The organism is Marinitoga sp. 1135, from assembly GCF_013363245.1.
In the GTDB taxonomy this organism is placed as follows: Bacteria; Thermotogota; Thermotogae; order Petrotogales; family Petrotogaceae; genus Marinitoga; species Marinitoga piezophila.
Genome location: NZ_LBEZ01000018.1, coordinates 1 through 57,671, shown reverse-complemented (window position 1 = coordinate 57,671; position 57,671 = coordinate 1). Strand labels below are relative to the sequence as shown.

Genomic DNA, 57,671 nt, shown 5'->3' with positions numbered 1-57,671 from the left:
TAGAAGAATATATTCCACAAAAAAGCGAATACATGCCTTCAAAACAAATATATCTGGCGCGTGCTGGAAGTATATATAAAAAAATTATTGATGATGAAAATTTAAATAAAATTGCTACCGAAATATATCTTAAAGGTCTTGAACTTGCAAGTCCACAATTGTGGCATAATCTATATGAAATAAATAAAGTTCCCAAAGAAATAATTCCTTCAAAGTTCGTTGGTTCAAAAAAATTATCTATATTTCTTTCAACATTAGGTGAGAGAATTGATAAAGAAATTGAAAGCTTAATGGAAAGAAATAAAGTTCTTGAAGGAACGTTACTTGACGCATGGGCTTCTGAAGCTCTTGAAAAATTAAATAATACATTTGACCAAAAATTACGAACTAAATATGGAAAAGGTACTATGCGTTTTTCACCTGGATATGGGGATATCGATATTAGAGTAAATAAAATTATAGTTGAAATGCTAAATTTAACAGATAAAATTATGGTTCGTGAAAGTGGTATAATGATTCCAGGAAAAACAACAACCTGTTTAATAGGCTGGTGATAAGATGAATAGAAAAGAATTTTCTGAATTGTTAAATCAAAGAGTTCTTTTTTTAGATGGTGCTTATGGCACAGAATTTTTCAAAATGGGTATTAGAGGTAGAATGCCTATTGAATTGTTGAATATAACAAATCCAGATGCAGTATACACATTACAAAAAGCTTATGTAAATGCTGGTGTTGATTTTTTATTAACAAATACTTTTAGTGCAAATAGATTAAAAATGCAATCATTAAAGGTTAAAGAGAATATTAAAGATATTAATTTTCATGCTGTAAAAATAGCGAAAGATGCTGCTAAAAATTCTAACGTAAAAATTCTTGGAGATATATCCTCAACAGGAATATTATTAACTCCCCTCGGCGAATTATCATTTGATGAAGCATATGAGGTATTTAAGGAGCAGGGAGAAATTCTCTTAAACGCAGGTATTGACGGTTTTATAATAGAAACAATGTCTGATTTAAAAGAATTAAAAGCTGCATTTTTAGCATTAAGGGATCTGGATAATAATATTCCTATAATTGCACATCTTACATTTGAAGAAAATGGACGAACAGTAACAGGAACAAGTGTTGAAATATTTGCCACATTATTTAATGATCTTGATGTAGACGTTATAGGAATGAATTGTACTTTAACTCCTGAAGAAATGATTAAGGTATTTCAAACACTTTCAAAATACTCAAAAAAGCCCATAAGCGTTGAACCAAATGCTGGAAAACCTAAACTTCAGCCAGACGGAAGTGTAATTTACAATACAACACCTGAAAAATTTTCTGTATATATGGAAGATTTTGTTCATCTTGGTGCAAATATTATTGGCGGTTGTTGTGGCACAGGCCCAGAACATATCAAACTTATGAGAGAATTTATTGGCAAGACAAGAGTTAGAAAAAGAGAGACTATAAAAAAACAGTTTCTCTCAAGTAGAACTATATTAAGAGAAACAGAACCATTTCTTATAATAGGCGAAAGGATAAATGCTTCAGGAAAGAAAAATTTCCAAAATGCTATAAGGGAATATAATTTTGATAGAATGGTAAATCTTGCAACAGCTCAGGAAAAAGAAGGTTCACATGTATTAGATATAAATCTTGGTATTGAAAAATTGCTTGATAAAAAACATTTTGAAAAAAGTATAATAATTCTTGATAAAATAGGTTCAATTCCTTTATCTCTGGACATACAACAACCCGAATTTATGGAAGTTGCTTTAAAGGAGTATGTTGGAAGACCTTTAATAAATTCTTCAACTGTTGAGAAAGAAAAATTGGATACAGCTATAAGATGGTTAAAAAGATACGGCGGAATGCTGATTTTGCTTACAATGAAAAATAAAATACCAGAAACTGCTCAGGAAAGATTTGAAATTGCTATGAAAGGCATTAAATACCTTGAAGAAAATGGTATTTCAAAAGATAGAATCTTTGTTGATCCATTGGTATTGCCAGTTGGAGCAAAAAAAGATCCTTTTGTTACTCTTGAAACTATAAAATTACTTTCAGAAAAAGGTATTAAAACATCTATAGGATTATCAAACTTAAGTTTTGGACTTCCAAGCAGAGAAGGCATTAATGCTTCGTTTTTATCCCTTGCAATACACAATGGTCTTAGTGGAGCAATACTTAACTCAAAAGAAAGCAGCACCATGAATATTGTTTTTGGTTCATTGATATTGCATGGAATGGAAGTTTCAAGAGATACATCTACCTCAACAGGAGATGAATTAGCTGACTTAATATTAAAGAAAAAATCCAGGGAATTAAAGGAAAAGATTAATTTGTTGCTTAAAGATTATACCCCTCTTCAGGTGAGTCAAAACATTCTTGCCAAAACAATGGAATATATCGGTGAATTATATTCAAAAGGAGAAATTTATTTGCCACAATTAATTTTAGCTGCTGAAACGGTAACTCCTATTTTTGAATATCTAAATAATATGCTTAAAAAAGAAGAAAGTTCATCAAAGGGTACAATTCTTGTAGCTACTGTTGAAGGTGATGTTCATGATATTGGTAAAAAGATAGTAGCTACAGTATTAAAAAGCTCAGGATATGAAGTAATAGATATAGGAAAGGATATTCCAGGAAAGATTATTTTAGAAAAGGTAAAAGAATTAAAGCCAGATCTTTTAGGACTTTCTGCAATGATGACAACAACAGTTGGAAAAATAAAGGAGGTTAAAGATTTATTACTGGAAAATGGTGTTGAAATACCTATAATTGCTGGTGGGGCTTCTATGAACAAAGAACTTGCTTCAAAGTTCGGTGTATTTTATGCCAAAAATGCAAATGAAGCTTTAAAATATGCAAAAAGGTTTATAAATAATAAAAAAATCAGAGAGCTTTAGATGCTCTCTGATTTTCTTATTTATTAGTTGATGTTGCATTTTTCGTTGCTTCATATTCTTTTTCTGTTTCTTCAATCATTTTGTCTATTCCAGGATATTTTGGATCAAGTTTTTTGATTTCTTCCAGGTATCCCAATTTTGTGAATGGATCTGGACTAAATGTATCTGTGAAATCTAATAATGTTTCAAGTGCTTCTAATCTTGTATCTGTCGATGCTTTAGAGAATGCAACTCTATTTAAATTGAAACTAATTTCTCTAAGCTGCTGACCAAAATACTGGAACATTGAATTTGCATCTATATACTGTAAGTATTGTTTATACATGTTAAATTTATTTTCTGAATATTTTAAAGCAACTTCTGGATTTTGTGGTTCTTCTTTATAATAGAAATCAACTGTTTTTGTTGAGCTTGGATATTCTGCAAATAATTCATCTAATACTTTTATCCTTTTTGCTTTTAAATTATCTAATTCTTTTTGTAGTTCTACTTTTCCATTTGCTATTTCTTCATCAGTATAATCTTTTAATTCTGCCTTTAATTCAAGAAAATCTTTTGCATCTTCATATTTAAATCTTTCTTTTAATAATTTTGTATATTCTTCACCTGATACATTTTTCATTTTAGCTGTTAATTCTTCTATTTTCTTTGTAATTTCATCATGGCTGAGTTTTATTATTTCCGGATCAACTGAATCTTTTAAGGTTAAGTATTTTGTAAATTTATCCAACCTTGTTTCGTATATATCTTTTAATAATCCAGTTGCATAAACGTATATAGCCATTTCATTAACTGATACGTTTATTGCCAATTCACCTTTATCATCAAATACATAATTTTCCATCTCTGAAATAAATTCTTTTATTTTATTTTCATCTTTATCCTGTGAAAGTTTTGTATATTCATCATATAATTTTAAATCTTCCTCGAGATATGATAAAGCCAATTTTTCGCTTTCTTTATAGTTTTTCAACCATTCTATAAATTTATCGTTTTTAAGTGTTTTTTCTATTTCAGAATATATTTCTGGATATTTATCCATTATATCTTCTGGTTTATTAAAGATTTTTTTATCCTGTACTCTTATAATATGATATCCATAATTTGTTTTTACAGGTCCTACTAAATCTCCTACTGTTGCGTTAAATGATGCATCTTCAAATTCTTTTACCATTGCTCCATGTTTGAACCAACCTAATTCTCCGCCACTTGTTGCATTTGATGTGTCTTTTGAATATTTTGCTGCTGCATCTTCAAATGTAATTTCTTTGTCTTCTATCATTTTCTTAATCTTTAATGCTGTAGCTTCATCACTAACAAGAATATGTTGAGCTTTTACTTCTTCGTATTTCTTTTTTAAATCGTCAAAATTATCTTTTAGATATTTTAACCCTTCATCTTTTGAAACTGCTGATACATGATCTTTTACTTTATCGATAATTAACTGGATTCTATACATATTTTTATAGTTTGATTTAATTAAATTTCTAAGATTATCTTCACTTTTATAATAATCTAAATATTTCTTCCATGTATCCTCATTTTCTTTTAATTTTGCAATTTGATCATCTATATATTTGTTAAACGCTTTTTCAAGTTCTTTATCTGATGGTGTTAATCCATTTTGATCAGCATAATATTCTATTACCTTTATATCGAATAATTGTTTTACAGCATTGTAATTTAATGCTAATTCATCAAATACAGGATCAATTTTTTGACCATATGCCGCATATTGTTGTCTCATCTGTGAAACTTCATCACTTACTTCATTATTCATAATCCAATAAGGATAATCAAGTTCAGTTCCATCTTTTGTTAACACTGCTACAGCATTATCTTTAGATGGTTTAGCATTTGCTGCTGCATTCTGTTTTGATGCCCCCATATATGCTGCAACAGACCACCATACTATACCTGCTGTAAATAATACAACGATTATTATAACTATAACCTTTTCCCATTTGACAAACCAATCTCTCATCTAATAACCCCCTCTGTTACTGCATTTTTAGTGTTGTTATTATAGCCTAAAAACCGGGGGCAAGCCCCGGTTTTTAAGTTTTATTATCTTAAGTACATATCTTTTGTAACTTCTTCAAGTTTTAATAATCTTTCCCATCTTGTATCTACATATTTTTGCATTTCTGCGATCATATCCTGATATTCAGGATGTTGTAATGCTTTTCTAAATCTTCCAATTGATCTGATATATTCTTCAATTGGTTTGAAGTTTCTTGGTTTTCTTGTAATTTTATATACTCCTCTATCAATTTCGTATAATGGCCAGTATTTTGTTTCTACTGCTAATTTTGTAATTTTTGGACCATCACTTTCAGGAATTCTCCAGAATCTTACACATGGTGCCAATACTGCAATAAATGCTGGACCTTCGTGTTTTAAACCTTTTTCAACTTTTGCCATAAAATCAAATGGATCTGAAGTTGAAGCTGTTGCAGCATATACGTTTTCATGAGCACCAATTATTTCAACAATGTTTTTCTTAAATTGTACTTTACCGTTTTTAACTTTACCAACAGGTTCTGTTGTTGCGTCTGCACCTGGAGGTGTTGATCCTGATCTCTGGTTACCTGTGTTCATATAACCTTCATTATCATAAAGGATGTATAAGAAATCATGTCCTCTTTCAATTGCACCTGATAATGATTGAAGACCTATATCGTATGTTCCACCGTCTCCACCAAATGCTATAAACTTTATTGGTTTATCTGTCTTTAATCTTCCTCTGTTTTTTAATGATCTATATGCAGCTTCTGCACCAGAAATTGTTGCTGCTACATTTTCAAATGCGTTATGGATGTATGGAATATTCCATGATGTAAATGGATATATTGTTGATGAAACTTCTAAACATCCTGTAGCTGCACCTACTACTGGTTCATATCCTAAAGCTTTTGCTGTCATTGTTGCCCATTTTGCTACCATTGGTGCGTTACATCCTGGACATAATCTATGTCCCTGTGTAAATGGCCAATCTTCTTTATCTACCAAATTAATTAATTGCTTTAAATTTACAGGCACTATTATTCACCTCCATTATTCTTTTAAACCGAGATATCTTTCTTCGTTTGGATCAAGGTCGCCTTTCATTGCGTCTTCGAATGGAATGTGTAACATGTGTGGTGTTACATCTCTTCCACCTAAACCATATACATATGAACCTATCATTGGTTTTTCCTTTGCTTCATATAATGCTGATTTTATCAATGAATATAATGGTGCTTCTTTACCAAATGACATAGCTCTATCAAGTACCATAACTGCTTTTCTACCATCAAGAGCTTCTAAAATTTCTTTCTTTGGGAATGGTGTGAATACCCATGGTTTTACTAATCCAGCTTTTATTCCTTTTTCTCTTAATTCATCAACAACATATTTAGCTGTTGATGCAGCTGAATTCATAACAACCATTACGTATTCAGCATCTTCCATTCTATATAAATCTAAGAAGTCATATTTTCTTCCTGAAATCTTTTCATATTCTGCAAATACTTCAGGTAATGCTTTGTAAGCATTTTTTAAACCTTCTTGTTGTTGTCTATGATGTTCGAAATAGTAATCAAATAAGTCTAATGGCCCATGTGTAATTGGGTTATCAATATCTAATAATGGATATTTTGGTTCCCAAATTCCAACAAAGTCTCTTACAACTTCGTCATCTAAAATTTCTACACCTTCAACACCATGTGATGTAATGAAACCATCAAGGTTAACCATTGCAGGTGTTAATACTTCTTCTCTTTCTGCTAATTTTGTAGCAATAATTGTCATATCATATGCTTCCTGTGAATTTTCTGAGAATAACTGAATCCATCCAGCATCTCTTACAGCGTAAGCATCTGAATGATCTCCGTGTATATTAATAGGACCTGATAAAGCCCTGTTAACTATTGGCATTACAATTGGTAATCTCATTGATGCTGCTATATATACAATTTCAAACATTAATGCTAAACCGTTTGCTGCTGTTGCTGTCATTGTTCTTGCACCTGCTGCAGCTGAACCAACAACAGCACTCATTGCTGAGTGTTCTGATTCAACAGGTACCATTACTGTATCAACAGCTCCATCTGCAACAAATTGTGCAAAATATTCAACTATTGGAGTCTGTGGGGTTATTGGATATGCAGCTACAACATCTGGATTTATCTGTCTCATTGCATGAGCAACTGCAGCTGCACCAGTAATTGCTAATGTTTTAGGCATCTATATTCAACCTCCTTATTTTAAAAATTCCGTTTCAGGCTTCATTGTAATTGCATTTACAGGACATACTTCTGCACATGTTCCACAACCTTTACAATATGTGTAGTTGAAGCCTATCATTTCTGTTTTTCCATCTTCTTTTACTTTTCCATCTATTGCCATGTCTGGACAGTATAACCAACATTGCATACAATTTATACATGCATCTTTATCTACAATTGGTCTCATTACTCTCCATGTACCTGTATTGTATTCTCTTGCTGTTGCTGGTTTATCTATTACACCAGCAATTGGCATTTCTTTCCAGCTATCGTATTTAGGCATCGCCTTTCACCTCCTGATAACCGCGGTCAACAGCTCTTAAGTTTGCTTGAACTACTTCTTCGGAGAATTTCTTTTCAAATGTTTTTCTAACCTTTTCCTTTACAACTTCCATTGGAACAACATTTGTCAATTTAACAAGAGCTCCAATCATAACTGTATTTGGAATACCTCTTTTTATTTCTTCTAATGCTATATCTGTTGCTGGAATTGTATATATTTTTCCCTTGAATCCTGTTTTTTCTCTTACTTCTTCTGGTGACATAACTGTGTTAACCAACATAATCTTATCTTCACCGAGACCAGCTGTAATATCTGGCAATCCTAACATAGTATCATCGAATACAACAACAACATCTGGATTTTCAATACCGCTTCTTATTCTAATTGGAACATCAGCAATTCTGTTAAATGCTTTCATTGGTGCTCCTGATCTTTCTGCACCGTATTCTGGGAATGCTGTTGAGTATTTTCCTGCTTCTACTGCAGCTTCTGTTAAAAACTGAGAAGCACTTTTTGCACCCTGACCAGCTCTTCCATGCCATCTGATTTCAAAGTATTTTTCTGGCACTTTATGCCCTCCTTTCAAAATTGATCACATTATTTTACTATAATCAATGTTCTCAAAAATCTTATCTACCCACATATAATATTTTAACTTATTTTTTTCAATTTTTCCACTGTCAAGCATTTCATTAAGTTCAAAAAAACGTTTCACGTGTGTTTTGATTCTGTTAACGGCATATTCTACTGTCGTCCCTGAACTTATAATAAACGCCCAATCACTTGATTGCGTAAGCATTAGCTCTGTTATCATTTGTTGCAAAACACGTTTTTCCTGCTCTGTAAATTTATTGTTAATTTTCTTTTTCAAAACTTCAACCATTTCATATATTGCCGGATATATCCAATCATTATTGCCATTTATCCACTCTTCAAAATATCCGTTTATTCCCCACGTTGATTTTGAAGGTGAAAGCATTTGAATTTCTTCTATATCATTTAAAATTTCCATTGGCGTTTTTGCATTTAAGTTTTCTACTGCATCAAGATTTTCAAAAACTTTTTGTAAAAAAATAATTCCTTCATACCACCAATGCCCAAAAAAATCTGTATTAAATGCATAAACCATTGTTGGTTCTATTTCTGGATATTCGTTAGATAGCTTTTTTAACTGTTTTTTCCTTTTTTCAACGAAATCTTTTGCATGTTCTTTTACAACGCTATATGCTTCATCTATATCATATAATCCTTTTTCGAATAATTCTTTTTCCTTTCCTGTTATTTTATGATATTTTATTCCTGTGTTGCATCTTACTCCACTTTTATCAATATAATCTTTTATATACTCATATTCCCTATCAAATCCTATATCTCTATAAAATTCTCTATATCTTGGATCCGATGTATATCCATATTCCGGATCAAAAATCTCAAAATTATTTTCTTTATCTCTTCCAAATACAAATAATCCTTCATGTGTCATTATTGGATTATATACATTATACAGTGGATAACTTTCACCGTGTATCAGAGCTTCTCTTTCAAGTATTGTATATTCTATTCCAAATTCCTTTAATATTGCATCAAGTCCTTCATAATAAGCTAATTCAGGAAGCCAGAAACCTTTTGGATAATATCCAAATGCTTTTTTAAATGTTTCAAGACCATATTTTACCTGCATTTTAACTATATCAGGATATTCCTGATATATTGGAAGAACCGCATGAGTTGCTGCTGTGGTAATTAATTCGAGATAACCTTTTTCTGCATATTCTTTAAATGCTTCAAGAATATTTTTCTCATATTCTCTTTCAAATATAACAAGAATTTCTTTAAACCTATTTAGATAATAGTCTGCCATTTTATGTTTTTGTATCTCTTCATCTTTTGTTTTTATATATTCATTTTCTGCAAGTTTTATAATCTTTTTTAAATAACGAACATACTTTTCCTGTAAATCAATGCTACTCAACATTTCAATTAATGTAGGCGAAAAACTCATTGTTAATTTAAATTCTATTCCTCTATGTTCAAGCTTTTTAAACATCTGAATTAATGGCACATATGTTTCTGTTATAGCCTCAAAAAGCCATCTCTCTTCCATAAACTCTTCATAATCCGGATGTCTTACATATGGAAGATGTGAATGTAAAACAAATAATATATTTCCTTTTTTCATTTCTTTATCCCCCTATTTAAAGAATATAAGTTCCAGATAAATGATCCTCCACCTGATATAGGGGGTTTATCTCCCAATTGAGAAAATATCATATTTCCATTAGAGACTCCGGAAATTTTTTCAATTATATTAAATTCTTTTTTATGCTTTATTTTTCTTTTTTTACCAGTTTTTAAATTATACATATATACTGATTCTGAAAAATTTGGCTTATCAGATGGCATCTTCACTCTATTACTTCTAATTATCGCTATAAATTCTTTTTCCTGTGTAAAATACCCTAATTCTGCAATGTATTCTTTGTTAGGAACTGGTAAATAAAAATAGTAGTTTGTATATTCTTTTAAATCATTTGGATATTCATATGTTCTATGAGGTACATCTATATCCATTTCTATTCCTGTTATATCATAAAATCTCATTATAAGTTTTGTACTTTCAGAAATTTTATTTAATTTTTCTATTATTTCATTTGAAAATTCCCAAAATGCATGAACCCAATTTGCATTTACACTTGTAATAACAAGAATATTTTTATTTAATTTCTTCCCATATTTAAGTATAGAATTTCTATTAATTGACTTCGTTGTAAAACTGTTCATAACCGTTGGATCTGTAATTAATCCTTCTTCCTTCAATTGTAATAGCTTGTTTTTTATAACTTTTATAATATCTTTTTTTCTCATTGATCTTTTTAATTTAATGCCCATATTTTTGGCAATATTTCTTAACTCTTGAATGCTGGGCTCATCATTTTCAAGCAACATGGATAGTTTTTTGTCTATTATCATTTCTATGACCTCCGATAGAATTTTGTCATTTAAATTCTATCATATATTTTTTTTTAGCAAACAAGAGCATATTTAAAAATTTTTCTTATAACTATATTTAATTATTTGTAATAACCAGATTTTCAACATTATGAACAAATTCATTTCTTTACATTTTTGCAAAGAGTTATAACAGTAATTTTACCTTTTAGTATATTTAATACCTCTTCTATTGTAGCACCTGTCGTATAAACATCATCAATTAGTATATAATCTTTTTTTTCTAACTCACTGACCAATACGAATTTTCCTTTTATTTGCTTTTTTCTTTCTTCAATCGTATTAGCTTCTACCTGGGATTTATTATACCCTTTTTTTACTGAAATTGCATGATTTATTTTAAAGCCTGTATATTTAGAAAAATTCTTTGCAATTTCCTTTACAGGATTATATCCCCTTATTTTATAATGACGTTTTATTGACGGAATATATAATATTTCTGGTTCATTTGAAAAATCTATTTTAAAATATTTATATGTTTTTAATAGCATTTTTGAAAGAAAATCAGCATAATGTATTTTTTCACGAAATTTGAATTCCTGTACTATTCTTTTCATTGTTTCCTCATAAAACGAGGAATGGTATATAATTGTGTTATTTAATACTGTTATTGAAGGATCAAATAACTTTTCTTTGCATTCAATACAAAGAAATTCATAGAAAGGTATTTTTTTCCCGCAGGAAATACATTTATTTGGAAATATCTCATTCAAGAACACTTGGAACAACCTCTGGATTTAATTTTAAAAGTGTTGTTAATGCTGCTAATTTTAAAGCACCATTTTCATTTTCATCTTTTAAAATATTATATGGTGTTTCCCAGAAATTGTTTGCTTTTAATATTTTTAATATATTTATGGCATTTTTCCTTAAATTAACTGGATATGATTTATTTTCTGCGATTTTAGAAACTTCCATTAAAAATTGTTCTGCCTTTAATTTTCTTATTATTTGCAATGCATAACCTTTTCTCTTTACTGAAAGTGATTCTAAAAACTCTGGAATTTTATCAAGTAATGTATAATCAAGAAAATGTAAAAGATAACTTACCGCACCGCTCAAAAATTCATCTTCTACGGTATCCAATATTTCCCTTGCATAATCTACATAATTCATATCATCCTTATCTGCTGCAAGTTTAAATCCAAAATTCTTAATTTTAGGAATTTCTGATTTTATAAATTCGTCTATTACCCAATCTTCTACTATATCATTTCCGCATATTTTCTTACCTTTATTAACCAATTCATATAATAAATCTATATCTTTTTCTTCTTCAATATTCTTTGTAAAGAAATTCTTCGATATTTCACACGGCAATGCAGACATATATTTTATTATCAATAATTTTATCTCTTTTGATGCATTTAAATACGCCTCACCTAATGCATTATATACAGTAACAGAGTCATTCGCTTCAAAAAATCGTTTTAACAATAACTTTTTTAATGTCATGGATATTTCTTCTGATAATAGGCTATCGTTTATTGAATCGCTATAATCCAACAATACTTTTATTTGCGCATTAGGTTCATCTTTAAAATAAGGTTTTATTTTTTCTATATCTTCTGGATAGAACTCTATAAATGAATTAACCAATTGAAATCTAACCTTGAAATCCGGATCTTTTGAAAGAGGATATATTTTTTCAAAGTTCTCACATCCAAGAGCTAAATATAATTTTACACTTTCTTTTCTTATTACCGGAGAAATATCTGTAAACAATTCTTCTAATAAGTCGCATCTTAATTTCCCCATTTTTTCCAGATATTTTAACGCAGAAAGACGTACATTTGCATTATGGTCTTTTAACATTTCCTCTATATGAGTTACTTCAACCTTTTGTTTAGAAAGTTCCTGTATTGATTTTGCTTTAACTGTGGAAACCTTTGATTCAAGCAATTCAAGATATGTTCTCATGTTTTCAATTCTTATTTTTTCCTGTAATAATTTGTATGCCTCAATTATTGGATTTGCCATTTTACCACTCCTCAGAATATATATTTAATTCATAATTATCAAATCTAAATTTCATTATTTTGTTTTGATAGTTTAAATCTGACATATTTACACTTCTATATAAATAATCTCTCGTTTTTTGACCGGCTTCATTGATATACACCACACTTAAATCATTTCCATATTTTTCTATTATTACTGGTTTATCTTCATTATTTAAAAATATCATTTGTTTAGTAAGACTGTATTCTTTAAATTCTATTGTTTCAGGTTTTATATCGTATTTTAATAATTTAAACAATGATAAAATTGAATTTTCTGCATTAAGTCTTTTAAAATCTTTATATAAAATCTCTTTATACATAACAATTGTCCTTGCACTAATTGCAAGGACAATTGCTGATATTATTGATAGTATCATCAAAGATATTACACTTTCAAGAAGAATATATCCTTTTTTCATTGTATTGGCTCCGAAAAATATATTGAAAAATCCTTTCTTCCATTTAAAAATCTAAATTCAAGTTTTAAATCATCTATGAAATCTTCTGGTGGTGGAACTATATAAGTTATCTTAAAAAACATATAATCGCTTAAATTAGTGGAATATGTTTCCTGTGAAAGCGGATAACCAAACCCTGCTTTTAAACTTATATTTTCCATATTTAATTTCAATCCTGAATATAAAAGATAAATACTTCTATTTTCTGTTGCATCTTTTGTAATTCTATCATTAAACCATGCAACACCAAAATTTATATTACTGGTATCGCTTATTTTAAGAATAGAAGTACTTACATCTATTAATGTTATAAAAGATAATTCCGGCTCATTTACATATGAAATATCTGTTAAAAATTCAAAGTTATTTTCGTCTAATCCCAGACGCAATCCCATATTCCAATTATCTTTCCCTGTTAATATAGACATACCTATATCAAAATTAATAGCACTTGCTATAAATGCAATGATTAAAAAAGTAAATAGTAAAGTTTTTTTCACTATTTCACCTCTGGTTTTAAGTCAGAAAGTCTATCTTTGTTTTTTAATCTTACATGTCCTTTCTCAATTTCTTTAAAAGCTATGGTAACAAGGTTATTGTCAGAAGTCTCTACAAGTGGTTTTGATGTCGCATCAAAACCTTCATCTTTTAATATCTGTACTCTTTTTGCAACCATAATTGGCACAACATATTTGAACCCAACTTTTTCCATTATTTTATCATAGTTAAAATCCATTGACATACTCATTCCTCCTCAAATTTAAAGAATGAATAATTACCAAGATGTTCGGTAACCCTTTCAGTCTTTATTTGTTCAGCTATAAATATTGAAATTAATTGGTTGATTGATTCGTTTAAATCCTCATTTACTATTAGATAATCAAATTCATTTATTTTAGATAATTCCCATTTTGCATCTTCAAGACGTCTTTTAAGATCTTCCATCTTTTCTGTTCCTCGATTTAAAAGACGCTTTTTTAATTCAGAATATGATGGTGGTGCAATAAATATAAGAACTGTTTCTTTTCTCATTTGTTTTACCACATTTAATGCACCCTGAACATCAATATCCAGGACTATACTGAAACCTTCATTGATTTTTTCTTTTATAAAACTTTTTGATGTTCCATATTTATGACCATGCACTTCGGCATATTCAAGAAATTCGTTATTTTTTACCATTTCATCAAATGTTTTTTCATCTACAAAGAAATAATCCTTTCCATTTACTTCGCCAGGACGAGGTTTTCTTGTTGTATATGAAATGGAAAAAGTAAATCCCTTAAGTCTTTTCATTGCTTCTTTTATAATTGAAGATTTACCTACTCCACTTGGCCCACTAACGACATAAAGTATTCCTTTTGTCATTTAGAATAAACCTCTCTCCTGATTTTTTCAAGAGCACTTTCAACATCATAAAAATTCTGCATAAATCTTCCACTAATTGTTTCAGGTTGTATAGCACTTAATATGATATGGTTACTATCAGTAATTACAATAGCTCTTGTTTTTCTTCCATATGTTGCGTCAATTAATTTTCCTTCTTCTTTTGCAATATCCTTTAATCTTTTTAATGGTGAAGATTCTGGGTTAACAATAGCGATAACTCTATCACCAATTACAACATTACCAAAACCAATATTAATTAATCCGTACATACACACACCTCCGAATATTTTGTTTTATATCAATGTATATTTTGAACCTGCTCTTTTATCTTATTTACATATAGCCTTCCATCAAGCGAAAAAGCTGTAATTTCTTTTAATTTTGATTTAGAAGCTATTGTATTAAATTCTCTATGCATTTCCTGGGCAAGAAAATCAAGATTCTGGCCTATTGATTCTTTTTCAGAATTTACAACTTCCTTAAATTTCTTGGTATGCATTTTTAATCTATCGATTTCTTCTGTAATATCTCCTCTTTCAAGAATTAAGGCTATTTCATATTCCAATCTTTCTTTATTGTATTCAATATTTAAATCCAGGTCTTTTAATGATTCTTTTAATTTATTTTTATAATATTCCTTCATTTCTCCACTTTTTTCTTCTATTAATGTAGTTAATTTTTCTATTTCTTCTACATATTCAAGAATAACCCCTTTAATCTTTTCACCTTCAGACTCCTGAACACTTATAACCTTATCTATAGCAATATTAACAGCCTCTTCAAGACCTTCCCATATTACCAATAATTCTTCTTCATCAATTGAATACCTCATTATTTCTTTAAATTTTACCAGTAAATCAAGAGATGGACTATCACTAAGGTGGAGATATTGTGCAAGTTCATTTAATGCATCGTAGTAAGATTTTGCTAATGGTTTATCTATTTTTATAATACTTTTGGGTTGAAGAAGTCTAATATCAATATATACACTTAATGATCCTCTTTTAAAATTCTTTTTTAGAAGATCATTTACTTTTAATTCCAGTGAAGAATATATCCAGGGGAGATTTGTTTTAATATTTAGATGCTTTCCATTTAAAGATTTTATTTCAACAGTATAACTATAATTACCTATATTTTTCTCTATTCTTCCATAACCTGTCATACTTCTCATATTTTCACCTCTTAATATCATTATACAACAAAAAAATAAAAAAACAAAATTTTCAAGAAAATTTAATCTTAAATGAACTTCCTTTACCCAGAATGCTGTTAACCTCTATTTTTAATCCTAATTTTTCACTTAATTTCTTTGCTATTGATAATCCAAGCCCAAATCCTTTACCTGTTCTTGATTTTTCAGATTTATAAAATCTCTCAAAAATCCTATTAATCTCATCTTCAGGAATTCCAGGCCCTTCATCTATAATTTCAATTGTAGAATTATACATTTTTATATATACATTGTTTTTATTATTTTGCTTTGTGTATTTTATAGCATTTTCAAGAATAACTTTTATTATAATTCCAAGGTAATTACTATTTGTCTTTACATATAAATCCTTTAATTCATAATGTATATTTATATCCTCGTTTTTATATATATTTATAATCTTTTCTACTACATCCTTTACATTTAATTCTTCAAAAACTATATCTTCTTCATTTTTAGTAAGCAATAATAAATTTTCAACCATATCTTTTAAATACTCTGCAGAGTTTTTTATATTTTCAAGTGATTCCTCAAAAATTTGTTTATCCTCTTTTCCCCAACGTTCTATTAATTTTATATATCCAATAATAGATGTAAGCGGCGTTCTTAATTCATGAGATACATCAGATACAAACTGTTTCTGCAACTTATAACCTTCATCTATTTTTTCAAGCATTAAATTAATATTCTGAGTCAACTTGTCAAATTCATAATAATTTTGCTCTGGCATTCGTTTATTTAAATTTTCAACATTAATCTCCGCTATTTCTTCAGAAATAATCAATAACGGTTTAAGAGAACGTTTAGCAAAGTAATACGATACTAATAGCGATATTAAAATACTCAAAAAACTTAAATTAAGCGCCATAGAATTAAATGTTTTCAATAATGCTGTATATTCAAGGGATGGCCCACCTATAATCAAATCTGAATTATCAAAAATTTTTGTTTTTATAAAAATATAATAGATATCATCTTTTTCATATACAGCATATTTTTCTTTCATATTAAATAATTTTTCATCTACTATTCCATATGGGTCATTTACAATAATGCCATCCAGGATAACAACCTTATTAGCCAACAAGCTTGCTTTCAATCTTTCAGCATCCTTTAAAAGCGAAGGTCTTGACATCATTCTTCCCATAAAGTGTTGAGGCGTGTCTGAAAAACGTTCAACCTGCTGTTTTAAATAAATGGCATAAGTTTTCACAGATGATTTTTCAACAAAATATCGAAGAGAAAATATGATAGCAAGTAAAACCACTATCATAATTCCTGTATATATAAATGTAAGGCTCCAGACCACACTTTTTTTATTATCAATCCTCTTTAAATACGTAACCAACACCTCGTACTGTCTTTATTTTTTTTCCTTCTTTTCCAAGCTTTTTTCTTAAATAATTAATATATACCTCTACCAGATTTATATTTTCAAGATCATCATATCCCCATATTTCTTCAAGTAATTTTTCTTTTGATATTACCACATTTTTATTCTGCATAAAATACTTTAATAGATTGAATTCAGTAAGTGTTAAGTTTACAACTTTTTCATTAACCTTCACTTCCATTTTTTCAAGATCCATTTCTATATTCCCAACCTTCATACTTTCATGTTTTCCCAGCCTTCTTAATAATGCTTCTATTCGTGCAACCAGCTCTTCTATTTCAAAAGGCTTTACCATGTAATCATCTGCACCTGTTTTTAATCCTTCAATTTTCGAAGGCAGATCGCTTTTTGCAGTTAGCATAATTATTCCAACATTATGATCATAATTTCTAATTGAGTCAGCAACTTCAATACCATCTATTTCAGGAAGCATTAAATCAAGTATAATAACATCGGGCTTGAATTCCTCGTACTTTTCAAGCCCCTCTTTTCCTGTAAAAGCAACTTCTACAATATATCCTTCATGTTTCAATTCAAGTTCTAACAACCTTGAAATACTTTTATCGTCTTCAACTACAAGAATTTTATACATTAATTACACCTCAATACGTAAAACCAACAAAAATATCCTTTAATGTTGTTGATATAATCACATTTCCATTGAGCCCTTCTACAAAAAATCTAATTCCATATTTTGTGGAATATTCCAGATCAGAAGTAATAGGTTGTTCAATAAACATTGAAGCTTCTCTTTTTCCAAAGGTATAAATCACAGAAAATTCTGTTTTATATTTCAATGTATTAATTGAAGTTGCAAAATCAAATGTACCATTTAAATCAAAAAGATTGTATTTTATAAAAGGTACAAAAAAACCTGAAGCAAATCCATATTTTATTTCAGATGGACTTTTAAAAGACAAAATTCCTTCCATTCTTCCATCCAAATCCCTTAATGTTGGAAACACAACAGACATGTTAAAAACAGTTTTTGCTGAAAATGCCACGTTAAATATTAATACTGTCATAGCCAAAAATAAAAATACTTTTTTCATAATCTTTACCCCTCCTGTGATATAATTTGTATTGTTGATTAATAAAATTATAAGCAAAATTCTTTACGAATTAATTAAAAATGAGTATATTAATAAATAATAGAAAAATGAGGTGAAAGTATGGAATTTAGAGGAACAACTATTGTAGGAGTAAAAAAAGACGGAAAAACAGTAATTGCTGGAGACGGACAAATAACTCTTGGAAATACTATATTTAAAGGAACTGCAAGAAAAGTTAGAAGATTGGGTGAAGGAAAGGTTGTTGCCGGGTTTGCAGGTTCTGTTGCAGATGCATTAGCTTTATTTGAACGTTTTGAAGCAAAATACAGAGCAAACGCTGGAAATCTTTTAAAAGCTGCCGTTGAATTATCAAAAGATTGGAGAACTGATAAAATTCTAAGAAAATTAGAAGCTATGTTACTCGTTGCTGATAAAAACTATCTTTTATTAATTTCTGGAAATGGTGAAGTAATTGAACCAGAAGAAAACGTTATGGCTATAGGTTCAGGAGGACCATATGCACTTGCAGCAGCTAAAGCTTTACTTAAAAATTCCGATCTCGATGCAGAAAAAATCGCTACAGAAGCATTAAAAATTGCCGGTGAAATATGTATTTACACCAATCAAAACATCACTGTGGAGGTTGTGGAATGAAAGAAAAAGTCTGGGTTATAGATAATGAAGTCCTAAACGATATTGAATTTGATAACAGTTTTGCAGTAGTTGAACAAACCATTCTTGAAAAAATCTTTAAAAATGCATACTTTATAGATAGAGATATAGCTGAAAATGATGAATCGAAAAAACAAATTATTCCATATGTTGTTTTAAAAAATGAAAATAATGAAATACTTGTTGTAAAAAGAACAAAAAAACAAACAGAAAAAAGATTGCATAATTTATATAGTGTGGGAATTGGCGGTCATATAAATCCCGTTGATGAATCTGAAAACCCTGAACAAACATTTTATAACGGCCTTAATAGGGAATTAGATGAAGAAACAGATATTGAAAAGATCAAATCATTAAAATACGTGGGATTAATACTTGATGATACCACATCAGTTTCAAGAGTTCACCTTGGAATATTGTTCATTGCATATATAACAAAAGCTGAAATAAAAGAAAAAGAAAATTTTGAAGAAACCTGGATATCAGAAAAGGAATTAAAGAATTTTGATGGAAATTTTGAAGGTTGGTCTGAAATAGCATTAAAAGCTTTAGAGGTGATCTAATGCTATTTAAAGCATATGCCAAGGTTAATCTCTATCTTGATGTTGTTAATAAACGATCAGATGGATATCATGATATACTCACATTATTCCAGACAATTCCAATATATGATGAAATTGAAATAGAATTTTCAGAAAAAGAAGAATTTCACTCAGAACCAGAATTGAATTTTCCCTGGGAAAAGAATATTATAAAAAAGGCTATTGATACATTTAAAAAACTCACAGGATATAAATTTAATCTCAAAATTCAATTGCAAAAAAAACTTCCTCAAGGTGGCGGAATTGGTGGTGGAAGTGCTGATGCTGCAGCTGTATTAAAATTTTTAAAAGAACATTATAATATTTCTGATAAAGACATTATTGAAATCGGTACGAAAATTGGTGGTGATGTTCCATTTTTAATATTTGGTGGAACAGCAATTGCTGAAGGTATCGGGGATAAACTTACATTTCTTAATCCATTAAACCTTAATTTTGAATTTAATTTTCCAGGAATACATGTTTCAACACCGGAAATGTATGGTGAAATAGACAATAACTGGAATGAATTACAAAGATATGGAGATCCATACAAGCTTTATGAAGCATTAAAAGAAAAAAATTTTATGTTAGCCAGAGAAAATGCGTTTAATATCTTTGAACAGGTTGTATTTAAAAAATATCCTGAACTAAAAAAAATAAAATATGATATGTCAAAAAAATCTGTATTTTCTTTAATGAGCGGCTCTGGAAGCACTATATTCGCAATAAATAAGGCGCAACCTTAAAGGTAGCGCCTTATTTATTCCATTCTTTCCTCAATATCCCCATTATTACTTCATCGTGATATTTTCCTTCTCTAAAAATTTGTTCTCTTAGTATTCCTTCAACTTTAAATCCAACTTTTTCATATGATTTTATCGCTCTTTGATTAAAACTAAAAACATGCAACTTCACTTTATTTATATTCATTTCTTTAAAAACAAAATCAACAAGCAACTTCATAGCTTCTGTTCCGTATCCCTTATTAAAAAAAGGTTTCCCTATAAAAATTCCGACAGTAGCTACAGAATTTTTCCAATCTATTTCATTTACCCCACAACCACCTATATATTCTCCGGTTTTCTTTAATTCAATAGCAAAATCATACTTTCCTCCACCAAAAGGATTGAGTTTTTCATACCACTTTTCTTCATCTTCCATTCTAAAAGGATAAGGAATCCCCGGCATTAAATTCTTTCTAACTTCTTCATCATTAATATATTCAAGAACCTTTTCTAAATCATTTTTTGAATAAGCTCTTAATTTCACTAATTTCCCTTCTAACATAATTCCACCCCCATATTTCGTTAAGCTAATTATATCAAAAATTCTTTTTTCTGTCAATAATATAGATTTACTGAAATTAAAGTAAAAAAATATTTATTAGGAAACTTTATAAAAACATTTACTCTTGGAGCTCGATACTAATCCTCAAAAATTCTTGTTCCCACCGGTTGTTGCAGACTCACATCCATGTTCGTCCTTTTGTGTTGTTGATTGAGAAAAATAAAAACTCCCTCAAACAACTTGGTTGCTAATCCTCGAAAATCACTCATTCCCGGCTGTCGCTTAGATTCTGCATCCCTGCAGAAGCTGCGCTCAAAAAAACATCCTGTTTTTTTGACAGCCTCCATTCGTGATTTTCTCGGGCAACCTGCGAGTTTTCGTTCGTTTTTATTTTTCTCAATCATAGTTGTTTCTCTTCGGAATTTTCAAGTTTTCGCTCATATTATTATTTCTATTTTCTTATTTCTTATTATATTTTATTATATAAGTTAAACATAAAAAACACGAGTAAAAAGGTGAATGAAGGCTTGAAATTTCCCGAACGGAGATATTGCGTGAGCCGTAAAAATCACACGGATGTGATTTTTAGCGAAGCAGCGCAGGAGGCGATGTCTGAGCGGCGGCGGCAAGCAATATTGGAGTGAGGAATAAGAAATTTCACCGCCTGAATGAACCTTTTTAGGAGTGTTTTTTATAGAACAAAGATCAGAAATTCTTGTCGTCTGAGAGAATATTATTTTTCTACTTTTAAAATAACTTTAATATAAAAGATGATTTAATTTCAGTAAATCTATATTTACAATAAAAAATTATAATATTAAAAAAAGAAACTACATTAATATGATATAATAAATCAGAAATTTTTCAAGGAGTGGTTATATGATTTTTGATACTATTGCTGCAATTTCTTCGCCTCCAGGAACTGGAGCAATTTCAGTAATAAGACTATCTGGTGATAAAGTTATTAAAGTTATTAAAGAACTATTTAATATGGAAAATCCAAAACCCAAATATATGTATTATAGTTTTCTAAAACAAAATAATGAATTAATTGATGAAGTAACGTGGGTATATCATAAGGGACCAAAAAGCTACACAGGCGAAGATATGCTCGAAATATTTGGACATGGTGGTATTCTCCTTACAAAAAAAATATTAAATATAATCTTATCTTTAGGTGTAAGAGAAGCCTTGCCTGGCGAATTCTCTAAACGTGCTGTAATGAACAAAAAAATGGATCTTATAAAAGCTGAAGCTATAAATGAAATGATACACGCTAACTCAGAATATTCCTTAAAAGCTGCAGCAAGTCAAATAGACGGAAAGCTTTCAAAAGATATAAAAGAATTAAAAAGCGTCTTATACAATATTGCGGCAAGAATTGAAGTTGAAATGGATTATCCTGATGATTTTGAAGTTGACAACTTTGAATTTTTGGATTCCCTTAATTCTGTAAAAGAAAAACTCAATTATCTATATGAAAATGCTGATAACGGAATTGCAGCAGTTGAAGGAATTAAAATGGCTATTGTTGGAAAACCAAATGCTGGAAAATCCACACTTTTAAATGCACTTTTAAGAAAAGATAGAGCTATAGTGACTGATATTCCTGGAACAACCAGAGATACTATAGAAGAAAATTTAAACATTCGAGGTATATATATAAAAGTAATTGATACAGCAGGAATTAGAGAAACAGGAGATATTGTAGAAAAAATAGGCGTAGAACGTTCGTTAAAAGCTATTGAGGAATCAAAAATGATATTATTTGTTCTTGATAATTCCACTGGAATTGAAGATTATGATCTTGAAATCTTTGAAAAAATAAAAAAATATACAGACAAAAAAATTGTAATTGTAATAAATAAATCAGATATAAAAAATACCGATAAAATTGATATCCCATGGAAGGAATATAAAATAGTGAAAATTTCCGCTGCAAATGGTGAAATCCAGGAATTAGAAAATCTTATTTATAACGAATTAAAAGATGTGGTAATTACAAAAGAGTATACCCTCACTAACGAAAGACAAAAAAACGCTGTTAAAAAAGCTATCGATTCTATTGAAAATGCTCTAAATGGTATTCATTTAGGTCTTACCAATGATGCTATAATGTTTGATGTAAGAAAATCTATCGAATCTTTAAATGAATTAACAGGCGAAGATTATACAGAAACACTTCTTGATAATATTTTTGGAAATTTCTGTGTAGGAAAATAGGAGGTATGAAAATGAATTATAGTATTTTAGCAATATTATTTGGATTAACACCATTATTGCAATATTTTATTAAAGGATGGCCTTTTTTTGGTGTTTCATTAATACTTTTTATAATATTCTATAGAATATTAAAACTTCAGGGAAAACAGGTATTTTCCTTTTTAGCAGGAACAATTATAGCAGCAGAAGCTATTGCATTGTTATTTGGATTTACTAACTTATTTATACTTGCTTATTTAATAACAGTAGCTATTATATTTCTTGTTGCAGCAAATGATGAGAAAAAAATTGATATTTTAAAAGAATATTTATCAGAAAGCGGTGAAAATGAAAAAGATTGGAATTTCTATCATTTATTTTTTGGTCGTGGTGAAGTTTCTTCAATAGAAGAAATTGGAAAGTTATTAGGAAGCATTTTAGGTATAAAAGATGGAAAAATCGCTTTTTCTGTTCAAATGCCAAATGGCGATTATTATAAACGCATTATAAATAAATCAGATATAAAAAGTTATAATCTATATGACATAAAAAGCAATCAAGAATTATACTACGTAAAAATACGTGATTTATTTATGCCGAACAGAAGGCTCAGAACCCTTCATAAACCGCACCTTGAAACATTCTGTTTAACTATCGAAACAACAGATGGTGAGATAGTTTCCTTTTATGAAGAACCTGATGTGTTACAAAAAATTGTAAAACAGCTCGATGAGCTATAAACTTGTAAAAAACTTGAAATAATTTTTAACTTGACAGAATTTGATTTTTGTGGTATTATAATTCTCGGACGTCGAATGAAGACGGTAAGTGGCGGAGCGTAGCGCAGATGGTAGCGCGCCGGTCTTGGGAACCGGAGGTCGCTGGTTCGATCCCAGTCGCTCCGACCAGAAGGTGGCGGTTTTTCTGTGCGGCTGTAGTTCAATTGGTAGAACACTGGCCTTCCAAGCCAGGGGTTGCGAGTTCGAGTCTCGTCGGCCGCTCCAGCGCCCATAGCTCAATAGGATAGAGCATTGGATTTCTAATCCAAGGGTTGGGGGTTCGAGTCCCTCTGGGCGCGCCACCTTTTTTTATTTAGTGATGGTGGCATTAGTTCAGTGGTAGAACGCCTGACTGTGGATCAGGATGTCGTGGGTTCAAATCCCACATGCCACCCCAACAAAAAAAGACCCATTATTTGGGTCTTTTTTTGTTATTTCTATAATATTATTCTTCCATTTTTTCTTTTAATTTCTTTGCAATAAATGTTGCGATGCATCCATATTATATTGTTATTATTTAATCAGTTGATATATTAATTATAAATTTAAATATTGGAAATATAAGGTAAAATTTTTTATTTGTATTGATTTCTTTTTTTTCTTTTGATATAATTAAAAAAAATATAAAAATACTATAAATGTGAAAATTTATGATAAATAATATGGAAAATCAGTCATTTAGAATAAAAATAATAATATTTTTTCACATTATTGCTATAGCTTACGTTGGAATCACTTCTACTATTTCATATTTTTGGGCTATAATGTTTCTTTTATATCTTATAGCGGTTTATATTGAAATAAAAGGCGATGAAACGTTAAAATTCTATTTTAAATTTAATAATTTTACTATTATATTTAAAGATAAATTGCTTTTATTTATATTGATATTTTATCTTTTCGGAATATATATAAAGATTAAAAATTTTGATTTTAATGCTTTTTTTTCAATAGATTTAATGAGTATAACCTGGGCACCTATATATGAAGAAATATTATATAGATTAATAGTGATAAGTTTTTTGGAAATTATATTTAAAAATAATAAGTTAATTTGTTTTATTTCAGCATTTATTTTTGCTGTCGTTCATGAACAATATACATTGTTAGATGGGAAATCATTTGTCTTTATCTCTGCAATAATTTATTATTATTCATTTAAAAAGTCTAAATCAATATATTCACCTATGCTTTATCACTTTCTCAACAATTTTGTAAAAGGACTTTATAATTAATAAAAATTAATTTCTGGCGCCAGATAAAAATATAAAAATCAGGAGGGATTGTATGAATAAACGTATTTTTGGTAATCTTTGTACGGAAGTGTTTTTTTTGTGAAAAAATTAATAATTGTGTTGGTTTCATTTATGTTTATATTATTTTTTGCTTCTTGTATAACAAATAATGAAATTGATGAAATGAAGAGAATAGATGAAATTTCAAATAGATATAATTTAAAAACTATAAAAAAAGATGAAATTCCAAAAAACATTATACCGATTAAAGTAGAAAATTCTTTTGAATTGGAATATTTGCTTAAAGAAATTTCAAAAACAAATTTGAATAAAAGTAATGTTAGATTTGAATTGACAAATAAACTAACTACAAAAGGATATACTTCTTATTATACTGCTAAATTTTCAAAAAAAATAACTAAGAATAATCTTAATATCGCAAATATATATTTTAATGTAATGGCAGACTTAAAAATTTTTAAAGATGGTTCATTTGGAGAAATTTTAAGTTACTCAAATGAAAGATGTTCTTTAACCGGATGGACCTTAGCAGCAAAATTAGAATATCCAAAAGCTTCTGTAGAAATAAGTTCGGATAAGCAATCCGCAACTTTGAGAGGAAGTGGAACTGTAAATTTATATTTGCTAATACAAAATTTAATAAAACTTTATTCATATGATGTAAGTGTTTCAGGAACGTATAAAATAAATTATTAGGGGGGAGTATAATGGACTTTAATTTTACAAGTTTTATAAATATTTTGAATTTGCTCTTTTCAATTGTAATATTGGTTGCGATAATAAAATTATCTTATATAGTAATGAAATTGCCATTAAAAAATGAAAATAATAAAAGAAATGATAAAAAATAGGTTGTTATTTTGAAAATTACAGAAAAAAACAACCCCTCTGCAGTGGTGCAGAGGGGTTTTATATTATTCTTCCATTTTTTCTTTTAATTTCTTTGCAATGAATGTTGCAACATGAGCTCCTTTTGTTCCTCTTCCAAATCCTGCGTCCATTCCATTTTCTTTTGCTAAATCGTCATTTAGCTGTGTTCCTCCAACTATTAATAACAATTTATCCCTTACACCTTTTTCTATTGCTAATTGATGCAATTTTTTCATGTTTTCAACATGTACATCATTATGTGTAACAATCATTGAAGCAAGTACAGCCTGTGCGCCAAATTCAATTGCAGCATCTATTAATTTTTCTGGTGGAACACTTGTTCCAAGATATTCATATTTTATACCGTATTTTTCTATACCGCCATGTTTAATATCGAGAATTTCCCTGATACCAACATTGTGTTCATCATTACCAACTGTACCAGCTACAACCTTTACCTTGTTTTTAGCAAAGAATTCAAATAATTCATCATCTGACATTACTTCTGCTTTTTTAGGCAATACAAGTTCGTCCTTCTTAATAGCAAATGGTACTTTTGCCTTTAACTCAAGATATGTTCCTTCTGTTGGGTGAAGAACTGTTTTTGCAATAACCTGTGCGTCTTCAAGTCCCATTCTCTTACAGATTTCAAGAGCGGCTGCTTCTGCATATTCTGGTGATTCAGGAATTGTCATATCAAGCTGAATGTAACCGTCATAACTCCATTCTACTTCTGGTTTGATTAAGTTATTTTCTCTGTATTCCCTTATTTTTTCAAGTCTCTTATATACATTATCCTCTTCATCAAGTTCGTCTATGTATTGAATCTTATCAGGATTACATAATGTACATCCACCAATTAAGTCACATGGCTTTTCAAGACCTTCTGGAAGGTTGTTATAACCAAAGTGGTGACATACAGGTGCCATGTAGTCTTTGTCTCTTGGAACAACAGAACCTGCTCCAATTCCTCCATCTTTCTTTCTTACAATACCATCGCCCATTCTTTCTGGATATTCGCCATTGTCAACGAACATTCCATTTTCAACAGCTTCAAAGTATCCGCCCATTTCAATTATTTCTTCGAGCATTAATATAGCTCTCATCTTTAATTCTCTAACTTTGTCTCTTACATTATCCCAGTTAATCTGAACCATTTCTTTAATGCCGTCTAAAGCAATTAATGTGTGTTTTGCAGTTTCTACGCCACGGATAGAGTTAATGTGCCATGGAACGTTTCTTCCTTCATCTGGTGTAATTGTTGATTGTATATCTGCCTTTGTTAATCTGGAAATTAATGTATCCAATACGTGTATTCTTGTTGCGTCAAAGAGGTCGGATTCTATATATCTTGTATTCATTTGTGCCCTGAATTTATAATCTTTGAATAATTCCCTTATTGTTATTGCATATACGAAGTTTAATCTAAATTCTGGTGTTGGTGAAACTATTGGTGGAACTGTGGATAAAGCGATATTTTCTTTTTTCATTCCAGCCTTTACTGAGTATAATGAGTTAATTGCATGTTGTACCAACAATTCTGGCATAACCTTCCATGCAAATTTTGCTGATGCATTTGCATTGTGAGCTCCGTCAATTTGAAGCATATCAACCGATGCCATAATCTTTTTTGCAACAGCAGCATCAACAAATGATCTGATCATATTAATGCCTCTGTATAATACGTTGTATTGTGGATCCTGATGAGCTCCGTTTACACCTTCTTCAGCAAATAATACAGCAACTTCCGGACCTGCAACACCAGAAACATAACTGTGGAAGTTTATAGGTCTTCCAACTTCTTCTTCTATTAAGTCAAGAGCCTTTCTTGAAGCTCTTAATTGTTTTCTCGTAATTGGTATACCACCAATACCTTCTGGTGTTCCTTCAATTAAACCGTCCATATGACTTTGACCTAATGTTCTAATAACCATAATATGGTCTGCACCATGCCATGCAGCCATTCTCATTCTTCTTATATCTTCTTCAAATCTACCTGAAGCAATTTCTGATGTAATTACTTCCTGTGGTTGTGGATCAATATTGTTGAAATAATGTGCTGCTGGCAATGCAACGAAGTTTTTTAGAGGTTCGCTTACTTCATAATATTCAAATTCTCCTATTTTTGTTCTTGGAGGTAATTTTTTTCTCCATGTCCAGCCTTTTCTTTTAGGTCTGTATTTATCTAAATCCTTTAATATTTCTTCTACGTTTAATTTTTTGTTAGGCTCTAATTTCATCATTTATCGCCTCCATGAATAAAAATTCTATCCACATCGTCCCAGTATTTTCCTGCAATTAAGTCTCTTCCTGCCTGTATATAATCAATATTATGTTCTTTGGCTATTGTATATACAATATTTCCAGCACCTTTGCCAAGTATATTCTTTTCAAAGAATTTATCAACTAATGCTTTTGCTTCCATACTGTTAAAACCCATTCTCAATAATACAGATCTTTCAACAGATGGTGATGTATGTGTTGAAGCTAATTCAATTAGAGGATCTACTACTTTTTCAACAAGATCCCAGAAATATTTATCTAATTCCTCATCGGACATATTCATTAAATGTTTTGCTCTTTCTTCAAAATCTGATTTTCTTGGTTCCATTAGCTCAATACCTCCTTAATAAGGTTTTTCACTTCTTCTGTAGAAATCCTCAAATCTTCTGCAATAAATTCAATTTCCTTTTCTGTAAATTCTGTTTTTCCAAATCTCTTTTTTAATTCTTTTATATATGATTTTCTCATTTTTTCTATTGGATATTTTATTACCTTTAATTTTGATGGATGATCAGGCAATACTATGTTTTTACCTGGTTTATCCTCTTCAATTGGATCTCCAAATTTTATTTCAATACCATTTTCCTTTGCAAATGTAAGCTGTGCTGAAGGCAATTTACCTGCACCTGTATATTCTGTTTCGTTTACAACAATTATCTGGTCTTCTTCCATTTCCATTGCCAATGCAAATGCAGCAGCTAATGATGTGTTCCCGGCAGGTCCTCTCTGCATACCTTCTATATTTGCAAGCATTTCTGTAATATAGAAGACTTCACCCTGAGTTACAAGCACATATTCATCCATATATCTCAAAGGTCTTGCGGCATTTCTTGGAACATCTGATCTATCCGGAAATGTTGCAAATGGTATTCCAAATCCTGTATGACCTGTTGTAAATGATTTTTTGTTAAAGTCTGTATCTGATGCCATATGCAATCCATGAAGATCCACACTGGCACCTATAATTTTTGTATTAACAGCACCAGCTTTTTTCAATCCTCTGGCTGTTCCTGTTACATTACCACCACCAGCATGAGTAATAACAACAGCATCAGGATACTTTCCAAATTGATTCATTGATTGTTCTGCTATTTCATATCCCAATGTTTCAACACCAGCTATACCAAATGGTGTATAAAGTGAAGCATTAAAATACCCCGTTTCTTCAAGGAGAACGAGGAAATAGTAAAAGAGTTCGGGTCCAACACTTAATTGCACAACTTCTGCACCATATGCTTCACATGCTCTTGCTTTTTCAAGGATTTCTGGTTGTCCAATTCCTCTGCTGTCAAAACATTCTTGAACAATTATTGATTTTAATCCTCTTTTTGAAGCCTGAGATGCAACTGCTGCACCATAATTACCGCTTGTAGCAGCCATTACTCCTTTGTATCCCATAACTTTTGCTCTGTATGCACTAACAGATGCTCTTCTGTCTTTAAACGAGCCTGATGGATTTGTTGCTTCATCCTTTACAAATATTCTTGCACCTTTTCCTTTAGGAGCTATTTGTTTTATTAATTTATTTATATTCTTTAATTCTACAAGAGGTGTGTTTCCAACACCTGTTTCAAGCTGTATTTTTCTTATTTCTTCAATTGAATATCCAGCATCTTTCATCATTGCTTCATAATCAAAGGCTATTCCCTCTATTTCGTATTTTGTATAATCTACTCCTACTGATTGTTTCATTATTTCATTTTTTCTTGCCATTACTGCATCATAACTCATATCTCTCATTGCTGATCACCTTCGATCATATTTCTTAATTGCTTTCCCACTTCTAAAAGTTCTTTTACAGGTTTTCCAAAGTTGTGTTTATATTCAGGATATATTTCTTCCAATTTCCCTTCAACTTCTCTTCCAACTGGCGTTTCTATCTTTACAATATCTCCAATATTAGCTTCATCATTTAACAGAAAACCTTTTATTCTAATTTCCAGAGGAACACGTTTTGTGTCCTCTGGAAGATTAGCAGCTCTTTGCTGTGGATTTAATCCTACAAAATATATTTGAACCCAATCGCCTTTTCTGGCTATCATTGTATCAACTCCTTATGAGCTTATATTGTAAGATCACCTATTAATGATCTTGGAACTGGTAAATCTGCCATTGATAATAATCCTGATTCTGCTTCAATTACTGAAGGAATCATATTTGTAGCAACAGCAATTGTTCCTTTTCCACCAGGTATTTCTGGTTTTATTGCTAAGTTAAGGTTAGGATCTCCTATAATTTCAATATAATCTCCTGTATCTACATTTTCCAATTCAGGTCTTACCTGTTGTGGATGTTTTAATTCAATAACGAGTTTATCTCCCATATATGCTCTTGCAACATGATTACATCCTGCAACCATTCCTGGTTCAACCTTTACATATTTTGTTTCCCTTAAAACATTTGAAATTATTGGTTCTCTTGTCTGTTCAATTTTGTCTATATTCCAACCTAAGGCGTCTGCAATCATATAAATTGATTGTTCAAAACCAATATGTCCTACGATTTTTCCTGATTTTAAACCTTCTTCGAATTCTTCAACTGTTGTTCCAACACCCTGAGTTTCCATAACTGTTGGACCAAATGGTGATAAATCATTAATTCTTGCAGCCTTTATTTGTTCAACATTTAATGCTGCACCTGACAATGCAAGAATTAATGTATCAAGAACAAAACCAGGATTTATACCTGTTCCTAAAACAGAAACTCCATATCTTCTTGCAAGACTATCCATTTCTTCTGCTTCTTCTGGATGTGTATAGAATGGATATGCCATTTCTTCTGCAATTGTAATTACATTAATATGTCTTTTTACAGCAGTTATGATATGTTCTTTCACAACTTTAACAAATGAGTTTGTAGCAATTACAACTAAATCTGGATTTGTTTCATCTAACATTTTTTCTGGTGTGTCATAAACAGGTATATTGATATTTCCAATTCCCAATAATTCTCCTACATCTTTTCCAACATATCTTGTGTCATGAACACCTACCAATTCCAATTCATACTTTGATAAAATATTTTTTGCAATTCCGCTACCCATAGCGCCAAATCCCCATAAAGCTACTCTATACATGTTTTAGGCCTCCCTTTAAAATTTTTATGAATAATTTCTCAACAAAACCTTTACATATTAATTTTATGAAATTTCTTTCATATAGTCAAATTCGCATACTCAAACATACTCACTCATACTCAAGCATACTCTATATTTTTACTAATGATAGAATTTATTCAATAAATTTGACGATTTTTAAGCAAATTTGGAAATATGTACTATAAAATAAAGAAATCTCTCGAAAATTCGAGAGATTTCTTTATTTTAAAAACTTTATTATTTCATTTTTTAGCTGTCCAATACCTTCTCCTGTTTTGGATGAAACAGGGAAGTATATATAATCCCCATATTTTGACAAATGGGATTTTATAAGGTTTAACTGTTTTACTCTTTCGTTTTTCTTTAATTTATCCAGTTTTGTTAAAACAATCATAAATGGAATTTCGAGTTCCTTTAACCATTGTATCATTTCTATATCTTTTTTTTGCGGTTCATGTCTATGATCAATTAGAAGGAATACCATTTGTAATGAATATCTGTTTTTAAAGTAATCCTCCATTAAATCTGCCCATTTTTTCTTTTCGGATTTTGAAACGTTAGCAAATCCATATCCCGGTAAATCTACAAGATAGCCTTTATTATCAACATTATAGAAATTTATGGATCTTGTTTTACCAGGATTGGAACTGATTTTTGCAATTTTAATTCCAAATAATTTATTTAATAAACTGGATTTTCCAACATTTGAACGTCCGGCAAAGGCTATTTCCGCATTTAATATTGGTGGATAATCACCTTTCGTATAGGCTGTTTTTACCAGCTCAATTTTTTTAAACATTCCTATCCCTCCATTAAGGCTATTTTTAACACCTCATTTATATTCTCCACTTTATAAACTTTGAGTTTTTCTAATATTTCTTCTGGAATTTTTTCCAGATCCTTTTCATTATGCTTTGGAATTATTATGTTTGTAATTCCACTTCTATATGCAGATAAAAGTTTTTCTTTTATTCCTCCAACTGGTAATACTTTTCCCATTAAGGTAATTTCACCTGTCATGGCAACATCATTTCTAATAGGTATATTTAGAATAGAGGATATTATAGAAGTTGTTAAAGTTACCCCGGCTGATGGACCGTCTTTTGGAACTGCTCCTTCTGGAACATGTATATGAAAATCACATTTCTCAAATTTTTCCAATAAACTTTCATCTTTTTTTTCTATGATTTTTTTAGACAACGTCAAAGCTATTTGTGCAGATTCTTTCATTACATCTCCAAGTTTTCCTGTTATTATTAACTTTCCCTTCCCTGATGTAATTAATGTTTCTACCTGTAAAATTTCTCCTCCATATGCTGTCCATGCCATACCTGTTGCTACACCAACTTCTGGTTTTTCAAGTTTATCTGATCTGAAATATGGAGGTGTTCCCAATAACTCTTTGACATTATTTATTTTTACATGAACACTTTTTTCACCTTCTGCTAATTTTAAGGCTACTTTTCTCATTAGTTTTGCCAATATTCTTTCAAGGGAACGAACCCCAGATTCTCTTGTGTATTCTGAAATTATTTTTTGTAAAGCACCTTTTGTTATTTTTATCTGAGTTTTTTCTATTCCATGTTCTTTAAGTAGCTTTGGAATAATATAATCTTTGGCGATATAATATTTTTCTGCATCTGTATATCCTGGAATCTGTATAATTTCCATTCTATCTCTTAAAGCACCTGGTATAGTATGTAATACATTTGCAGTTGTAATAAATATTATTTCAGAAAGATCAAAGGGTATTTCAAGATAATGATCTACAAAAGCATTATTTTGTTCCGGATCAAGTACTTCTAATAAAGCAGAAGCTGGATCTCCCTGATATGAGATTCCCATTTTGTCTATTTCATCAAGTACTATTACTGGATTTTTTACACCAAGTTTTTTTATTAATTGTATTATTCTTCCCGGCATAGCTCCAACATATGTTCTTCTGTGACCTCTAATTTCAGCTTCATCTCTCATTCCACCAAGCGAAATTCTTCCAAATTTTCTTCCCAAAGCTTCCGCTACAGATTTACCTAATGAGGTCTTTCCAACACCAGGAGCCCCAACAAAACATAATATTGGAGAACGTGGTTTTTTTGATAATTTTCTAACTGCTAAAAATTCCAAAATTCTCTCTTTTGGCTCTTTAAGGCCATAATGATTTTTGTTTAATAATTTTTCTGCTTCTTTTATGTTTAATCTATCTCTCGTTTTCTGTTCCCATGGCAATTCCAGCAACCAATCTATATATGTTCTTGAAACATTAGCTTCAGGCGAAAATGGTGACATTTTCTCTAACCTTGAGAGCTCGTATTCCGCTTTTTCTTTTACATATTCAGGTGCTTTTAATTTTTTTATCTTTTCTTTTAATAATGTAAATTCATTTTCCGCTTCACCGGTTAATTCTTCCTGTATTACTTTAAGTTTTTCTCTTAAATAAAATTCCTTCTGACCTTTTTCTATTTTCTCACGCACTTTACTTTCAATTGTTTCTTCTATTTCCAGTAATTCAACTTCCTGAGTTAAAATTTCAAGTATCATTTCAAGCCTTTTTTTAGGATGTAACTCTTCAAGAATTTCCTGTTTTTCAGTATGTTCTATTGGCAATACAGAAGCTACTAAGTCACTTATTACTTCTGGATCCTCTGTTTCTTCTATAATCATTATAGCTTCCTGTGGAAATTTCTTTGTATGACTGATATACTTTTCAAATAATGATTTTACTCTTCTAACAAGAGCTTCTAAAACCTTTGTTTTTTTATATGAAACATTTAGTGGTTTAATTTTACATTTTATTACTTCATCAAATTCTGTAAATTCCTTTATTTCTGCTCTTTTAAGTCCTTCAACAAGAACTTTATATTCTCCTTCAGGTCCCCTAATTATTTGAACAACTTTTCCTATAGTACCTATTCTATAAAAATCATCTATTGTTGGCTCTTCTAATTCTATATCTTTTTGAGAAACAAAGAACATTAAATTGTTATACTTTTCAAGCGATTCTTCCAGAGCAGCTATTGATTTTTTTCTTCCTATTATCATTGGTATTATTGAGTTTGGAAATACAACAAATTTAGCCCTGGTAGGGATCAGAGGCAGTTCTTCAGGAAATGTTTCGCTTAATGTCTTGTCTATAAATTTATCTATAGCACTTTTTTCTGCCATATGCTCAACCTCCATTATTATTGTAATTTTAACAATCCTATCAATATTTTAATCATTTATTATGGTAAAATAAAAACAGAAATGCATAAAATATTTTAACACATATTAATGTAATTTATAGGTATTATAGGTAAAGATAAAGAAAAAATAAATAGAAGCGTTTATTAAAAAACATAAAGGTGGGAATATAGTGACTCAAATGGTTCAGTTGTTTGGTCTTAGATTGTTATCGGGGAAAAAAGAAGATATGTGGAATTTTATAAAGCATAAAATGGAAACAGATGAAAAGGTCTGGATAGTGACCTTAAATGCTCTTATGTTTCTTGAATATTTCAAAAATAATGAATATAAGTATGAATTGCAAAATTCAACCATTTCTATTCCTGACGGCATAGGTGTTGTAAAATATCTTGAAAAATGGGGATATCATACAGAGCGCTGTCCAGGAATTGATACAATGCTTAAAATCTGCGAATGGCAAAAACATAACATATTTTTACTTGGTTCAGAGCCAGGGATAGCTGAAAAAGCAAAGGAAAACCTTGAAAAAAGATTTGAAAATATTTCTATTGTTGGAACACATCACGGATATTTTAAAGATAATGAAACAGAAGATATTATCGATATGATTAATAATAGTGGTGCCGAGGTTTTATTTGTTGGTATGGGTGTTCCAAAACAGGAAGAATTTATATATAAGAACTTACATAGATTAAATGTTAAATTAGCAATGGGTGTAGGCGGTAGTATAGATGTAATTTCCGGAAAGGTTTCAAGAGCTCCAAGATTTTTCCAATTATTCGGTCTTGAATGGTTATATAGAATGATAAGAGAACCAAAGAGATTTAAAAAGTTTCCAGATTTAATGTATTTTTATTTTAAAATTTATCGTTCAAAAGAGGTTCCTGTAAATTTAGAGGTTATAAATTTATAATAAAAGGGCATGCGATTTGCATGCCCTTTTATTATTTATATTTTAAATTTTTTAATAAGTTCCATCAATGATTGCGATAATTTATTACTTTCTTCTGCTGCTTCATTTACCTGTCTTGAACTTTCTGTTTGTTGTTCAATCGCGGAAACCATATGTTTTACCTGCTGAGAAATTTCATCTATAACTCCAGAAATTCTATCCATAGCAGCAGCCATTTCTTCTGTTGATGCACTCTGTTCTTCTGCTCCCGAGGATAATTCATGAACTTTCATATTTATATCTTCAACCTTTTCATGAATTGCTTTAAATTGTTCAAAAACATTTTCGGATTCAATATCAATATCTTTAATTACCTTTGCTATATCGTTCATAGCTTCATTTGCATCCTGAGCTCCTTCTTTTACTGATATAAGTATCTTTGCAATTTCTTCAGTTGCAGATTTACTCTGTTCTGCCAATTTTCTAATTTCATCTGCAACTACCGCAAATCCTTTTCCAGCCTCACCAGCTCTTGCAGCTTCTATTGCAGCATTTAATGCCAATAGATTTGTCTGTTCTGTAATTTTTGTTATTGTTTCTACAATATTTCCAATATTTTGAGCTTTTTCAGACAAAGCCTGTACTTTTTCCTGTGTAACTTTCGATTCTTCAACTGCTTTTTCTACTATTTCTACAATTTTTTCTACAGATTTTTCACCATTTTTAGCTGCTTCTGATGTTTCAGTAGCTTTAAACGCTAACTCTTCTGCACTTTGCGAAATCAAATGAGCTGAATCCGCGATTTCTTCAACACCTGATGATACTTCTTCAACAGACGCTGATGCATCATCTGTGTTACTTTCAATTATTCTGGATTGAGACTGTAAATCTTCAGAAATAGCATTTTGTTCTTCGGAAACTGAAGCCAAAGCGTCAGCTGATAAAGCCAATTTATTGGATGATTCAGATATTAATTGCATGGATTTTCTTAAATCTTTTGCCATTACTGCAAGAGAATTTGCCATCTGTGCAATTTCATCTTTTCCACTTAAAGAGAAGTCTACTGTTAAATCACCTTTACCAAAGGCCTTTATCTTTTTCATAAGGATATTTATTCTTTTTGAGATATTTGAGCTTATAATAAGTCCAAGTAATATTGAAACTATCACACCTGCAATTATCCCTGTAAGAACCATAAACAATGCTTTTTGTGATTTAGAAAGAGCATCTTCGCCTTTTTTCTCCGCTTCTGCTTTATTATATTCAACTATTTTCTTTAATACTGCTGTGGATTCTTCAAACAACGGTAAATCTACATTTAAACTTTGATATGCCATTTGATCTTTTAACTTTAAAGCCTCATCTGAAATATTATTAATTGTATCAAAAACATCAAATATTTTATCTAAATATGGCATTAAAGCATTATTATATATTTTCTGCATCATTTGTGTTTTACTACTATCCTGCTTTTTTAAAAATCTGTTTATTGTACTTGCAGTTTTTAATAATCCAGAATTGTATTTTTTCATATCTTTAAACATATCTGCAAGATAATCATTTTCTGTCTGGTAACTATCAAGCCATCTTCCAAATGGGTTTTTGTGGGGATTTAATTCTTCATTAAATGGTTCATTTTCAAGTATGGATTTCTCCAGCATCCAGGCAAAGCGATATAAATCTGCTTCATATGTTTTTATATCTAACTTTAATGATTTTGGATCCAATATTTTGGTTTCATCTAATTTTTTTGATAATGCCATGAAATTTGCATGTTCTGTTTTCCAATTTTGTAATTTCTTTTTATATTCTACCCAATATTTTTTTTCCTGATCTGTCAATTTTATCTGTTCATATTCACTAATTAATCTGTCTATTTCCTTCCATGTTTTAGAAATTTTTTCATATTCTGCTGTTCTTAATTTTTGATCAGTAAATCCCAATAAAGCCATTTCTGATCTTTCAATTTCGGTTTGCAATTGATAAATTGACATAATCTTTTGTACTTTTGGAAGATTTTCGCTTGCAATTTCAATTACAGAAGTTTTTATATCGTTTGTAGAGTATATTCCAAGAACACCAATTATAACAGAAATAATCACAATAAGGAAAAAATCAAGTAAAATACGTTGTTTTAAATTCATCATATCACCTCTTTATAAAATTTTCTTTGGTAATTAATTATACTCTTTTTAGTTTAAATTTTAAAGTGTGAAAATTAAGATTAATATTGAATTAATACTCATTTTTTACATACAGGATAATATATTAATTATTTTTGAGGATTCTTATTTTTAGGAAAAAAATTTTTTCCAAAGAATGATATATTGAAAGAATTTCCATGGAGGGATCCGTATGAAATTAAAAAACATATATCTTCTTGTTTTTATATTTATTCTACTTTTTTCAGGGTGTACTAAACCTGCAAAATTCGAAGTTAATGTGGAAATATCATATAGTAGCGAAAGTGTTTCTGTTATTAACAAGAGTGTTTCAGAAGCAAATGAATCTATCACTCTTAAAATTTCTTCTCCACTGGCAGATATTGGAAGTGCGACATTAAAAATTGAAGATATGAATAATACATCAAACATAAAATCAGTAAATATGACTGCTGTCGATCGATATACATATACTGCTTCTTTTAAAATTAATGAAGCAGGAAAATACAAGATTACAGGAATATTTTTGTTGGGGGGAGATACGTATGAAAGCAATAATTCATTAATTTTGAACATTTATGACTACCAAAAAGAACTAAACCCAAATTTGAAATTTAAAAATATTAAAACCAACGAAATTATTGATAGCACTGAATTATATGATCCATATAGATACTATACAGCTCTGGTTTCATTTGACAACAATCTATTATATAATAGCGATTTTACATATAAAATATACTTCGATTCTAATTTAATTGAAAGTGGCAGTTTAAAAAACAAAACCTTTGAATCAACTCCTATGTTTTTTGAAAATAAAAAACACACTATTAGCGTCGAAGTTTATGATACACAAAATAACGGTTTTGGAAGAACAACCGTTGAGATTAACCCTAAAAATATAGATACTACTTTTAATTTTTCCTTTGAATTACATAAAGATTCTTTTAACGGAGACTTAGTTTCAAAAAATAGCACATTAACCACCAATGAACCGTTATATGCATTGATAAACTTAAATGAAAAATATGATTTACCAGCTTCGTATACATATAAGATTTCAACAGAAGATACAACTATTGAATCAACAATGTTAGCAGAAAAAAGTTTTAAGTATGGTCCATTTTATCTTAAAGACGGAGATATTAATCTGAATATTTCAGTAATAAATGAAGTTACGGAATATTCTACAGAAATTATTTATCCTTTAAAGGTTGAGCAGTTTGATGAGTTTGATGCAACTCTTGAAATATATAAAAAGGATTATATGAATAAAAATATTTTAATTACTGATGATACTACATTAACAACCAGGGATCCTATATTTTTTAAAATAAGAGTAAATAAAAATTATGATTTTTCAAATGAGTTAGAATATAAATTTATTTTTAAGAAAAATGGAAGAATTTATAAAATTCTAAATTTAACAAAAAATGGTACAGAAGTAAATACGGATACTATGTTTTTTGAAAATGGAAGTTATGAATTAGATTTAACCATTATAAAAGAAGATACAAAATATACCAGAAAATATTATAAGTATTTTAGAATTTCTGAAGTTATAAATAATTTTGAACTTGAATATACTTTAGAACAGAAAAAAAGTGATGGCTCAATTATTTCGTATTTTATGCCAGAAGAAATAAACGTTGACCCTCTGTCAGATAAGTTAAACGAATTCAATATTAAATTTAATTTAAAAACAGCTTATACATACCCAGCTACATATGTATATACATTTTCAGTAAATGGAAAAGATGAATATGTATCTGAACCTATACAAACAAGAACCAATACAGTTTTTACTTCTTATAAATTCCCATCTGGTCATAACTTGGTGGAAATTTCTGTTAAAGATGTTGATAATAATTTTGAAGTAAAAAAGTATTTCGAAGTTCTTGTAAAAGAGGATCAACCACCAGATTTATATAGAGTTACCCTGGACAATCAACTTGTTTATTCTTATGATCCTGAGAATAATATATCAACAATAAATAATATAATCATCTCAACGCCAACAACAAATCCAATAATAAATATAGAATTTATAGATGAATCATTTATTAAAACAAGAAGTTCTTTAACTATTTCTGTAAAGGTTTATGAAACAAATAAAAATTATCAGTTTTCATTATTAAAGGATAATCATCCAGAAGGTAAAGAAATAGGTTTTTACGGTGTTTTAAAAGGAATAACTCTTGATTCAACCCAAACCTGGGAAATAAAAATTGATTCTTCCCAGATTGTTGATGAATTTGATAATTCTAAAGCTGATAAATATGACAGTGAGCCATATTCTGTAATATTCAAAACAAAATAAATATTATAATCAATTATAAAAACATGGAGGTGTAGTTTTTATGAGAATCTACCATAACATGGAGGCTTTAAATGCCTGGAGAACGTTAAGTAATGTAAAAGGTGAGATGAGCAAATCACTCGAAAAGCTTTCTTCTGGTCTTAGAATTAACAGAGCAGCAGATGACGCAGCAGGACTTGCAATTTCAGAAAAAATGAGAAACCAGATTAAAGGGTTAAACACAGCTATCAGGAATGCACAGGATGCTATTTCAATGATCCAAACTGCTGAAGGTGCGCTTGATGAAGTTCATTCCATTTTAAAACGTATGAGGGAATTAGCAGTTCAATCCTCTACAGATACTAACACAGATGTTGATAGAGATCAATTACAAAATGAATTCACTGAATTAAGAAATGAAATTAACAGAATTGCTAAGACAACTCAATTTAATACAAAAAATCTTCTTGATGGTTCAATTAGAGGAACAAGAAGTGCAGAAGCTAAACTTGTTTCTCCTGGTTCAGCTCATTTTGAAATTAAAAGTGGAGGAAATTTAAATAGTATAGACGTTAATGCTAATGTTATTATAGAAGTTGGACAATTTGCTGGTGGAGCAACAAGTCAACTTGATGTTAAGGTTACTGTGGTTAAAGAAGATGGAACAATTGATACATCAACTTCAATAGTATCAGTAAATGCGAGTTCTGTAACTGTTGTTGTAGGAAGTGGATCAATTATAATTGGATGGGATAAAACACAGATTTCTAAAATTACAGATTATGGTGGAACTCTTGCTTCTGGAACAAAAATAGATGGTGGTGCAATAGCTGTATATGGCCTTGTAACAGCAGGAGCAAATGGAGTAAATCCTATTCAGTATCATATTGGTGCCAATGAAGGTCAGGTTATATCTTTAGGTTTTGAAAGTATGAAAGCTGATAATATTGGTATTGTAAGTAGTTTGAAGATTAACTCTCAAAGTGACGCAGAATTTGCTGTAAGTGCTATTGATGCAGCTATTTATAAGGTATCTGCATTCAGGGCAAAATTAGGTGCCGCTCAAAATAGGCTTGAACATACAATTAAGAACTTAGGAGTAGCTTCAGAAAACTTAACAGCAGCAGAATCACGTATCAGAGATGCAGATATGGCAAAAGAATATGCAGAATATACAAAACAACAAATCTTACTCCAGAGTGGTACTGCAATGTTGTCACAGGCAAATCAATTACCACAACAGGTTACACAGTTATTCAGATAATATCCTCAATAAAATTAGAACCCTTCATACGAAGGGTTCTAATTATTTTATATCAAATCTCCTGAAAAAATATGGTAATAATATTAATGTAAACATTGATGCACTAAGCATACCAAACCACATTATTACTGAAAGATGTGAATGGAATGTAAATGGAGAAAGGTTTAATATAGACAATCCCAAAGACAATCCTATTGCATTTGCCATAATTGGTTTTTGAACAACATTAAATGTTTCCTCAATTGGATTTTCGCTTCGAGATTTATAATATCCATATGTTCCTATCATATGAATTGCATAATCAATTCCAATACCTATTGTAATGTTTGACATTAAAGCACTTATAATATTAAGCGGAATTTTAAATAATGCCATTACACCAAATTCTATAATTAATGCACCAAATAATGGTAATATTCCAAAAAATGATATTTTTAAACTTCTTACTATGACAAATAGTGATAGAAATACAAATACCACACTAATTATAAGACTGCTTATCTGACTGTGTAATACTGTAGTATTCATTTCATTGAAAACAAAAGGCATTCCTGTTATATTTATTGATTTAAATATTTTCTTATCTTTAAGTTTTAATACATCATTTTCTATTTCTTTTAAAGTTTCTTCTGAATTATCCTTTGGAGTTATTATTGCAAGATAATCCCTGTTTTTAACAAGATCAAATAATGGATTATTTTTCAAACCTTTTTTCATAATTAAAATCTGTAAAGCATTTGGATACATTTTAAAATTGTATAATTCCCTTCCCATTACATCTAAAAATTCCTGTGGATATGTAAAATCATATATTTTATCTTTAAGCGTTTCTTTTAAACTTCCCATTTCATTTAAATATATTTTATCAAGCGGTTCTCGGGTTGTTCCAAAATCTACCATAATAGGAATATTAAAATCAAAAACAGAACTAAGTTTTTCATAGTCTTTTCTTACCTTTGTATATCGTTTAAACATGGAAATTTGATCAAATTTTATTGTTATATTAGTAATTAAATATCCAAAAATTAAAATAAAGATTATGTATATATACACACCTTTTATATTCCAATATTTTTTTACAAAAGAAACATCAAATACATGTGTTCTTTTTCTTTTTAATTCAACATTACCAAAAATAATAAGTGGCAATATATATAATGTTGCAATTCCTGCAAAACCTATACCAAATGATGTCCATATTCCCATTTCTTTCATCATATTTGAATTAATAAATACCATTGAAATAAAGCCAATTATTGTAGTTACAGTTGTCATAATCATTGCAATCCCGGTACTTTTTAATGTTTCAATAACAGCAGTTCTTTTATTAAGACCGCGTTCTATATATTCTATATAATGCGTTAAAAAATGCATTCCATCAGCACTTCCCATAATAATGGTAAAGATCGGAACCAGAACGCTGGCTATAGTTAATTCCTTACCATACCATCCCATTAATCCCAATGTCCACAACGATCCCATACCAGCAGGTATCACAGAGAAAAATGCAGCTTTTTTAGAACCTAATTGTAAAGAGAAAATAATAAGCATTATTATAAACGCAAGAGGCGGAAGATAAATATAAAGATTAAATAAATAATCAAATAATTTTTTTGTAAAGTATACCGTTCCAGCACCGTAGTGATTTATACCTTCAAGTTTTTTTTCTATTTCATTAACCACTTTAAAGTCCTCTGTTTTTAATGGTATAGTAAACAGCGTATAGTATTTCCCATTTTTCTCTCTTAAAAACTTATCTTTAAACATTTCAATAGAATCTATCTTTTTTATAAAGTTCTCTGTAATTTCATCAGCATTTTTTATATTGTATCCCGGTAAGTTTTCTGGAAATAAACTGGAAATAAAGTTTACACCATCTATCTCTTCAAGTTCCCTCTGTAATTGCCACAATTTTTTATACGTATTTATATCTTTTAAAGGATCTTTATTAAGTTCAAACATTACAATTAATTGATCTGATAAATCATATTTTTTTTCTATTTCATCGTATGTTGTTAAATACGCAGAATCAGTTGGGAGAAATGTTTTCATATCAACATTCAATCTTATTCTAAATAACCCTATAAGCGCTACAATATTAATTATAGCAAGAAGAATTGATAAACCTTTTCTATGATTTCTTATAAAATCTACATATCTTTCCATATTTATCTCCCCTTTACTTATTTTTATTGATAATGCTTAATGCTCCATGAAGATATAAATCTGCAATATAATCTGCGTAAGTGTCATAAAAATCTTCTGGATATTCTATTCCTGAGACCTGGGGAATAATATCCTTTAAAATAAAATGCGAAAAAATCATACCGCTCAATGCTGGACCTAAAATTTCAAAATGTTTTTCATCTCCAAATCCTTCAAAATGATTTTTAAACACGCTATAAATAATTTCCCTTACCTTAGATGCCCTGTATTCAATTAAATCACTTTCTTCATCAGGAATTTGCATGAGCATAATTCTGAACATCTTTTCATTGTTTTTTATTGATTTTACAAGAGCTTTAATAGCAATTCTTATCCTCTCTTCAAGCGGTTTCCCATCAAGATTTGTAACTTTAAATTCCTCAATAAGCTTTTCAAAAAGAACTTCCATTATTTCTTTCAAAATCCCCATTTTTGAACCAAAATGATAATTAATCATTGATGTGCTTACACCAGCTTTTTTTGCAATTTCTCTAACTCCTGTTGCGGCAAATCCTTTTTTATAAAACAACTCTACTGCTGCATCCATAATCCTTTCCTTTACACCTTTCAAAATCTCACCCCGCTTTCGAACGAACGTTCGTTTTTATTATAATACAAAAAAATCTTTAAGTCAACTGTTTTTTTTATTAATATTATATTATAATATTCCACTATTTCTTGTGTAAATAATTGGTAACTCCCACCATATATTGTGGTATAATCTTTTTTGGAATAAAATCGAAGGGGGTAATGGTGTGACTGAAATTTTTAATCTTGATGATTTTCTTGACCATTTTATAAATATTTCTCCATCTGAAAATGCTGAAAGGATATTACGAGATAGGTATTTTCTAAAAGATGGAGAAGGTAATTATTTAGAACATAGCTGGGAAGATATTACAAGGAGGGTTTCAAGATATATAGCCAGCGCTGAAATTTTATATACGGAAGATATTGAAGAAATAAGAAATGTTGAAAAGAAATTTTATAAACTTCTTAAAAGTCGTGTTTTCCTTCCCAATAGTCCAACATTATTCAATTCTGGAAAAACTTTGCCATTAGAAATATTTAAAAAGCCCTTAGAAGAAATGACTATTGAAGATTATAAAAGAATATATAATTCAAGAAATAGACATAATATGTTATCTGCGTGTTTTGTTGTTCCATTAGAAGACTCTATGGAAGGAATATTTGAAGCTGTTAAAGATGCAGCTTTAATTCAAAAATATGGCGGTGGTGTGGGATATGATTTTTCTGTTTTAAGACCAAAAGATAGTTCTATTGCTGGCACAGGTGGAAAATCATCTGGTCCAATAAGTTTTATGAATGTCTTTAATACTACCGCTTCAACAATAGAGCAAGGTGGAGCAAGAAGAGGCGCTCAAATGGCTGTTATGAGATATGACCATCCTGATGTAATTGATTTTATTAATTCAAAAAAGAATAATGATGGTAAGTCTGTATTAAACTATTTCAATATCTCCGTTAATTTCGATAATCCAGAAGAATTCTTAAAAAAGTTAGAAAACGATGAAGAAATTGAACTTAGTCATCCGAATTCAAATATAAAAAAAACAATAAAAGCAAGAGAGTTATTTGATTTAATTGCAAATAATGCATGGAAATCAGGCGATCCCGGAATGCTATTTTTAGGAAGGCACAATAAGTATTATGCACTAAGCGATGTAACTCCTGTAAGTGCTACTAACCCATGCGGTGAGGAACCTCTTCCTCCATATGGAAGTTGTAATCTTGGTTCTATTGATCTGGCTAAGGTTGTGGATTTTGTTAATCTTGGAAACCCTGATCATGAAAATAACGAGCTTTTCAAGGATTTAATTTACTGGTGCAGCCGCTTTCTTGATGATGTTATAGATATTAACGTTTATCCACTTGAAGAAATAGATAAGGTTTCAAAGGAACAACGATTTATTGGTCTCGGTATTATGGGCCTTGCTGATGCTTTGTTTAAAAAGGAATTAGCTTATAATTCTGAAGAAGGAAGAAGGTTTATGGCTGAAAGTACTGCACAGTTTGCATATTATTCACATCTTGCAAGTACTGAATTAGCTAAAGAAAGAGGAAGTTTCCCTCTATTTGACAGATCAAAATACAAAAAAGGATTTATTCCTTTTGCCATGCTCAAAGATGATTTTTCAGAAAATATAAGAAAGTGGAATGAGCTTATTAGAAAACATTTCTTTAATGAAGCAAAAGAATTTAAAAGAAATGTGCAGGTTAATACTGTTGCACCAACAGGATCAATTTCAAATATTGCAGATACTTCAAGTGGTATAGAACCAAATTTTATGCTTGCATATATTAGATATATGACAGACAAAGAAGGTAATAGAGTCCCTTTACCATATATGAACAGAATTCTAAAAGAAAAATTAGATGGAGAACTCACCAGTGAGTTAGAAGCAGAGATTATAGAAAAAGGGAGTGTTCAAAATATTGAAGGTATTTCCGAGGAAATAAAACGCGTTTTTGTAACTGCCATGGACATTTCAGGTGAAGATCACTTAATGGCTCAACATATGATTCAAAGCTATCTTGATGCATCATGTTCCAAAACCATTAACCTTCCTAAAGAAGCAACTGTTGATGATATTAAAAATATATATAAAATGGCTATGGAATTAAGTTTAAAAGGAATTACAATATATAGAGATGGCTCATTAGAAACACAGGTTTTAACCAAAGCAAAAAAGAAAGACGATAAAAAGGTTACTTTCTTTGTTCTTGATGAAAAGCATAAATTAAGAGCAAGGCCAAGAAAGGATACTTTAAAAAGCGTAACAAGAAAATATAAAACAGGATCAGGAACGGTATATATTACAGTTTCATTTGATGATAACGGTGAAGCAATAGAAATATTCCTTTCTGATGGTACAGAAACCGCAGAAATTATAGGAAGACTTTCATCCATCGCTTTGAGATCAGGTGTCTCAGCAGATGAAATTTTAGAGCAGCTGTCAAAAGTAAAAGGTACATATTGTAAAGGTATTTCTGGTGAAATTAAGAAAGCACTTGAGGATTTCGAAGATTTATGGAAAGACAACGAAGGAGATATTGAGGTATTTCATGTTGGAAAACCTTTAAGTAGAGAAGAAGTTGAAAAGTTTGTTCACGCTAATAAACTCGAATATACAAAAGGCTATTATATAGATAACGAAGGTAATACATATTGTCCTACCTGTCTAAGCAAAAATTCCCTGTTAATGACAGAAGGATGTATTTCATGTAAAACCTGCGGATGGTCTAAATGCTCTTAAAATAAATAAAAAGCGGATCTTCCTAATCTTTTTGGGAAGTTCCGCTTTTCTCTTTGATTTCTTCAGAATGTTCACTTAGAGCAATATGCCCATTTATAAGTTCTCCTAATCGGCTTTGAGACTCAGTTTCAATTAAATGACTTTCTTCATCTAGTAATTCTTCAACCTCTTTTAAAAGCTCATTTGCCTGTTTGATCTTATCAGCAATTATTCTTTCAATCTCTTCATGATTATATTGTTTCCCTTTCATACTATCATCCTCTTTGTTTAAACTTATTTTTCACATATGAATTATAACATACTAGTTTATCTCATGTCAAATAATTATTAAAAAGTCCTAATAATTTTACAAATAATTAATTAATCAATGATATATTAATTTAAAAAACACCACCTTAATTGGTGGTGTTTTATTTCTAAATCTTAAATTTTTTAAGTCTTTCGTTTAATTGTTCTACAAGTTTCGATAAATCCATAGCTTTTTCACTGACATTTTCTATTTCCAGACTTTCGTCCTCAATTTCTCTTGTTATATCTGATACTTCTTTTGATATTTCCAATATCATTTGTGCCGTTTTATCTGTAGCTGCAGCCATTTCTTCTGTTGAAGCACTTTGTTGTTGCGCACTTGCTGTTAAATCTTCTACTCTTGCATTAATGCTTTCAACTCTTTCAAGTATCTCTGAGAATTTTCTTTGAATTTCATCTGCACTTATTTCAACCTGACTTATAACTTTTACAGTATCATCTGTAGCCTGATTGGCTTTTGCAGCGCCATCTTTTATTTCATTTAATATTTTGGCTATTTCTTCAGTAGCCTTTCTACTTTCTTCTGCTAACTTTCTAATTTCATCAGCAACAACAGCAAAACCTTTTCCTGCTTCTCCAGCTCTTGCTGCTTCTATTGCTGCATTTAGAGCAAGTAGATTTGTCTGTTCGGTTATACTGGTAATTGTCTCCACAATTTCTCCAATATTCTGAGCTTTTTCAGCCAAAACTGCAACCGTTTTTTCTGTTTCCTTGGATTTTTTTACTGCATTATCTATAATTTCAGCAATTTTTATAATTGATTTTTCTCCATCCTGCGTCAATTGAGTTGTATTATTTACTGATCTTGAAATTTCAGCAGCGGTTTCAGAAACATTTTGAGCTGCTGTAGAAACTTCATTTACTCCTGAAGTTAATTCTTCTGTTGTTGCTGAAGCATTTTCAGAATTAGATTCAATTAATTGCGATTTTTTTAATACATTATCATTGAGAGAAGCCGTTTTTTCTGAAATTTTCGCTAAAATTTCTGAAGATTCTTCTATTTTTTTACCAGCTTCAAGCATCCATAATGTTGTATCTCTTAAATTATCTGACATATTTTTTAATGAATTTGCTATTAAGGCTACTTCATCTTTACCTTCAATTTTAAAATCCACAGTGAAATCTCCAGAAGCAAATTTATCAACTTTTTTGCTGAGATTTACAAGAGGATTGGTAATTTTCCTGGAAAAAATTAGAGACAATAATATTGAAATTAAAATAATAATCAAAGACATAAAAATCAGGGAATTTCTTATCTTTTTAGATGCTGCAAATGCTTCCTCAACAGAAACTTCTGAAATAAACGCCCATTTTACTTCTTTAAATTGAAATGGAGCATAAGCACTGAGGACTTTTTCCCCTTCAAAATTATTTGATACCATCCAGCCTGTTTCACCTTTTAATGCTTTTTCTACAGGCTTTGTATTGGCTTTTTGAGTTAATAATACCTCTTTATCTGGAAGATTGCTTCTTAAATATTTATCTGTTCCCACGATATATGTAATACCGGTTTTTCCCATTCCACTTTTATCTTTTAAAGCAGATTCAAGATAATTTGTATCAATATATACTATAAAATATCCAGATACTTCATCATAATCATTTAAGATTTTTATTCCTGCAAAAAAACCATATTTTTTATTGCCGGCATTATATTTACCTATATCTGAAAAATGTACTTTTGTATCTCCAGAACTTTCTAATATATTAAATAAAATTCCAAGTTGAGTATTTTTATATTTTCCATTTTTCAAATTTGTAGCAAAATCTTCATTCTTTTTTACAGAGTATAGTATATTTCCGTCTTTTGACACAAGATAAATATCATAATAAATATCTTTTGTATCAACAAATTTCGTTAAAAGAGGATGTAAATCTTCATGGGTTGAATTGTAGGGATATAAATCTGTTTGTGCAGCATCTGAAATTTTTGATTCATCGAAATTTTCATCGTAAAAAAAGTTTATCAGCTTTTCTCTTTCTTTATAAGGATTTTTTTCATAATATACTTCTCTTAATTCTTTTAAGAAATTTTCAGTATCCCCCATACTTTTAAACATTGTTTCCTGAGCTACAATATCATTAAAATCCTGCATTATTACTGGAAGTTTTGAAAAATACTCAAGATCTTTTTCTATTAAAGATAAGGTGTTTTTTAAAAACATACTCTTTGAATCACGCGCAACTATCAATTTACTAACAAAACTTTCTTCCAAAGCATTTTGCGATTGAATAACGCTATAAAAAAGAAAAACAGAAAAGGAAATAATAAGTATGAGAGAAACAAACAACAGAATCTTTCCGTTTATTTTCATTATTACCCCTCCCTGAAATAGAATACCCCTTCGTATTTAATATTATAACATATTTTTTACTATTATTTTTCATCTGTAAAATTTGAAAGAATATACTTTTCTGTTGTTTGAATGAATATAATATCTCTTAAATTAGGACTTTTATATTCAGAAACTCCTGCAATTATCATTTTATTGTTTATAAATCCTATATCTGTAAAAATAGTATCCTGTTTTTTTATAGAAAAACTTTTTGCCCAGATTTTTTCTCCGTTAAAGTTGAATTTTGCAATAAATCCTTTTCTTATTAATGTATTTTTATCTCTAACCCAGCCAACAGTATATATATACTCTCCTTCTTTTATAGCTTTTACAATATTTATATCATTTACAAATGGAATAATTTTCCCATATGTTTTAAATCCATTTGAATCTAATCTAACAAAATATGGCTGAAGGACATCTCTAAATGATGTTCCAATCACAATAAATTCATTTTTAGAAATAGGAATTATATTTGAAACAAAATCGTCCTTTGAAGTACCTGCTGTTAAATCCCAGATTTTTTCACCTAATTCATTGGTTTTTATTATATAAAAGTCATATCCTCCATTCCCAAATGATTTTGTAGATCCTGCTAAAATAAATGAATATGGATCCAATTTTATTATTTTGGATGCAAATTCAAGATCATATCCTCCATACTCTTTTGACCATATTCTATAACCTGTTAAAGAATATTTTGAAATTTGTATATTTGTCTCAGAGCGATCATTCCCAATTGTACCTGTGGTGTATATGTATCCTTCATTTTTATCAAAATAAAAGTCTTCAAACGAATCCCTTTTGGTACTTCCAGCAAATGTTTCCCAGAGAATTTTTTTATCTTTTGTATTTAATAAACATAAATACATATCTCCACGAATATCTTTTTTGCTGGAAAAACCTATAATCATTGCACTTGAATCATCTGTAACCTCTATCTTTTTTCCATAATTTTCAAATTTCTCCAAATATATTTTTACATCTGGATTTGAAAATTTAAAATCAATTTCACCATATAATAAGTTCAATATTTTATATTCGGGATTTTCGCCATAACCTGTAAAATATATTTTTTCATTGTTGATATATAAATCCAAAAGCATCTGATCTGCTGCCATATTTAGCCTTTTTAAAACAAAGTCCATTTTGCCTGTTAAAAATTCTTTTTCAGAACTTTCAACTTTACGTTCATTTATAACAGCTATTACTTTCCAGATATATCTTTTTTCTGGTTTTAAATTTATTGTGTATTCATTATTTTTTATATTTTTTATTTTTTGTTCTTTTATATATCCATTTCCTATTTCTTTTAAAAATATCTCATATCTTATATTTGTCGCATTTTCTGAATGTGGCATTTTCCATTTTAGTGAAACAGTATAAGTATTTATAATATCTCCATTTTCAGGATATAAAAGTATAGGTGTTGATATTAAACTTTCTTTTGTTTCATTTTTTAATATATTTTCATCTGATATAGTATTTTCAGCTATGATTTCATTATTCTCTTTTTTACCGATATCGTAATCATATATTTCAACAATTTTATTGTAATTTCTGTCTTTTAATATAAATACAAAAGTTTGTCTTTCTGTTTTTATAACTTTTGAAACAATTATATTCCCCTGAAAATAATGTTTCCATATTATATTACCTGAAAAGTCCTGAGCATATGTGTATTCACCAAACACATAAATGATATTGTTTATTATTTTCACATCTAAAAAATCAGAAAAACTTTTAAATTCAAGAATTCTTTTGGTTTTATAGTTATAAAGCTTTAGATAGTTTTTTTCATAATATATAATATATCCATTTGAAATCTTTATTTTTTCTGCATAAAACGGTAATTTTATCATCTTCCCAGAAAAATCAGACATTATTAACGAATTTGCATTTTTAAAAACAATTATATTATTATCATATTCAAGTATTTGACCGGGAATTTTAAATTCTTTAATTATCTGGCCATTTAAATCAAAAACAGAAAAGTTTTTTTGGGTTTTTACTGCAAAAAAATCTTTTTTAAATATTACACTTTCTATTTCTGAATCGAAGGATATCCTAAAAACCACACTTTTTCCATTTAATTTTTCCAGTCTTTTGCTGTTGTATATAAATATATTATTATTGCTATCAATTTTAATACTGGCATATATGTTATCAAGATTAATTTGGTTAATTAAATTCCCACTTGAAATATCAAATAATTTTATGTATGAATTATTTAAAAGATATATAAATTCCCCTTTAATATCTATATCTACAAATCTTTCTTTTAATGAAAATTTTATTTTTTTATTTTCATCATATATATCTATAACGTTATTCCCAGCAGTAACAGTATAATTTTCATATGAAAAAATTTGAGTTTTATCCTTCACAAAAGCTACCCATATTAACTCGCCATTATTGTATTTTCTTGTTTTAAATTTCAAAATAGGGGTTTCATATATTTTTTCACCATTTTCTTTAACAGCAATTTTCCAGAAATATGTTGTTTCCGGTTTTAAAAATTTTACCGGATATATATTTGTTGGAAGATTTTCATTATACAAACGGGGAGAATTATTCTCCCCTAAATATATATCATATGTAATTTTTTTATTTTCCGTATTTTCAAAGTTCCATTTTAATATTACACCTGTTGGCGAAATGCCTTCGCTATTATTTTCTGGAAATATACTTTTTAATTTAAGTGATTGTCCAAAAAAGAGCTGGAATAATATAAGATAAAACACAAACAAAATATATTTTTTTATAATAATCACCACTCTTTTACTATTTTAAATCTCTTTGTTGGTGAATTTTCATTATTGACTATAACAATTTTAAATCCTTTCGAAACAATATTACCGGCTCTATCTTCAGCTTCGATTATAATCCTTGTTTCTGAATCTTTAAGCTCCACATTGTTTTTAGTTATAAAAACCTTTTTTACATATTCTTTCTTTTTAAATTCATCAAGCGTTAATGCTGGCGCATCAAGTGATTTTATATGTATATCTCCGTTTATATCTACATCATTAACCAATAATCTTACTGACTTTATTTCAACATCATCTGTAACCATTGCTTCTATATTAACAATTGTTGCACCTGAGGATAACATATTTGGTTTTATAATTGTTATCTCCGGAGCTTTTCCCCCAACTTTTATTTCCTTTTCTAAAGTTACTGTATTTGATGCTCTATCAGTTGCTGAAATTTTTAACTCAAGTGTATCGCCAACAGGATATCTATATGCTTCAAATGTTTGCGTTGTAACCGTAGCATCCTTATCGTGTTCATTGTATTTCATTTCAACTGGAGAAAGTGTTGAATCTATTAAATTACCTTTATGATATAAGTTTATTGAATATTCGCTTAAATCCTCTTTCCCTTCAGCATCTATATCTTTTATATATGCCATTATATCAAATGTACCTTCTACTGTGTCATATGCTTCTTCCGAAGGAAGTAATTTAATAATAGGCTTTCTAACAACCTTTAAGTCTTTTTCCAATTCTGTTTTATTATCAATATTATCTTCAGCTGTTATAAGTATATGTAATATTTCCCCATCAGGGATTTCATCTATAGGATATGGTTTTAATGATATTAATTCTATTGACTTATCGTTTAATACATTAATTTTAAAAGAACTCATTAAATCAAGGCCATCATTTAAAATACTAAATTCAGGATTTCTTACCACTTCTATTTTTTCAGAATTATTTATCATAATCGTCAAACCCTTTAAATATACATCATCTGAAATTTTTAAATGAAAATTAAAACCGCTATCTATAATATCAGAATTAGGCTCTACTAACTGAATAACAGGTTTTTGATCCTGTTTTAACGTACAACCTGCTCCAAATAATATCAGGATAATTATCCCCAATAATATACCCCTTAGATTCTTCATTATACTGCCTCCCAACCTATTATTTTAATTAAATTTTTATTAGTTCATCAAGATTGGCTAACCATAATAATAGCGATTGAACTTTTGAATCTTCGAACTCTTCATTTTCAATTTCGCTTTTTAATGGCTTTATATGCATATATGAAATTATTACTTTTATTATATCCTCAAACTCACTTAAATTATATTCTATTAACCCATCAAAATCTATTAAATTTAACTCATAATCTGCAAGCAATCTCGAAAGGCCAAAATGCAAATCTTTCATTTCCTCTATTATATCGCTTATAAACACATCAAGTGTGCTAAAATTGCCAAAAACTTTATCCTGATAAATTCTTAATAAGAATCTTGTTATAAACAGTCCCTTTCCATCTTTCCATAAATATCTCGCCAATAATGTTGCAACTCTTTCGCCTAAACCATAATCTATACCACTTAATAATAACGCATTTGTAATTAATTCTAACCCAGAAATTTCCTCATTTATTTCATCATTTAATAAACTTTCTATTTCAATGTTATTTTTCTTTAAATTTTCATACAATCCTAATTTATCAATAAACCCTTCTTCATCAAAAGAATTGATTAGTGGTATTGTATACTTTTCATCTGCTATACTTTCTAAATAATCTACATACTTTTCAACCTTATCCAATATTGAAACCATATTTCCATACAAACCATAGTTATTTAACTCATTTGCCAGTTGTTTTGCCTTTTCAATTTCACCTTCTGAAATATATGCAAACATTAAAAATGTTTTTGCTGAAACCATAAATTCAGTATCCTTCAATTCGTTATAATATTTTTCTATATCTTCATAATTACCTATTATAGATAATATTTTTATCAAAAATAAAGCTATTAAATTTTTATTTTCTTTTTTAGCAACATTATATGCTTTCTTAGCTGTATCATAAGATTTTATATATTCTCCTATATTTCTATAGGCAATTGCCAATTCGTGTAATATATAATCTGTTTCTGAAATTTCTGCAGCCTTTTTAAGCACTTCTACAGCTTTAAGATGTTTCCCCAAACGTGCATAGGTAAATCCAAGATTATATAACAATTCCACATTTTCAGAATCTATTTTTAATCCTTTTTCCTGAATTAATGCAGCATCTTCATATCTTTGCAATTGATTGAATAATATTCCAAGACGAACATATGCTGCAACAAATCCCGGATCTTTTTCAAGAAGCTCATTAAGCTCCTGAATAGCTTCAGAAAATAACCCATTTTCAATATATACATCAGCTATCTTTAATTTTGGCAAAAGAAATTCAGGATTCAATTCAAGGGCATTTTTATATGCTTCAAGAGCTTCATCATATAATTTCCTTTCAAACATAAGATTACCAAGTTCAAAATGACCAAGATGAAAATTTGGATTCTTTACAAGAGCTTCTTTCAATTCAAGTTCAGCTAATTCTTCCTGCTCGCTTTTTTTTAACAACAAAGCCCTATAAAAGTTAAAACGATAATCTTCACCACCAAGCTTTTTCGCTGCATTAAGATAATAATTTGCCTGTTCAAAGTCATCTTTATTAAGCGCTTCTTTAAATGCTTCATAATAGAAATATACAAGGTAACTCTTATAATATTCATCTTTTGATATTTCATATTGAGCTTCCAAACCCCTTAAGATGACATCGAGAGGCAATTTGTTTTTATTTGCAACCTTTTTCATATCTTCAACAAGCACTGGCAATTTTACTGGAAGATTATATAATTTTGCATATTCTGGTTTTAAATCAAGATATACAATTGCATATTTGTAATTTTTCATAAAATACCTCCTGTATTTTCATTATCGAGTTTCATAACATAAGCAATTATCTTTGCCACAATGGAATACATATCTTCTGGAATTTCTGAAGGAATATCCATTGAATACAGAGATTCCACTACTTTTGTATTTTTCATTATAGGAATATTGTTTTCCTTTGCTATTTCAAGTATTTTTTCAGCTATATGATTTATGCCTTTTGCAATAACTACTGGCACTTCATCTGTTAGTTCATCATATTTCATTGCAACAACCTTTTTATCCATATAAACCATCTCCAGAAAGGTTGGAATCTTCTTTTAATTCTGTAATCTTTAATCCTCCAACGGTAAATCCTTCTCTTCTTATTTCATCAATAAGCGTCTCTATTTTATCTGAAAACTTTTTGTTTTCTTTTTCAATTTCAAAGGAAAGATTCAGGGATTTATTGATTTCATATATAATACATTTGATATTTCCAAAATTTCTGGTTAATATGGAAAAGGAGATCCTTTTTACTTTCACTATATTTTTAGTATGTTCATCTATTTTAAACTCATTGCCTATATTAAAAAATATTGGAAATCCGAAAAGTGATAAAAATATAAAGTTTTCTTCTGGTTTCATATTTGAAAAATTTTGATATGCATTTATTGCGTTTTTGACGATATTATTATGTGTTTGATTTTTTAGTATAGGAATATCTTTCTTTTCTCCTAAAATATCGTTTTCTTTTTTAATATCTTCATTACCCTTTCTATCTTCTTCTTTTTTTATCCCTGCATTATCAATGGTTTTACTTTTATTAATATTTAACTGTTCTCCCTTATTTTCAAAACTCTGAATTTTAGAATTTTGAATTATTTTATCTTGAACACCACTATTATGTTTTTGCTCATTGTTTTTAGAAATTGTATTGCTTTTTTTAAGTTCTTCTTTTAAATCGGTTATAATCAAACTTTTTATTATATTGGCACTTTTAACAGGATCTGGAATCTTTAACGATTTATTATTTGTTAGAGAATTATATATCTCTTTTAAAAATGACATTAGGAAATTTTTCTGGCTTTTATTAAAAACTATCTTTTCCTGAATATTTTCATCGGATTTATAAACTTCTTCATTAAATGTATTAATGAACTTTCCAAGCCAGAATAAAAATTTTTTTGTGTTATTATTTATTGAATTATCAGGCAAAATTAAATCAATGTTATTTTTAGCGTTCAATAAATTAAAATGTATATACTTCCCATCTATTTTTAAAATTTCTCTGGTCTGTACAATATCTTTTTTTTCGCTTTCATTATTTAAGATATTTATATAATCACCGGGTTTTATATCTTTAAAATTCTTTCCGGGATTTTTTATAATAATCTGTTTGTTGTTATTAATCTTTAAATGGACAATATCAGAATCTATGGCTTCTACAATAGCCAATAATGTTTTTATATTCTTTTGTTTTATCAATTCTTTAAATAGGTTTATTCCAAAAATATTTACCTCATTTAAAATATTAATCCCTCACTTTAATATCTCATAATCCTCCGGATAATCATATACAACCTTTCCAAATTTTCCATCTGACAATTCCTTTAAAAATGTACTCATGGCTCTTTCTATATCGTATTCATTTCCAGACTTTATAAAGTTTCTTTTTTTAGCAAACATATTTAAAAATTCATAATAGTCCTCCGGCGGATTATCTCCTTTAAGCGCTGTTTTTAAAATCTCTGGATATTTTTCCTTGAAAAAGTTAAATCCATACTCTATTGCAAACTCTTTTTCATCATCTTCTGGTTTTACTGAACCAATAAGTATTAATTTATAGAGAATTTTTTTATTGTATATATCAGAATATAAAATTCCAGGTGTATCAAGCAACATAAAATTATCATTCACACTTATCCATTGAACGCCTTTGGTAACTCCTGGTGTATTTCCAACGCGTAATGATTTTTTACCTTTTAAACTGTTTATTAGCGTAGATTTACCAACATTAGGAATTCCAGCAACCATTACACGCAATTCTCTAAACTTTTTAGGAAATGTTTTATAAACAACTTTAGTTAAGAAGCTTTTTATACTTACCTTCTTTAAAGAAGTTTCTAAAACCTTATATCCTTTGGATTTATAATAATCTTTCCAGAATTTTAACTGTTTTTCGTCTGCAATATCAATTTTATTAAACAATATTATTCTATCCTTATCTTTAAATAAATCCTCAAACTCATAAGCCCTGCTGGCATATGGAGCTCTAGCATCAACTAATTCCAGAACACCCTGAACAGTTTTTAAATATGTTTTAATTTTCGATTTTGCCTTTTTTATATGACCGGGATACCACATAATGTCACACTCCTTTTTGTAATAACAAAAAATCCGGGAAGCTCCCGGATCTTGTGGTGCCCCCAGGAGGAATCGAACCTCCATTTGCGGATTAGGAATCCGCCGTTCTATCCATTGAACTATGAGGGCGCATATATTATTAGAACCAAGTATAATTTTACCAGAATTTTTTTGTATTTGCAATAAAGGAAATATAAATAATTAATTAAAAACTATAGAATTTCAATTCTGCAAATTTTTAATTAGTTTCTCACTTTCGACGGACTTTCAAAGTTCGTTTTTATAAACCACACATTCTACTCTTCAATTATACCATATCAAAACAAAATGAGGCTTTTGCCTCATTTGATTAATTCCAGCAATTTTTCTTCATTTTTTCTCGTTGTTTTTTCCAGGATTTCTCCTGTCTTTTTATCTGCTGTTATTTTCCCTTTTTTTAATACCACTATCCTGTCTGTTTTTTCTATTTCACTTACATCATGACTGGCTAAGATTATTGTTTTTCCTTTTTGACTTAATTCTTCCATTATTTCATATATCTTCATTTTCGTTTCTATATCCACTCCATTTGTCGGTTCATCAAGTAAATATATTTCCGCTTCTTTTATTAATGCCCTTGCTAGATTTAATCTCCTTTTCATCCCCGTTGATGCTTCCATATACTTTATTTTCCTGGTTTCGTATAGCCCCATTTCTTTTAATCCT

52 protein-coding genes and 5 tRNA genes (1 of these 57 running past the window's edge) are annotated in these 57,671 nt (G+C 29.4%); 18 read left to right on the top strand and 39 right to left on the bottom strand.

Features of this window, described 5'->3' with window-relative positions:
* Positions 1-554, top strand: the 3' portion of a protein-coding gene (locus tag XO10_RS07795) for a methionine synthase (RefSeq protein ID WP_175418452.1). It extends 16 nt beyond the left edge of the window; 554 of the gene's 570 nt are visible here — the last part of the coding sequence; the start codon falls outside the window, past its left edge; it ends in the stop codon at positions 552-554.
* Between the two features lie 4 nt (positions 555-558).
* Complete coding sequence (locus XO10_RS07790) at positions 559-2,907, top strand: homocysteine S-methyltransferase family protein (RefSeq protein WP_175421370.1); 2,349 nt, start codon at positions 559-561, stop codon at positions 2,905-2,907.
* A 16-nt stretch (positions 2,908-2,923) separates the two neighbouring features.
* On the opposite strand, the gene XO10_RS07785 is transcribed toward XO10_RS07790, so the two are convergent.
* From XO10_RS07785 to XO10_RS07700, 18 genes are all read right to left on the bottom strand, one after another.
* On the bottom strand, positions 2,924-4,891 hold the full coding sequence (locus XO10_RS07785; RefSeq protein ID WP_014297029.1) for a peptidylprolyl isomerase: 1,968 nt from the start codon (positions 4,889-4,891) through the stop codon (positions 2,924-2,926).
* 83 nt (positions 4,892-4,974) lie between these two features.
* The gene (locus XO10_RS07780; RefSeq protein ID WP_014297028.1) at positions 4,975-5,949 is read right to left on the bottom strand and encodes a thiamine pyrophosphate-dependent enzyme; all 975 of its coding nucleotides are present in this window, start codon (positions 5,947-5,949) and stop codon (positions 4,975-4,977) included.
* 15 nt (positions 5,950-5,964) lie between these two features.
* A complete protein-coding gene (gene porA / locus XO10_RS07775; RefSeq protein ID WP_014297027.1) occupies positions 5,965-7,134 on the bottom strand; it encodes a 2-ketoisovalerate ferredoxin oxidoreductase subunit alpha in 1,170 nt (389 codons plus the stop codon).
* 15 nt (positions 7,135-7,149) lie between these two features.
* On the bottom strand, positions 7,150-7,458 hold the full coding sequence (locus tag XO10_RS07770) for a 4Fe-4S binding protein (protein ID WP_014297026.1): 309 nt from the start codon (positions 7,456-7,458) through the stop codon (positions 7,150-7,152).
* Positions 7,451-8,026 carry a 2-oxoacid:acceptor oxidoreductase family protein gene (locus XO10_RS07765; protein WP_014297025.1) on the bottom strand — a complete coding sequence of 192 codons (576 nt, stop codon included), beginning with the start codon at positions 8,024-8,026 and terminating at the stop codon, positions 7,451-7,453. The genes XO10_RS07770 and XO10_RS07765 overlap by 8 nt, the downstream gene beginning before the upstream one ends.
* Before the next feature lie 24 nt (positions 8,027-8,050).
* Positions 8,051-9,637 carry a glycoside hydrolase family 57 protein gene (locus tag XO10_RS07760; RefSeq protein WP_014297024.1) on the bottom strand — a complete coding sequence of 529 codons (1,587 nt, stop codon included), beginning with the start codon at positions 9,635-9,637 and terminating at the stop codon, positions 8,051-8,053.
* On the bottom strand, positions 9,634-10,428 hold the full coding sequence (locus XO10_RS07755; protein ID WP_175421369.1) for a DUF4912 domain-containing protein: 795 nt from the start codon (positions 10,426-10,428) through the stop codon (positions 9,634-9,636). Before XO10_RS07755 ends, XO10_RS07760 begins: the two co-directional genes overlap by 4 nt.
* Before the next feature lie 140 nt (positions 10,429-10,568).
* Positions 10,569-11,024: a ComF family protein gene (locus XO10_RS07750; protein WP_148265163.1), complete on the bottom strand. Its 456-nt coding sequence runs from the start codon at positions 11,022-11,024 to the stop codon at positions 10,569-10,571.
* 148 nt (positions 11,025-11,172) lie between these two features.
* Entirely contained in the window at positions 11,173-12,447 is a 1,275-nt protein-coding gene (locus XO10_RS07745) for a HEAT repeat domain-containing protein (protein WP_014297021.1), read from the bottom strand.
* Between the two features lies 1 nt (position 12,448).
* Complete coding sequence (locus XO10_RS07740; RefSeq protein WP_014297020.1) at positions 12,449-12,889, bottom strand: type II secretion system protein; 441 nt, start codon at positions 12,887-12,889, stop codon at positions 12,449-12,451.
* Positions 12,886-13,428 (bottom strand): hypothetical protein, encoded by a 543-nt coding sequence (locus tag XO10_RS07735; RefSeq protein ID WP_014297019.1) that lies wholly within the window; start codon positions 13,426-13,428, stop codon positions 12,886-12,888. The genes XO10_RS07740 and XO10_RS07735 overlap by 4 nt, the downstream gene beginning before the upstream one ends.
* Complete coding sequence (locus XO10_RS07730; protein ID WP_014297018.1) at positions 13,428-13,670, bottom strand: DNA-directed RNA polymerase subunit omega; 243 nt, start codon at positions 13,668-13,670, stop codon at positions 13,428-13,430. The genes XO10_RS07735 and XO10_RS07730 overlap by 1 nt, the downstream gene beginning before the upstream one ends.
* A gap of 2 nt (positions 13,671-13,672) precedes the next feature.
* Positions 13,673-14,296 carry a guanylate kinase gene (gene gmk, locus XO10_RS07725; RefSeq protein WP_014297017.1) on the bottom strand — a complete coding sequence of 208 codons (624 nt, stop codon included), beginning with the start codon at positions 14,294-14,296 and terminating at the stop codon, positions 13,673-13,675.
* The gene (locus XO10_RS07720; RefSeq protein WP_014297016.1) at positions 14,293-14,586 is read right to left on the bottom strand and encodes a DUF370 domain-containing protein; all 294 of its coding nucleotides are present in this window, start codon (positions 14,584-14,586) and stop codon (positions 14,293-14,295) included. Before XO10_RS07720 ends, gmk begins: the two co-directional genes overlap by 4 nt.
* Before the next feature lie 29 nt (positions 14,587-14,615).
* Positions 14,616-15,491, bottom strand: a complete 876-nt coding sequence (locus XO10_RS07715) for a YicC/YloC family endoribonuclease (RefSeq protein WP_014297015.1) — start codon at positions 15,489-15,491, stop codon at positions 14,616-14,618.
* A gap of 52 nt (positions 15,492-15,543) precedes the next feature.
* The gene (locus XO10_RS07710) at positions 15,544-16,878 is read right to left on the bottom strand and encodes a cell wall metabolism sensor histidine kinase WalK (protein ID WP_175418449.1); all 1,335 of its coding nucleotides are present in this window, start codon (positions 16,876-16,878) and stop codon (positions 15,544-15,546) included.
* Positions 16,853-17,515: a response regulator transcription factor gene (locus XO10_RS07705; protein WP_014297013.1), complete on the bottom strand. Its 663-nt coding sequence runs from the start codon at positions 17,513-17,515 to the stop codon at positions 16,853-16,855. Before XO10_RS07705 ends, XO10_RS07710 begins: the two co-directional genes overlap by 26 nt.
* A gap of 10 nt (positions 17,516-17,525) precedes the next feature.
* Positions 17,526-17,975, bottom strand: a complete 450-nt coding sequence (locus tag XO10_RS07700) for a hypothetical protein (RefSeq protein ID WP_175421368.1) — start codon at positions 17,973-17,975, stop codon at positions 17,526-17,528.
* Positions 17,976-18,095: 120 nt separating this feature from the next.
* Here XO10_RS07700 and hslV point away from each other — a divergent pair, with 120 nt between their 5' ends.
* The 3 genes from hslV to ispE are packed head-to-tail and all read left to right on the top strand — an operon-like array spanning position 18,096 to position 19,977.
* The gene (gene hslV, locus XO10_RS07695) at positions 18,096-18,629 is read left to right on the top strand and encodes an ATP-dependent protease subunit HslV (RefSeq protein ID WP_014297011.1); all 534 of its coding nucleotides are present in this window, start codon (positions 18,096-18,098) and stop codon (positions 18,627-18,629) included.
* Entirely contained in the window at positions 18,626-19,210 is a 585-nt protein-coding gene (locus XO10_RS07690; RefSeq protein WP_175418448.1) for an NUDIX domain-containing protein, read from the top strand. Before hslV ends, XO10_RS07690 begins: the two co-directional genes overlap by 4 nt.
* Positions 19,210-19,977, top strand: coding sequence for a 4-(cytidine 5'-diphospho)-2-C-methyl-D-erythritol kinase (gene ispE / locus XO10_RS07685; RefSeq protein ID WP_014297009.1), 768 nt, complete (start codon positions 19,210-19,212; stop codon positions 19,975-19,977). Before XO10_RS07690 ends, ispE begins: the two co-directional genes overlap by 1 nt.
* A 10-nt stretch (positions 19,978-19,987) precedes the next feature.
* Here ispE and XO10_RS07680 read toward each other — a convergent pair whose 3' ends face one another.
* A complete protein-coding gene (locus XO10_RS07680) occupies positions 19,988-20,518 on the bottom strand; it encodes a GNAT family N-acetyltransferase (RefSeq protein WP_014297008.1) in 531 nt (176 codons plus the stop codon).
* A gap of 879 nt (positions 20,519-21,397) precedes the next feature.
* Between XO10_RS07680 and mnmE the strand changes: the two genes are divergently transcribed.
* From mnmE to XO10_RS07635, 9 genes are all read left to right on the top strand, one after another.
* Positions 21,398-22,741: a tRNA uridine-5-carboxymethylaminomethyl(34) synthesis GTPase MnmE gene (mnmE, locus tag XO10_RS07675; protein WP_175421367.1), complete on the top strand. Its 1,344-nt coding sequence runs from the start codon at positions 21,398-21,400 to the stop codon at positions 22,739-22,741.
* Between the two features lie 11 nt (positions 22,742-22,752).
* Positions 22,753-23,460, top strand: a complete 708-nt coding sequence (locus tag XO10_RS07670; protein ID WP_175421366.1) for a hypothetical protein — start codon at positions 22,753-22,755, stop codon at positions 23,458-23,460.
* Between the two features lie 92 nt (positions 23,461-23,552).
* Positions 23,553-23,628, top strand: a tRNA-Pro gene (locus tag XO10_RS07665).
* Between the two features lie 20 nt (positions 23,629-23,648).
* Positions 23,649-23,724, top strand: a tRNA-Gly gene (locus XO10_RS07660).
* Positions 23,725-23,801: transfer RNA gene (locus XO10_RS07655), tRNA-Arg, on the top strand. It begins immediately after the preceding tRNA gene.
* A 20-nt stretch (positions 23,802-23,821) separates the two neighbouring features.
* Positions 23,822-23,896: transfer RNA gene (locus XO10_RS07650), tRNA-His, on the top strand.
* Between the two features lie 253 nt (positions 23,897-24,149).
* Positions 24,150-24,734, top strand: coding sequence for a CPBP family intramembrane glutamic endopeptidase (locus XO10_RS07645; protein ID WP_175421365.1), 585 nt, complete (start codon positions 24,150-24,152; stop codon positions 24,732-24,734).
* 99 nt (positions 24,735-24,833) lie between these two features.
* Entirely contained in the window at positions 24,834-25,451 is a 618-nt protein-coding gene (locus XO10_RS07640) for a hypothetical protein (RefSeq protein WP_014297004.1), read from the top strand.
* 11 nt (positions 25,452-25,462) lie between these two features.
* Complete coding sequence (locus tag XO10_RS07635) at positions 25,463-25,606, top strand: hypothetical protein (protein ID WP_014297003.1); 144 nt, start codon at positions 25,463-25,465, stop codon at positions 25,604-25,606.
* 63 nt (positions 25,607-25,669) lie between these two features.
* Here XO10_RS07635 and oraE read toward each other — a convergent pair whose 3' ends face one another.
* The 7 genes from oraE to lon form a co-directional block, all read right to left on the bottom strand.
* Positions 25,670-27,865, bottom strand: coding sequence for a D-ornithine 4,5-aminomutase subunit OraE (oraE, locus tag XO10_RS07630; protein ID WP_041639013.1), 2,196 nt, complete (start codon positions 27,863-27,865; stop codon positions 25,670-25,672).
* Positions 27,865-28,236 carry an ornithine aminomutase subunit alpha gene (locus XO10_RS07625; protein WP_014297001.1) on the bottom strand — a complete coding sequence of 124 codons (372 nt, stop codon included), beginning with the start codon at positions 28,234-28,236 and terminating at the stop codon, positions 27,865-27,867. The genes oraE and XO10_RS07625 overlap by 1 nt, the downstream gene beginning before the upstream one ends.
* Positions 28,236-29,648, bottom strand: a complete 1,413-nt coding sequence (ortB, locus tag XO10_RS07620) for a 2-amino-4-oxopentanoate thiolase subunit OrtB (RefSeq protein WP_014297000.1) — start codon at positions 29,646-29,648, stop codon at positions 28,236-28,238. The genes XO10_RS07625 and ortB overlap by 1 nt, the downstream gene beginning before the upstream one ends.
* Positions 29,645-29,950 carry a 2-amino-4-oxopentanoate thiolase subunit OrtA gene (ortA, locus tag XO10_RS07615; RefSeq protein WP_014296999.1) on the bottom strand — a complete coding sequence of 102 codons (306 nt, stop codon included), beginning with the start codon at positions 29,948-29,950 and terminating at the stop codon, positions 29,645-29,647. The genes ortB and ortA overlap by 4 nt, the downstream gene beginning before the upstream one ends.
* Before the next feature lie 20 nt (positions 29,951-29,970).
* Positions 29,971-30,984: a 2,4-diaminopentanoate dehydrogenase gene (gene ord / locus XO10_RS07610; protein WP_014296998.1), complete on the bottom strand. Its 1,014-nt coding sequence runs from the start codon at positions 30,982-30,984 to the stop codon at positions 29,971-29,973.
* 241 nt (positions 30,985-31,225) lie between these two features.
* Complete coding sequence (gene yihA / locus XO10_RS07605) at positions 31,226-31,804, bottom strand: ribosome biogenesis GTP-binding protein YihA/YsxC (RefSeq protein WP_014296997.1); 579 nt, start codon at positions 31,802-31,804, stop codon at positions 31,226-31,228.
* 2 nt (positions 31,805-31,806) lie between these two features.
* Entirely contained in the window at positions 31,807-34,167 is a 2,361-nt protein-coding gene (gene lon / locus XO10_RS07600) for an endopeptidase La (protein WP_175421364.1), read from the bottom strand.
* 199 nt (positions 34,168-34,366) lie between these two features.
* Here lon and XO10_RS07595 point away from each other — a divergent pair, with 199 nt between their 5' ends.
* On the top strand, positions 34,367-35,101 hold the full coding sequence (locus XO10_RS07595) for a WecB/TagA/CpsF family glycosyltransferase (protein ID WP_041639012.1): 735 nt from the start codon (positions 34,367-34,369) through the stop codon (positions 35,099-35,101).
* Positions 35,102-35,136: 35 nt separating this feature from the next.
* Here the strand turns inward: XO10_RS07595 and XO10_RS07590 are convergent, their stop codons facing one another.
* The gene (locus XO10_RS07590; protein ID WP_175421363.1) at positions 35,137-37,224 is read right to left on the bottom strand and encodes a methyl-accepting chemotaxis protein; all 2,088 of its coding nucleotides are present in this window, start codon (positions 37,222-37,224) and stop codon (positions 35,137-35,139) included.
* A 211-nt stretch (positions 37,225-37,435) separates the two neighbouring features.
* Between XO10_RS07590 and XO10_RS07585 the strand changes: the two genes are divergently transcribed.
* Together XO10_RS07585 and XO10_RS07580 are read left to right on the top strand one after the other, a co-directional pair.
* Positions 37,436-39,562, top strand: a complete 2,127-nt coding sequence (locus tag XO10_RS07585) for a hypothetical protein (protein ID WP_175421362.1) — start codon at positions 37,436-37,438, stop codon at positions 39,560-39,562.
* Between the two features lie 40 nt (positions 39,563-39,602).
* Positions 39,603-40,805, top strand: coding sequence for a flagellin (locus XO10_RS07580; RefSeq protein WP_175418440.1), 1,203 nt, complete (start codon positions 39,603-39,605; stop codon positions 40,803-40,805).
* A 42-nt stretch (positions 40,806-40,847) separates the two neighbouring features.
* On the opposite strand, the gene XO10_RS07575 is transcribed toward XO10_RS07580, so the two are convergent.
* The gene (locus XO10_RS07575; protein WP_175418439.1) at positions 40,848-42,971 is read right to left on the bottom strand and encodes an RND family transporter; all 2,124 of its coding nucleotides are present in this window, start codon (positions 42,969-42,971) and stop codon (positions 40,848-40,850) included.
* A gap of 13 nt (positions 42,972-42,984) precedes the next feature.
* Positions 42,985-43,581 (bottom strand): TetR/AcrR family transcriptional regulator, encoded by a 597-nt coding sequence (locus XO10_RS07570; RefSeq protein ID WP_175418438.1) that lies wholly within the window; start codon positions 43,579-43,581, stop codon positions 42,985-42,987.
* Positions 43,582-43,765: 184 nt separating this feature from the next.
* Here XO10_RS07570 and XO10_RS07565 point away from each other — a divergent pair, with 184 nt between their 5' ends.
* Positions 43,766-46,288, top strand: coding sequence for an adenosylcobalamin-dependent ribonucleoside-diphosphate reductase (locus XO10_RS07565; protein WP_014296989.1), 2,523 nt, complete (start codon positions 43,766-43,768; stop codon positions 46,286-46,288).
* A gap of 22 nt (positions 46,289-46,310) precedes the next feature.
* On the opposite strand, the gene XO10_RS07560 is transcribed toward XO10_RS07565, so the two are convergent.
* The 10 genes from XO10_RS07560 to XO10_RS07515 form a co-directional block, all read right to left on the bottom strand.
* Positions 46,311-46,538, bottom strand: a complete 228-nt coding sequence (locus tag XO10_RS07560) for a hypothetical protein (protein WP_175418436.1) — start codon at positions 46,536-46,538, stop codon at positions 46,311-46,313.
* A 166-nt stretch (positions 46,539-46,704) separates the two neighbouring features.
* A complete protein-coding gene (locus tag XO10_RS07555; protein WP_175418435.1) occupies positions 46,705-48,912 on the bottom strand; it encodes a methyl-accepting chemotaxis protein in 2,208 nt (735 codons plus the stop codon).
* Between the two features lie 62 nt (positions 48,913-48,974).
* The gene (locus XO10_RS07550; RefSeq protein ID WP_175421361.1) at positions 48,975-51,707 is read right to left on the bottom strand and encodes a hypothetical protein; all 2,733 of its coding nucleotides are present in this window, start codon (positions 51,705-51,707) and stop codon (positions 48,975-48,977) included.
* Positions 51,704-52,846, bottom strand: coding sequence for an Ig-like domain-containing protein (locus XO10_RS07545; RefSeq protein ID WP_175421360.1), 1,143 nt, complete (start codon positions 52,844-52,846; stop codon positions 51,704-51,706). Before XO10_RS07545 ends, XO10_RS07550 begins: the two co-directional genes overlap by 4 nt.
* Positions 52,847-52,874: 28 nt before the next feature.
* Complete coding sequence (locus XO10_RS07540; protein WP_014296984.1) at positions 52,875-54,641, bottom strand: lipopolysaccharide assembly protein LapB; 1,767 nt, start codon at positions 54,639-54,641, stop codon at positions 52,875-52,877.
* Entirely contained in the window at positions 54,638-54,907 is a 270-nt protein-coding gene (locus XO10_RS07535; protein WP_014296983.1) for an EscU/YscU/HrcU family type III secretion system export apparatus switch protein, read from the bottom strand. The genes XO10_RS07540 and XO10_RS07535 overlap by 4 nt, the downstream gene beginning before the upstream one ends.
* Complete coding sequence (locus XO10_RS07530; RefSeq protein WP_175421359.1) at positions 54,900-56,087, bottom strand: hypothetical protein; 1,188 nt, start codon at positions 56,085-56,087, stop codon at positions 54,900-54,902. Before XO10_RS07530 ends, XO10_RS07535 begins: the two co-directional genes overlap by 8 nt.
* A gap of 54 nt (positions 56,088-56,141) precedes the next feature.
* Entirely contained in the window at positions 56,142-56,966 is an 825-nt protein-coding gene (gene ylqF / locus XO10_RS07525; RefSeq protein WP_014296981.1) for a ribosome biogenesis GTPase YlqF, read from the bottom strand.
* Positions 56,967-57,020: 54 nt separating this feature from the next.
* Positions 57,021-57,095, bottom strand: a tRNA-Arg gene (locus tag XO10_RS07520).
* Positions 57,096-57,307: 212 nt separating this feature from the next.
* Positions 57,308-57,671: AAA family ATPase (locus tag XO10_RS07515; RefSeq protein ID WP_175421358.1), on the bottom strand; the 364-nt coding region annotated here is incomplete at its 5' end.

Excerpts from the sequence above, each read along its gene's own strand:
- XO10_RS07745 (WP_014297021.1), bottom strand. The coding sequence starts at position 12,447 with ATGGCAAATCCAATAATTGAGGCATACAAATTATTACAGGAAAAAATA.
- XO10_RS07770 (WP_014297026.1), bottom strand. The coding sequence starts at position 7,458 with ATGCCTAAATACGATAGCTGGAAAGAAATGCCAATTGCTGGTGTAATA.
- oraE (WP_041639013.1), bottom strand. The coding sequence starts at position 27,865 with ATGAAATTAGAGCCTAACAAAAAATTAAACGTAGAAGAAATATTAAAG.
- XO10_RS07670 (WP_175421366.1), top strand. The coding sequence starts at position 22,753 with ATGAATTATAGTATTTTAGCAATATTATTTGGATTAACACCATTATTG.
- XO10_RS07720 (WP_014297016.1), bottom strand. The coding sequence starts at position 14,586 with ATGTACGGATTAATTAATATTGGTTTTGGTAATGTTGTAATTGGTGAT.
- XO10_RS07625 (WP_014297001.1), bottom strand. The coding sequence starts at position 28,236 with ATGGAACCAAGAAAATCAGATTTTGAAGAAAGAGCAAAACATTTAATG.
- ord (WP_014296998.1), bottom strand. The coding sequence starts at position 30,984 with ATGTATAGAGTAGCTTTATGGGGATTTGGCGCTATGGGTAGCGGAATT.
- XO10_RS07590 (WP_175421363.1), bottom strand. The coding sequence starts at position 37,224 with ATGAATTTAAAACAACGTATTTTACTTGATTTTTTCCTTATTGTGATT.
- XO10_RS07535 (WP_014296983.1), bottom strand. The coding sequence starts at position 54,907 with ATGGATAAAAAGGTTGTTGCAATGAAATATGATGAACTAACAGATGAA.
- lon (WP_175421364.1), bottom strand. The coding sequence starts at position 34,167 with ATGGCAGAAAAAAGTGCTATAGATAAATTTATAGACAAGACATTAAGC.
- XO10_RS07540 (WP_014296984.1), bottom strand. The coding sequence starts at position 54,641 with ATGAAAAATTACAAATATGCAATTGTATATCTTGATTTAAAACCAGAA.
- XO10_RS07785 (WP_014297029.1), bottom strand. The coding sequence starts at position 4,891 with ATGAGAGATTGGTTTGTCAAATGGGAAAAGGTTATAGTTATAATAATC.
- XO10_RS07645 (WP_175421365.1), top strand. The coding sequence starts at position 24,150 with ATGATAAATAATATGGAAAATCAGTCATTTAGAATAAAAATAATAATA.
- ortB (WP_014297000.1), bottom strand. The coding sequence starts at position 29,648 with ATGAGAGATATGAGTTATGATGCAGTAATGGCAAGAAAAAATGAAATA.
- mnmE (WP_175421367.1), top strand. The coding sequence starts at position 21,398 with ATGATTTTTGATACTATTGCTGCAATTTCTTCGCCTCCAGGAACTGGA.
- porA (WP_014297027.1), bottom strand. The coding sequence starts at position 7,134 with ATGCCTAAAACATTAGCAATTACTGGTGCAGCTGCAGTTGCTCATGCA.
- XO10_RS07560 (WP_175418436.1), bottom strand. The coding sequence starts at position 46,538 with ATGAAAGGGAAACAATATAATCATGAAGAGATTGAAAGAATAATTGCT.
- XO10_RS07635 (WP_014297003.1), top strand. The coding sequence starts at position 25,463 with ATGGACTTTAATTTTACAAGTTTTATAAATATTTTGAATTTGCTCTTT.
- XO10_RS07585 (WP_175421362.1), top strand. The coding sequence starts at position 37,436 with ATGAAATTAAAAAACATATATCTTCTTGTTTTTATATTTATTCTACTT.
- XO10_RS07715 (WP_014297015.1), bottom strand. The coding sequence starts at position 15,491 with ATGAGAAGTATGACAGGTTATGGAAGAATAGAGAAAAATATAGGTAAT.
- ortA (WP_014296999.1), bottom strand. The coding sequence starts at position 29,950 with ATGATAGCCAGAAAAGGCGATTGGGTTCAAATATATTTTGTAGGATTA.
- XO10_RS07545 (WP_175421360.1), bottom strand. The coding sequence starts at position 52,846 with ATGAAGAATCTAAGGGGTATATTATTGGGGATAATTATCCTGATATTA.
- gmk (WP_014297017.1), bottom strand. The coding sequence starts at position 14,296 with ATGACAAAAGGAATACTTTATGTCGTTAGTGGGCCAAGTGGAGTAGGT.
- yihA (WP_014296997.1), bottom strand. The coding sequence starts at position 31,804 with ATGTTTAAAAAAATTGAGCTGGTAAAAACAGCCTATACGAAAGGTGAT.
- XO10_RS07705 (WP_014297013.1), bottom strand. The coding sequence starts at position 17,515 with ATGTATAAAATTCTTGTAGTTGAAGACGATAAAAGTATTTCAAGGTTG.
- XO10_RS07595 (WP_041639012.1), top strand. The coding sequence starts at position 34,367 with ATGGTTCAGTTGTTTGGTCTTAGATTGTTATCGGGGAAAAAAGAAGAT.
- XO10_RS07730 (WP_014297018.1), bottom strand. The coding sequence starts at position 13,670 with ATGTCAATGGATTTTAACTATGATAAAATAATGGAAAAAGTTGGGTTC.
- ylqF (WP_014296981.1), bottom strand. The coding sequence starts at position 56,966 with ATGTGGTATCCCGGTCATATAAAAAAGGCAAAATCGAAAATTAAAACA.
- ispE (WP_014297009.1), top strand. The coding sequence starts at position 19,210 with ATGCTATTTAAAGCATATGCCAAGGTTAATCTCTATCTTGATGTTGTT.
- XO10_RS07790 (WP_175421370.1), top strand. The coding sequence starts at position 559 with ATGAATAGAAAAGAATTTTCTGAATTGTTAAATCAAAGAGTTCTTTTT.
- XO10_RS07700 (WP_175421368.1), bottom strand. The coding sequence starts at position 17,975 with ATGAAAAAAGTATTTTTATTTTTGGCTATGACAGTATTAATATTTAAC.
- XO10_RS07680 (WP_014297008.1), bottom strand. The coding sequence starts at position 20,518 with ATGTTAGAAGGGAAATTAGTGAAATTAAGAGCTTATTCAAAAAATGAT.
- XO10_RS07740 (WP_014297020.1), bottom strand. The coding sequence starts at position 12,889 with ATGAAAAAAGGATATATTCTTCTTGAAAGTGTAATATCTTTGATGATA.
- XO10_RS07575 (WP_175418439.1), bottom strand. The coding sequence starts at position 42,971 with ATGGAAAGATATGTAGATTTTATAAGAAATCATAGAAAAGGTTTATCA.
- XO10_RS07755 (WP_175421369.1), bottom strand. The coding sequence starts at position 10,428 with ATGATAATAGACAAAAAACTATCCATGTTGCTTGAAAATGATGAGCCC.
- XO10_RS07690 (WP_175418448.1), top strand. The coding sequence starts at position 18,626 with ATGAAAGAAAAAGTCTGGGTTATAGATAATGAAGTCCTAAACGATATT.
- XO10_RS07760 (WP_014297024.1), bottom strand. The coding sequence starts at position 9,637 with ATGAAAAAAGGAAATATATTATTTGTTTTACATTCACATCTTCCATAT.
- XO10_RS07750 (WP_148265163.1), bottom strand. The coding sequence starts at position 11,024 with ATGAAAAGAATAGTACAGGAATTCAAATTTCGTGAAAAAATACATTAT.
- XO10_RS07580 (WP_175418440.1), top strand. The coding sequence starts at position 39,603 with ATGAGAATCTACCATAACATGGAGGCTTTAAATGCCTGGAGAACGTTA.
- hslV (WP_014297011.1), top strand. The coding sequence starts at position 18,096 with ATGGAATTTAGAGGAACAACTATTGTAGGAGTAAAAAAAGACGGAAAA.
- XO10_RS07555 (WP_175418435.1), bottom strand. The coding sequence starts at position 48,912 with ATGAAAATAAACGGAAAGATTCTGTTGTTTGTTTCTCTCATACTTATT.